General features: G+C 69.1%; 52 protein-coding genes (2 of these 52 running past the window's edge). 33 read left to right on the top strand and 19 right to left on the bottom strand.

Features of this window, described 5'->3' with window-relative positions; genetic code table 11:
• From FL625_RS09005 to FL625_RS08980, 6 genes are all read left to right on the top strand, one after another.
• A protein-coding gene (locus tag FL625_RS09005) for a hypothetical protein (RefSeq protein WP_149588321.1) crosses the window boundary here: on the top strand, positions 1 to 16 show its final stretch. 374 nt of this gene lie to the left of the window's left edge; 16 of the gene's 390 nt are visible here — the last part of the coding sequence; its start codon lies beyond the left edge, outside the window; its stop codon occupies positions 14 to 16.
• 61 nt (positions 17 to 77) lie between these two features.
• Positions 78 to 545 carry a DUF2271 domain-containing protein gene (locus FL625_RS09000; RefSeq protein WP_149588320.1) on the top strand — a complete coding sequence of 156 codons (468 nt, stop codon included), beginning with the start codon at positions 78 to 80 and terminating at the stop codon, positions 543 to 545.
• A gap of 13 nt (positions 546 to 558) precedes the next feature.
• Positions 559 to 2766 carry a PepSY domain-containing protein gene (locus tag FL625_RS08995; protein WP_149588319.1) on the top strand — a complete coding sequence of 736 codons (2208 nt, stop codon included), beginning with the start codon at positions 559 to 561 and terminating at the stop codon, positions 2764 to 2766.
• Positions 2747 to 3727: an FAD:protein FMN transferase gene (locus FL625_RS08990; protein WP_149588318.1), complete on the top strand. Its 981-nt coding sequence runs from the start codon at positions 2747 to 2749 to the stop codon at positions 3725 to 3727. The genes FL625_RS08995 and FL625_RS08990 overlap by 20 nt, the downstream gene beginning before the upstream one ends.
• Positions 3728 to 3914: 187 nt before the next feature.
• The gene (locus FL625_RS08985; RefSeq protein ID WP_149588317.1) at positions 3915 to 4913 is read left to right on the top strand and encodes a ligase-associated DNA damage response exonuclease; all 999 of its coding nucleotides are present in this window, start codon (positions 3915 to 3917) and stop codon (positions 4911 to 4913) included.
• On the top strand, positions 4910 to 6496 hold the full coding sequence (locus FL625_RS08980; RefSeq protein WP_149588316.1) for a cisplatin damage response ATP-dependent DNA ligase: 1587 nt from the start codon (positions 4910 to 4912) through the stop codon (positions 6494 to 6496). The genes FL625_RS08985 and FL625_RS08980 overlap by 4 nt, the downstream gene beginning before the upstream one ends.
• Positions 6497 to 6562: 66 nt before the next feature.
• Here FL625_RS08980 and xylB read toward each other — a convergent pair whose 3' ends face one another.
• From xylB to FL625_RS08955, 5 genes are all read right to left on the bottom strand, one after another.
• A complete protein-coding gene (gene xylB, locus FL625_RS08975; RefSeq protein ID WP_149588315.1) occupies positions 6563 to 8011 on the bottom strand; it encodes a xylulokinase in 1449 nt (482 codons plus the stop codon).
• On the bottom strand, positions 8011 to 8979 hold the full coding sequence (locus tag FL625_RS08970; protein WP_149588314.1) for a sugar-binding transcriptional regulator: 969 nt from the start codon (positions 8977 to 8979) through the stop codon (positions 8011 to 8013). Before FL625_RS08970 ends, xylB begins: the two co-directional genes overlap by 1 nt.
• A 7-nt stretch (positions 8980 to 8986) precedes the next feature.
• On the bottom strand, positions 8987 to 9814 hold the full coding sequence (locus FL625_RS08965; RefSeq protein ID WP_149588313.1) for a carbohydrate ABC transporter permease: 828 nt from the start codon (positions 9812 to 9814) through the stop codon (positions 8987 to 8989).
• Position 9815: 1 nt separating this feature from the next.
• Positions 9816 to 10694 carry a carbohydrate ABC transporter permease gene (locus FL625_RS08960; RefSeq protein WP_149588312.1) on the bottom strand — a complete coding sequence of 293 codons (879 nt, stop codon included), beginning with the start codon at positions 10692 to 10694 and terminating at the stop codon, positions 9816 to 9818.
• A gap of 105 nt (positions 10695 to 10799) precedes the next feature.
• Positions 10800 to 12140, bottom strand: a complete 1341-nt coding sequence (locus FL625_RS08955; protein ID WP_149588311.1) for an ABC transporter substrate-binding protein — start codon at positions 12138 to 12140, stop codon at positions 10800 to 10802.
• A 139-nt stretch (positions 12141 to 12279) separates the two neighbouring features.
• On the opposite strand from FL625_RS08955, the gene FL625_RS08950 reads away from it, so the two are divergent.
• From FL625_RS08950 to FL625_RS08930, 5 genes are read left to right on the top strand one after another with little or no spacing between them, the layout of a single operon-like run.
• The gene (locus FL625_RS08950) at positions 12280 to 13341 is read left to right on the top strand and encodes an ABC transporter ATP-binding protein (RefSeq protein WP_149588310.1); all 1062 of its coding nucleotides are present in this window, start codon (positions 12280 to 12282) and stop codon (positions 13339 to 13341) included.
• Positions 13338 to 14678: an iron-containing alcohol dehydrogenase gene (locus tag FL625_RS08945; protein ID WP_149588309.1), complete on the top strand. Its 1341-nt coding sequence runs from the start codon at positions 13338 to 13340 to the stop codon at positions 14676 to 14678. Before FL625_RS08950 ends, FL625_RS08945 begins: the two co-directional genes overlap by 4 nt.
• Positions 14675 to 15235 (top strand): SIS domain-containing protein, encoded by a 561-nt coding sequence (locus FL625_RS08940; protein ID WP_149588308.1) that lies wholly within the window; start codon positions 14675 to 14677, stop codon positions 15233 to 15235. Before FL625_RS08945 ends, FL625_RS08940 begins: the two co-directional genes overlap by 4 nt.
• Positions 15236 to 15238: 3 nt before the next feature.
• Complete coding sequence (locus FL625_RS08935; RefSeq protein WP_149588307.1) at positions 15239 to 16006, top strand: SDR family NAD(P)-dependent oxidoreductase; 768 nt, start codon at positions 15239 to 15241, stop codon at positions 16004 to 16006.
• Complete coding sequence (locus FL625_RS08930; RefSeq protein ID WP_354001248.1) at positions 15999 to 16934, top strand: HAD-IIA family hydrolase; 936 nt, start codon at positions 15999 to 16001, stop codon at positions 16932 to 16934. Before FL625_RS08935 ends, FL625_RS08930 begins: the two co-directional genes overlap by 8 nt.
• A gap of 9 nt (positions 16935 to 16943) precedes the next feature.
• Here the strand turns inward: FL625_RS08930 and FL625_RS08925 are convergent, their stop codons facing one another.
• On the bottom strand, positions 16944 to 17822 hold the full coding sequence (locus tag FL625_RS08925) for a PfkB family carbohydrate kinase (protein ID WP_149588349.1): 879 nt from the start codon (positions 17820 to 17822) through the stop codon (positions 16944 to 16946).
• A gap of 121 nt (positions 17823 to 17943) precedes the next feature.
• Between FL625_RS08925 and FL625_RS08920 the strand changes: the two genes are divergently transcribed.
• Positions 17944 to 18789, top strand: a complete 846-nt coding sequence (locus FL625_RS08920; RefSeq protein WP_149588306.1) for an amidohydrolase family protein — start codon at positions 17944 to 17946, stop codon at positions 18787 to 18789.
• A gap of 146 nt (positions 18790 to 18935) precedes the next feature.
• Here the strand turns inward: FL625_RS08920 and FL625_RS08915 are convergent, their stop codons facing one another.
• Positions 18936 to 20447 (bottom strand): UxaA family hydrolase, encoded by a 1512-nt coding sequence (locus FL625_RS08915; RefSeq protein WP_149588305.1) that lies wholly within the window; start codon positions 20445 to 20447, stop codon positions 18936 to 18938.
• A 66-nt stretch (positions 20448 to 20513) separates the two neighbouring features.
• On the opposite strand from FL625_RS08915, the gene FL625_RS08910 reads away from it, so the two are divergent.
• Both FL625_RS08910 and FL625_RS08905 read left to right on the top strand, forming a co-directional pair.
• The gene (locus tag FL625_RS08910) at positions 20514 to 21245 is read left to right on the top strand and encodes a GntR family transcriptional regulator (protein ID WP_149588304.1); all 732 of its coding nucleotides are present in this window, start codon (positions 20514 to 20516) and stop codon (positions 21243 to 21245) included.
• Positions 21242 to 22204, top strand: coding sequence for a sugar phosphate isomerase/epimerase family protein (locus tag FL625_RS08905; RefSeq protein WP_149588303.1), 963 nt, complete (start codon positions 21242 to 21244; stop codon positions 22202 to 22204). Before FL625_RS08910 ends, FL625_RS08905 begins: the two co-directional genes overlap by 4 nt.
• A 78-nt stretch (positions 22205 to 22282) precedes the next feature.
• On the opposite strand, the gene FL625_RS08900 is transcribed toward FL625_RS08905, so the two are convergent.
• Positions 22283 to 23305, bottom strand: a complete 1023-nt coding sequence (locus tag FL625_RS08900) for an aldo/keto reductase (RefSeq protein ID WP_149588302.1) — start codon at positions 23303 to 23305, stop codon at positions 22283 to 22285.
• A 91-nt stretch (positions 23306 to 23396) separates the two neighbouring features.
• On the opposite strand from FL625_RS08900, the gene FL625_RS08895 reads away from it, so the two are divergent.
• The 4 genes from FL625_RS08895 to FL625_RS08880 are packed head-to-tail and all read left to right on the top strand — an operon-like array spanning position 23397 to position 27515.
• Positions 23397 to 24209: a BtpA/SgcQ family protein gene (locus FL625_RS08895; RefSeq protein ID WP_149588301.1), complete on the top strand. Its 813-nt coding sequence runs from the start codon at positions 23397 to 23399 to the stop codon at positions 24207 to 24209.
• Positions 24206 to 25294 carry a M42 family metallopeptidase gene (locus FL625_RS08890; RefSeq protein WP_149588300.1) on the top strand — a complete coding sequence of 363 codons (1089 nt, stop codon included), beginning with the start codon at positions 24206 to 24208 and terminating at the stop codon, positions 25292 to 25294. Before FL625_RS08895 ends, FL625_RS08890 begins: the two co-directional genes overlap by 4 nt.
• Positions 25291 to 26781 carry an FGGY-family carbohydrate kinase gene (locus FL625_RS08885; RefSeq protein WP_149588299.1) on the top strand — a complete coding sequence of 497 codons (1491 nt, stop codon included), beginning with the start codon at positions 25291 to 25293 and terminating at the stop codon, positions 26779 to 26781. Before FL625_RS08890 ends, FL625_RS08885 begins: the two co-directional genes overlap by 4 nt.
• Complete coding sequence (locus FL625_RS08880) at positions 26778 to 27515, top strand: creatininase family protein (protein WP_149588298.1); 738 nt, start codon at positions 26778 to 26780, stop codon at positions 27513 to 27515. The genes FL625_RS08885 and FL625_RS08880 overlap by 4 nt, the downstream gene beginning before the upstream one ends.
• Before the next feature lie 88 nt (positions 27516 to 27603).
• Here FL625_RS08880 and FL625_RS08875 read toward each other — a convergent pair whose 3' ends face one another.
• From FL625_RS08875 to FL625_RS08860, 4 genes are all read right to left on the bottom strand, one after another.
• Positions 27604 to 28059, bottom strand: coding sequence for an RbsD/FucU family protein (locus FL625_RS08875; RefSeq protein WP_149588297.1), 456 nt, complete (start codon positions 28057 to 28059; stop codon positions 27604 to 27606).
• Positions 28060 to 28145: 86 nt separating this feature from the next.
• On the bottom strand, positions 28146 to 29111 hold the full coding sequence (locus FL625_RS08870; RefSeq protein ID WP_149588296.1) for a carbohydrate ABC transporter permease: 966 nt from the start codon (positions 29109 to 29111) through the stop codon (positions 28146 to 28148).
• A 13-nt stretch (positions 29112 to 29124) separates the two neighbouring features.
• A complete protein-coding gene (locus FL625_RS08865; protein WP_235019365.1) occupies positions 29125 to 30201 on the bottom strand; it encodes a carbohydrate ABC transporter permease in 1077 nt (358 codons plus the stop codon).
• 97 nt (positions 30202 to 30298) lie between these two features.
• Positions 30299 to 31927, bottom strand: coding sequence for an extracellular solute-binding protein (locus FL625_RS08860; protein ID WP_235019364.1), 1629 nt, complete (start codon positions 31925 to 31927; stop codon positions 30299 to 30301).
• Positions 31928 to 32130: 203 nt separating this feature from the next.
• Between FL625_RS08860 and FL625_RS08855 the strand changes: the two genes are divergently transcribed.
• Genes FL625_RS08855 through rbsK form a run of 3 tightly spaced genes read left to right on the top strand, consistent with a single transcriptional unit; the run spans position 32131 to position 34581 of the window.
• The gene (locus tag FL625_RS08855; RefSeq protein ID WP_149588294.1) at positions 32131 to 33180 is read left to right on the top strand and encodes an ABC transporter ATP-binding protein; all 1050 of its coding nucleotides are present in this window, start codon (positions 32131 to 32133) and stop codon (positions 33178 to 33180) included.
• A gap of 18 nt (positions 33181 to 33198) precedes the next feature.
• The gene (locus FL625_RS08850; RefSeq protein ID WP_149588293.1) at positions 33199 to 33651 is read left to right on the top strand and encodes an RbsD/FucU family protein; all 453 of its coding nucleotides are present in this window, start codon (positions 33199 to 33201) and stop codon (positions 33649 to 33651) included.
• Between the two features lie 3 nt (positions 33652 to 33654).
• On the top strand, positions 33655 to 34581 hold the full coding sequence (gene rbsK / locus FL625_RS08845; protein WP_149588292.1) for a ribokinase: 927 nt from the start codon (positions 33655 to 33657) through the stop codon (positions 34579 to 34581).
• On the opposite strand, the gene FL625_RS08840 is transcribed toward rbsK, so the two are convergent.
• Positions 34578 to 35357, bottom strand: coding sequence for a DeoR/GlpR family DNA-binding transcription regulator (locus FL625_RS08840; RefSeq protein ID WP_149588291.1), 780 nt, complete (start codon positions 35355 to 35357; stop codon positions 34578 to 34580). The two genes, rbsK and FL625_RS08840, sit on opposite strands and share 4 nt — an antisense overlap.
• 185 nt (positions 35358 to 35542) lie before the next feature.
• Here FL625_RS08840 and FL625_RS08835 point away from each other — a divergent pair, with 185 nt between their 5' ends.
• The 5 genes from FL625_RS08835 to FL625_RS08815 all read left to right on the top strand — a co-directional run bounded on the left by FL625_RS08835 (position 35543) and on the right by FL625_RS08815 (position 42907).
• The gene (locus FL625_RS08835; protein WP_149588290.1) at positions 35543 to 36490 is read left to right on the top strand and encodes an ABC transporter substrate-binding protein; all 948 of its coding nucleotides are present in this window, start codon (positions 35543 to 35545) and stop codon (positions 36488 to 36490) included.
• Between the two features lie 66 nt (positions 36491 to 36556).
• Positions 36557 to 37585 (top strand): quaternary amine ABC transporter ATP-binding protein, encoded by a 1029-nt coding sequence (locus FL625_RS08830; protein WP_149588289.1) that lies wholly within the window; start codon positions 36557 to 36559, stop codon positions 37583 to 37585.
• Positions 37582 to 39570: an ABC transporter permease gene (locus FL625_RS08825; protein WP_149588288.1), complete on the top strand. Its 1989-nt coding sequence runs from the start codon at positions 37582 to 37584 to the stop codon at positions 39568 to 39570. Before FL625_RS08830 ends, FL625_RS08825 begins: the two co-directional genes overlap by 4 nt.
• A complete protein-coding gene (locus tag FL625_RS08820; RefSeq protein WP_149588287.1) occupies positions 39563 to 40450 on the top strand; it encodes a phosphotransferase in 888 nt (295 codons plus the stop codon). The genes FL625_RS08825 and FL625_RS08820 overlap by 8 nt, the downstream gene beginning before the upstream one ends.
• Before the next feature lie 9 nt (positions 40451 to 40459).
• Positions 40460 to 42907: a GcvT family protein gene (locus tag FL625_RS08815; protein ID WP_149588286.1), complete on the top strand. Its 2448-nt coding sequence runs from the start codon at positions 40460 to 40462 to the stop codon at positions 42905 to 42907.
• Here FL625_RS08815 and FL625_RS08810 read toward each other — a convergent pair.
• From FL625_RS08810 to cobU, 4 genes are all read right to left on the bottom strand, one after another.
• Complete coding sequence (locus FL625_RS08810; protein WP_149588285.1) at positions 42904 to 44421, bottom strand: YifB family Mg chelatase-like AAA ATPase; 1518 nt, start codon at positions 44419 to 44421, stop codon at positions 42904 to 42906. The genes FL625_RS08815 and FL625_RS08810 overlap by 4 nt on opposite strands.
• A 231-nt stretch (positions 44422 to 44652) precedes the next feature.
• A complete protein-coding gene (locus FL625_RS08805; RefSeq protein WP_149588284.1) occupies positions 44653 to 45525 on the bottom strand; it encodes a glutathione S-transferase in 873 nt (290 codons plus the stop codon).
• Positions 45526 to 45598: 73 nt separating this feature from the next.
• Entirely contained in the window at positions 45599 to 46165 is a 567-nt protein-coding gene (locus tag FL625_RS08800) for a histidine phosphatase family protein (RefSeq protein ID WP_149588283.1), read from the bottom strand.
• Positions 46162 to 46692 (bottom strand): bifunctional adenosylcobinamide kinase/adenosylcobinamide-phosphate guanylyltransferase, encoded by a 531-nt coding sequence (gene cobU / locus FL625_RS08795; protein ID WP_149588282.1) that lies wholly within the window; start codon positions 46690 to 46692, stop codon positions 46162 to 46164. Before cobU ends, FL625_RS08800 begins: the two co-directional genes overlap by 4 nt.
• 66 nt (positions 46693 to 46758) lie before the next feature.
• On the opposite strand from cobU, the gene FL625_RS08790 reads away from it, so the two are divergent.
• From FL625_RS08790 to FL625_RS08775, 4 genes are all read left to right on the top strand, one after another.
• On the top strand, positions 46759 to 47637 hold the full coding sequence (locus FL625_RS08790; RefSeq protein WP_149588281.1) for an RNA polymerase factor sigma-32: 879 nt from the start codon (positions 46759 to 46761) through the stop codon (positions 47635 to 47637).
• A 190-nt stretch (positions 47638 to 47827) separates the two neighbouring features.
• Positions 47828 to 49021: a bifunctional phosphopantothenoylcysteine decarboxylase/phosphopantothenate--cysteine ligase CoaBC gene (gene coaBC, locus FL625_RS08785; RefSeq protein WP_149588280.1), complete on the top strand. Its 1194-nt coding sequence runs from the start codon at positions 47828 to 47830 to the stop codon at positions 49019 to 49021.
• 56 nt (positions 49022 to 49077) lie between these two features.
• A complete protein-coding gene (dut, locus tag FL625_RS08780; RefSeq protein WP_149588279.1) occupies positions 49078 to 49548 on the top strand; it encodes a dUTP diphosphatase in 471 nt (156 codons plus the stop codon).
• Positions 49545 to 50585, top strand: a complete 1041-nt coding sequence (locus FL625_RS08775; RefSeq protein ID WP_149588278.1) for a HesA/MoeB/ThiF family protein — start codon at positions 49545 to 49547, stop codon at positions 50583 to 50585. Before dut ends, FL625_RS08775 begins: the two co-directional genes overlap by 4 nt.
• A 356-nt stretch (positions 50586 to 50941) precedes the next feature.
• Here FL625_RS08775 and FL625_RS08770 read toward each other — a convergent pair whose 3' ends face one another.
• A complete protein-coding gene (locus FL625_RS08770) occupies positions 50942 to 52315 on the bottom strand; it encodes an amidase (protein WP_149588277.1) in 1374 nt (457 codons plus the stop codon).
• Between the two features lie 140 nt (positions 52316 to 52455).
• Here FL625_RS08770 and FL625_RS08765 point away from each other — a divergent pair, with 140 nt between their 5' ends.
• The 3 genes from FL625_RS08765 (at position 52456) to FL625_RS08755 (ending at position 56233) form a co-directional block, all read left to right on the top strand.
• Positions 52456 to 53241 (top strand): transporter substrate-binding domain-containing protein, encoded by a 786-nt coding sequence (locus tag FL625_RS08765; protein WP_149588276.1) that lies wholly within the window; start codon positions 52456 to 52458, stop codon positions 53239 to 53241.
• Positions 53242 to 53275: 34 nt separating this feature from the next.
• Positions 53276 to 54067: an amino acid ABC transporter permease gene (locus FL625_RS08760; RefSeq protein ID WP_149588275.1), complete on the top strand. Its 792-nt coding sequence runs from the start codon at positions 53276 to 53278 to the stop codon at positions 54065 to 54067.
• A 156-nt stretch (positions 54068 to 54223) separates the two neighbouring features.
• Positions 54224 to 56233: a M3 family metallopeptidase gene (locus FL625_RS08755; RefSeq protein ID WP_149588274.1), complete on the top strand. Its 2010-nt coding sequence runs from the start codon at positions 54224 to 54226 to the stop codon at positions 56231 to 56233.
• 133 nt (positions 56234 to 56366) lie between these two features.
• On the opposite strand, the gene FL625_RS08750 is transcribed toward FL625_RS08755, so the two are convergent.
• Positions 56367 to 56550, bottom strand: the 3' portion of a protein-coding gene (locus FL625_RS08750) for a GlxA family transcriptional regulator (protein WP_149588273.1). It continues 776 nt past the right edge of the window; the window shows 184 of its 960 coding nt (coding positions 777-960); its start codon lies off the right edge, out of view; it ends in the stop codon at positions 56367 to 56369.

Genomic DNA, 56550 nt, shown 5'->3' with positions numbered 1-56550 from the left:
CGCCGTGACCAAGTGAACCTCTCCCGCTTCCCGGCCCCCGCCCTGCGCGGGGCCGCCTCCTGTCGAAAGGATCTCCGATGAAATCGCTTCTCGCAACCCTCGCCCTGACCACGGCGCTGACCCTGCCGGGGCTGGCGATGGCCCGCCCGGTGACGCTGACCACCACGCTGAACAACTATGGCGGCGATGGCGCCTATCTGGCGCTTTACGTCACCGATCCCTCGGGCGCCTATGTCGGCAGCCTCTGGATGGCGGGCGGCAAGTCGAAATACTACGAACACCTGACCGACTGGTATGCCGCCACGGGCGGTGACCCGGCGCAGATCAACGGCATCACCGGCGCCAGCGTCGGCGCCGGCCGGACGCTGGAGATCACGCTGGACCTGGCCGACGCCCTGTTCGATGCCGGCTACACGCTGCACATCGACGCCGCGGTCGAGGACATGCGCGACAGCCCGAACGAGATCGCGGTTCCGTTGACGAGTGCCGGGGCGGGCTCGCCCGTTCAGGGCCGCCGCTACATCGCCAGCTTCGTCTACAAGTAAGGGGTCCGGTCCCATGATCCGCACGCTTCACCGCTGGCCGGGGCTGGTGGCCCTGGTTCTCGTGACCGTCCTCGCGCTCAGCGGTGTGGCGCTGTCGGTCTTTCCGGCGGCGGATCGGCTGTCGGCCCCGCAGGCCGTGGCGGGGCAGAACGTGGCCGATCTGGCCGCCCGCGTGGCCGCCACGCATCCGGGGCTGGAGGAGATCCGCCGCTCTCCCTCGGGCCGGATCACTGCCTGGTGGTTCGACGGCGGCACACCGGGTTCGGCCCTGATCGACCCGGCGACCGGGGCGGATGTCGGGTCGGCCGATCCGAACCCGGTGGAACGCTGGCTGACCAACCTGCACCGGTCGCTGTTCCTGGACGATGCCGGGCGGCTGGTCATGGCTGCGGCTGCGGCGGCGATGCTGGTCCTGGCGCTGTCCGGCGCGGCGCTGGTGGCGCGGCGCACGGGGGGCTGGCGGCGCTGGTTCGCGCGCCTGCGCGGGCCTCTGGCCGGACGGTTGCACACCGAGATCGCGCGGGTCGCGGTCGCGGGCCTTGCCCTGTCGGCGGCGACGGCGCTGTGGATGACCGCCTCCACCTTCGACCTTCTCCCCGACGCCTCGCTGCGCCCGGCCGATCCTGCGGCCGTCAGCGGGCAGACGGGGTTCCCTCTCGACCGGATGGCCGCGCTGCGGGACGTGCCGGTCAGCGCCCTGCGCAAGCTGAGCTTTCCCTATGCCGGCGATGCGCGGGACGTGTTCACCCTGTACACCGATACCGGCACCGGCCTGATCGACCAGGGCACGGGCGAGATGCTGTCCTGGGCCGATCCCACGCCCTGGCAGAGGGTGTCGGAAACGATCTACATGCTGCACACCGGGCAGGGCGCGGCGGCGCTGGGGCTGATCCTGGGCCTGGTCGCCCTGGCCGTGCCGGTGATGGGGGCCACCGGCGCCCTGGTCTGGCTCGCCGGGCGGCGGGGCCGGCCACGGCTGCGCGACAACGCCCCCGCCGGCCGCGCGCAGACGGTGATCCTGGTGGGCTCCGAAGGCGGCAGCACCTGGGGCTTTGCCGCGACGCTGGCCCGGGCGCTGCGGCAGGCGGGGCAATCGGTGCATCTCGCGGCGATGTCCGCCTTCGACCCCGTCCGCCATCCCCGGGCGGAACGCTTCCTGATCCTGGCCGCCACCTGGGGCGAAGGCGACGCGCCCGCCTCGGCCAAGGGGTTCCTCGACCGTCTGGCGCGCATGACCGAGGCACCGAAGGCCCCTCTGGCCGTTCTGGGCTTCGGCGACCGCAGCTTTCCGGCCTTCTGCGGCTTTGCGGCCGAAGTGGAGGCCGCCGCCCGCGCCAAGGGCTGGGAAACCCTCGTGCCCATGGACAGCGTGGACCGCCAGTCCCCGCAGGATTTCGCGCGCTGGGGCAGGGCGCTGGGGCAGGCCCTCGGCCTTGCGCTGGAACTTGACCATCAGCCCGTCCGTCCCGCCGCCGACAGCCTGACCCTGGTCTCGCGCCGCGATCATGGGGCCGAGGTGCAGGCCCCGACCGCGATCCTGCGCTTTGCCCTGCCGAAGGCGGGCCTCCGGGCGCGGCTGACCGGCCGTGGCTTCGCCCGGTTCCAGGCAGGGGACCTGCTGGGCATCCTGCCCGAAGGCTCCACCCTGCCGCGGTTCTATTCGCTGGCCTCGGGCAGCCGCGACGGCTTTGTCGAGATCGTGGTGCGCAAACACCCCGGCGGCCTCTGCTCCGGCCAGCTCCTGGCGCTGGAACCGGGCGACCGCGTGCAGGCCTTCCTGCGCCGCAACCCCGACTTCCATGCCGGACGGGGCCGGGCGCCGCTGATCCTGATCGGGGCAGGCACCGGGATCGGCCCGTTGGCGGGGTTCATCCGCGCCAATGCGCGCCGCCGCCCGGTGCATCTTTTCTTCGGAATGCGCCATGCGGACAGCGACTTCCTGTATCGCGACGACCTCGCCGGCTGGAAGGCCGACGGGCGCCTGACCGAACTGACGACCGCCGTCTCGCGCGGCGCGCGGCCGCATTATGTGCAGGATGCGCTGCGGGCCGAGGCGGCACAGGTGGCCGAGGCGGTCCGCCGGGGCGCAAGGGTGATGGTCTGCGGCGGACGCGAGATGGCGCAGGGTGTCAGTCGCGCTCTGGAAGACATCCTCGCGCCGGTGGGACTGACCCCCGCGATGCTCAAGGCCGGAGGGCGCTATGCCGAGGATGTCTACTGACCCCGTCCGACACGCGCTGAACGGCCCGACCATGGGCACGCGCTGGTCGGCGCTGTTCTTCGCCGCGCCGGGCCTCGACCCCGGCCCGGTGCAGACCGCCCTCCAGGCTGCCGTGGCTGCGGTCGATGCGCAGATGTCCACCTGGAACCCCGACAGCGACCTGATGCGCCTGAATGCAGCGCCCGTCGGGGACTGGCAGGATATCCCCGGTGATCTGGCGCGCGTCCTGGCGCTGGGCCTGGCGATCGGTCGCGCCTCGGGCGGGGCCTTCGACATCGGCATGGGCGATGCGGTCCGCGCCTGGGGCTTCGGCCCTGCTGCGGCCGATCCGCAGGCCATCCGCTCCGCGACGGAGACTGCGCGGCGCCCGGCCCATGAGCTGCTGGAGCTGGACGGCACCCGGGCACGCAAGACGGCGCCCCTGAGCCTAGACCTGAACGGCATCGCCAAGGGCTACGGCGTGGATCGACTGGCCGAGGTGCTGGGCGACCACGGCATCCGCGACGCGCTGGTCGGCATCGACGGCGAGATGCGCGCCATGGGCCTGCGCCCCGACGGCACGCCCTGGACGATTGCCGTCGAGGCGCCGGACCGCGACCGCCGCGCGCCTCATTCCATCCTGACGCTCGAGGATGCGGCCGTGGCCACGTCGGGCGACTATCGCCACTGGGTCACGGTCCGGGGTCGCGATCTGTCGCACACGATGGACCCGGCGCGCGGCGCGCCGCTTCTCGCCCCGCCCGCATCCGTCACCGTGATCGCCCCCACCTGCGCCGAAGCCGATGCCTGGGCGACGGCGCTGATGGTCCTGGGCGCGGATGCGGGCGCACGCCTTGCCCGGCAGAGGGGGCTCGACGCCCTGTTCCTCGTCCGCACGGGTACCGGCGACGTGCAGGGCCTCGGCGTGGGACGCATCTTTTCGGCCGGGTCCGCGACGGCCGGCCCGGACGTTCCGGGCTGACCCCATCAGATCAGGCGCAGTCAGACCGTCCCGGATCCATTGCCCCGCCTCTGCATCCCTGCGCAGACAGGCCATTGCCCCGGTGGCGAGATCGCGCCAGAGTCAAGCGCCCGACCGGGCCACGACCGCGTCGGGATCCAGGGCGCCCGTCGCGCGGTGCCGACACCCGATCCAGCCGGAGGCCCGGATGGCCCGACCGCCGCTCCTGATCCCGCGACCCGAGGGGCTTTACTGCCCCGCCGGCGACTTCTTCATCGACCCCACGCGCCCCGTGCCCCGCGCGCTTGTCACCCACGGCCATTCCGACCACGCCCGCGCCGGCCACGGCGCCGTCCTCGCCACGGCCGAGACGCTGGACATCATGGCCATCCGCTATGGCGACGACTTCACGCAAAGCCGACAGGTGGCCGGCGACCCCATCCGCATCGGCGAGGTGACGGTCAGCTTCCACCCGGCCGGCCATGTGCTCGGCTCGGCCCAGATCGCGGTCGAGGGGCAAGGCCAGCGAATCGTGGTCTCGGGCGACTATGCCCGCGTTCCCACCCCCACCTGCGCCCCGTTTCAGCCGGTGCCCTGCGACATCTTCGTCACCGAGGCGACCTTTGCGCTCCCGGTCTTCCGCCACCCGCCGCCCGAGGCGGAAATCGCCCGGCTCCTGTCCAGCGTGCAGGCCAACCCCGACCGCGCCCACCTGATCGGCGCCTATGCGCTGGGCAAGGCGCAGCGGGTGATCGCGGCGATCCGCCAGGCCGGCTGGGACGCGCCGATCTACATCCACGGCGCGCTGCAACGGCTCTGCGACTACCACATGGCGCGCGGCATAGACCTCGGCGACCTCCGCCCCGCCACCGCCGGGCGCAAGGCCGATTTCGCCGGCGCCATCGTCATCGCGCCGCCCTCGGCCTTCGCCGCCACCTGGGCGCAGCGTTTCCCCGATCCGGTCATCGCCTTCGCCTCGGGCTGGATGCAGGTCCGTGCCCGCGCCCGCCAGCGCGGCGTGGAACTGCCGCTGGTGATCTCCGACCATGTGGACTGGCCGAACCTCACCGCCACCATCGACGAGCTGAACCCGGCCGAGGTCTGGATCACCCACGGCCGCGAGGACGCGCTGATGCGCTGGTGCGACCTCACCCAACGCACCGCGAAACCCCTCCACCTCGTCGGCTACGAGGACGAGGCGGAATGAGCCTTACTGCCTTCGCAACCCTCCTCGAACGGCTCGCCTTCACCCCGCAGAGGCTCGGCAAGGAACGCCTGCTCGCCGCCGCCTTCGCGGGCCAGCCCGACCCCGAACGCGGGCTGATGCTGGCCGCGCTGACCGGCGATCTGAAGCTGCGCCAGGTCACGCCCAGCCTGCTGCGGGGCCTGACCGAGGCGCGGGTCGATCCCGTGCTCTTCGCCGCCAGCTATGATTTCGTCGGCGACCTGGCCGAGACCATCGCGCTCATCTGGCCCGAGGGCACACGGTCGGACCCGCCGTTGTCCGAAGTGGTCCACGAACTGTCCACCACGCCAAAGGCGCGCCTGCCGGCGCTGATCGCCGCGCGGCTCGACAGTCTCGGCCCCTCGGAACGCTATGCCTATCTGAAGCTCGCCACCGGCGCGCTCCGGGTCGGGGTCTCCGCCCGGCTCGCGCGCTCGGCCTTCGCCGGCTGGGCGGGCCTGCCGCTGACCGAAATCGAGGAGATCTGGCACGCCCTCTCGCCCCCCTACACCGAGCTTTTCGCCTGGGCCGCCGGCGCCTCCCGCCCCGAGGCCGCCGCCCGCGCGCCCTTCCGGCCGGTGATGCTCTCCACCCCCACCGACCTCGACCAACTCTCCGCGCTCGACCCCGCCGATTTCGCCGCCGAATGGAAATGGGACGGCATCCGCGTGCAGGCGGTGGTCGAAGCCGGCACCCGGCGGCTCTATTCCCGCACCGGAGAGGACATCGGCGCCGCCTTCCCCGATGTGCTGGCGCTGATGGACTTCGAGGGCGTGCTGGACGGCGAACTTCTGGTGCGCCGCGGCGACGGGATCGCGCCCTTCGGCGAGTTGCAACAGCGGCTGAACCGCAAGACGGTGACGCCGGCGATGCTGCGCTCGCATCCGGCGGGGCTCAGGCTTTACGACGTGCTGATCTGGCAGGGGCAGGACCTGCGCGACCGGCCCTACGATGCCCGCCGCGCGGTGCTGGCCGGGGCGGTGGCGGGCCTCGACCCGCGCATCGACCTCTCGCCGCAGCTGGAGTTCTCCAGCTGGGACGACCTGGCCGCGCTGCGCGCCGCGCCGCCCCTGGCGGTGATCGAGGGCGTGATGCTCAAACGCCGCGACAGCCCCTATCTGGCGGGCCGCGTGCGCGGGCCCTGGTTCAAGTGGAAGCGCGACCCTTTCCTCATCGACGCGGTGCTGATGTATGCCCAGCGCGGCCATGGCAAGCGGTCGGGCTATTACTCCGACTTCACCTTCGGCGTCTGGAACGGGGACGAGCTGGTCCCGGTCGGCAAGGCCTATTTCGGCTTCACCGACGAAGAGCTGAAAGAGCTCGACCGTTTCGTGCGCAACAACACGGTGGACCGCTTCGGCTCGGTCCGGGCGGTGGCGCGGACCCGTGTCGTCGAGGTCGCCTTCGAGGGGCTGAACCGCTCCACCCGCCACAAGTCCGGCGTGGCGATGCGCTTTCCGCGCATCAACCGCATCCGCCCCGACAAGCCCGCGTCCGAGGCGGATCACCTCGCCACGCTTCAGGCGATGCTCGACCGCGCGCCCGGAGAGGTTGACGAAGGGTAAACGCCCACGGCCAAGCCCTTGATTCCGAAAGGCCTGCTTCCCCTGCCCTGCGTGGACAGGGTGGGGTCAGAAGCCCGTCAGCCCGGCCATCCGCGCCCGGCGCGGGGCAAGCGCGGCGGCGAGTGCGGGGTCGGGCGCGACCTCGCGGCGGGCGGGAACAGGGTCCGACAGGATCCCGACCGGCGCCCCGGCCGCGACGGCGGCCAGCCGCGCCGCCCCGCGCGGGCCGGCCATGTCGGCGCCCTCGATCAGGGCCAGCGGACGGCCCAGAACGCTCGCCATCAGGCGCAGCCAGAGGGCACTGCGGGTGCCGCCGCCGACCACGGTGAACCGCTCGGGCCGCACCCCCACCTCCTCCTGCGCGGCGATGCAGTCGGCGAACTGGAAGGCCACCCCCTCCATCGTCGCATAGGCCAGCATCGCCGGCGTGACGCCCGGATGCAGCCCCGCCATGCGCCCCGTCAGGTCGGGGCGGTTCAGCGGCGTGCGGATGCCGGTCAGGCAGGGCAGGAACACCGGCGCGGCCTCGATGCCACGGGCGGCGAACTCCGTGGCCTCGGCGTCCAGATCGGGCACGGCGCGCCCGGTGATCTGGCCCACCCAGTCCAGGCTCGCCGTCGCCGACATCACCACGCCCATCGACAGGAAGACCCCCGGCACGACATGGGCCGAGGTCAGGATCGCGCGCTCCGGTCCGGGGTGAAAGGCCGCATCGACCACGCAGGCCACGCCCGAGGTGCCGACGGTCAGCACCGCATCCCCCGGCCGCGCCCCGCCCGCGCCGAGCGTGGAGCCCATGTTGTCCCCCGCGCCTGCCGCCACCGAGACCGGCCCCGCCATCCCCCAGCGGGCGCAAAGATCGGGCTTCAGCCGCCCCGCCTCGGCCCAGCTGTCCACCACCGGGGGCAGATGCGCCGGATCCCAGCCGGCGGCCGCGCAAAGCCCGGGGTCCCACCGGCCCGACGCAACGTCCAGAAGCTGCGTCCCGCCCGCATCCGAAGGTTCGGTCGCGACCTCGCCGGTCAGGGCAAGCCGGACGTAATCCTTGGTCAGCATCAGCATCCGCGCGCGGTCCATCAGCGCGGGCTCATGCTTCCTCAGCCACATCAGCTTCGGCGCTGTGATGCCAGGGTCGGGCGTGCCGTTGGTGCGCCGGCCGATGTCGGGGACGGCGGCCAAGAGCTCGGCACATTCCGCGATCGCGCGCTGGTCATTCCACAGCATCGCCGGGCGCAGGGGGCGAAGCTCCGCGTCCAGGATCAGCGCCGCCAGCATCTGCCCCGACAGCCCGATCCCCTTGACCGCCGCCATCTCGCGCGGGGCCTCGGCCGCCAGCCGGTCGAGGCAGGTGAACACCGTCGAGACCCAGAGATCGGCGTCCTGTTCGCTGTAGCCCACCTGCGGGCGGCTCACCGCCACCGGTTCCGCCGCCACCGCGATGACGCGGGCGAGGTCCTCGATCAGCACCGCCTTGATGCCGGAGGTGCCGAGGTCGATGCCGACATGCAGCGCCATCAGCCGCGCTCCAGCAGGGCGCGGGCCGTCGCCTCGTCGGTGACAAGGGTGTTGACTACGCCGCGTTTCAGGATCGCCCGGACGATCGGCACCTTGTGCGGTCCTCCGGCGGCAAGGATGACGTTGGGGATCGGCCCGAGATCCTCGAGCCCGATGCCGATGACGCGCTCGTTGATCGGATGGTCGATGGGCTGCCCTTCGGCATCAAGCACCACGCCCAGCACGTCGCCCACGGCGCCCAGGGCGCGCAGGTCCTCCATCGTAACGTCGCCGGGCAATCCGTCGCGCATCAGCAGCGAGGCCTTCGAGATGTCGCCCGCCGCCATGGCCAGTGCATCGACGCTCCGCAGCTTTTCCAGCACCTCGCGGAACACGTCGAGTTGCATGATCGTGTCGCGGCTTTCGCGGCTGCCGGCGTAAAGCGGCGCGGTGAAATAGCTGTGCTGGGCGCCCAGGAGGTCGGCAAGCCGCGTGGTAATCTCGAAACTGTTCAGGTCCGATCCGCGCGTGAGGCCGCCCATGACAGAGATCACCTCCAGGTCGGGTCGGTCCATCGCCGCGACGAAGCGGGTGGCGATGTTCAGCGTTCCGCCCCAGGACATGCCGAAAAGTCGCACGCCCGGGTCGGCCAGCACCTCGGACAGAAGGTTCCCCAGCGCCGCGCCGGTGATCATCTGCACGTCGCGCGGGTCCATCGGCGCCGGGGCGACATAGGCCTGACGCAGCCCGAACCGGGCCCGCAGCGCGGCCTCAAGCTCGGCGCAGGCGGCGAAGGCGGTGTTGAAGGTGATGCGCACCAGGCCCCGGGCGGTGGCCTCGGAGAGCGCCTTGTTGACCCGCAGCCGCGTCGCGCCCAGCTTTTCGGCCACCTTCTCCTGCGTCAGCCCCTCGACATGGTAGGCCCAGGCGACCTGCGCCAGGAACCGCTCTTCGGTGTCGATCTGCGGAAGCTTCGGTGCGCGCGCCATGGATGCCCTATTTCACGGCCCCCATCGTCAGGCCCCGGACAAGGTGTTTCGACGCCAGCAGCGCAAAGATCAAGACGGGGACGACGATCAGCGTCGAGGTCGCCATGATCTTTCCATAGGGCACGTCGTAGCCCTCCATGAAGGTCACGGCCATGGCAGGGGCGGTCTTGGCGGCCTTGGGTGCCAGGATGTAGGCGAACAGGAGCTCGTTCCACGAGAAGATGAACGACAGGATCGAGCTGACCGCGACGCCGGGCATGGCGAGCGGCAGGCAGATCGACCGGAAGATGCGCCACTGGCTTGCGCCTTCCAGCATGGCGGCCTCGTCCAGCTCGCGCGGGATCGACCGGAACTGGTCAGTGCAGATCCAGATGACGATGGGCAGGGTGAAGGTCAGATACATCAGGATCAGCGCGATCTGCGTGTCGCGCAGGCCCGTCTGGCGGGCGATGAGGAAGACCGGGAAGGCGAGGACCACGGGGCTGACGAAGCGGTTGGTGATGAACCAGAACCACAGATCGCGCTTGCCGGGGAACTCGAACCGGGCAAGGGCATAGGCCGCCGGCGTGCCAAGCCCCACGGCAAGCGCCGTGGTGCAGACCGCGACGATGATCGAGTTGATCAGCGCCGGGCCGACCTTGTCCACGAACAGGACCTCCCAGTAATTCGCCAGCGTGGGGGTGAACCACCAGACCGGCGGCGATTCCAGGGCGACCACCTGCGTCTTCAGGCTGGTCGTCACCATCCAGTAGAACGGGAAGACGCAGAACAGCCCGATCAGCAGCAGGAGCGCGCCCTCGGCCCAGAGACTGCGGCGGCGGATGGGGGCGGCCATCTCAGCGAACCTCGCGATAGAAGAAGCGGATGTAGAGCCGCGCCAGAACGATGGTGATCGCCAGCATGATGATCGACTGCGCCGCGGCCATGCCGATCTCGAACTGCCGGTTGCCCACGCGCTCGATCAGCACGGCGATGAACTCGGTGGCGGACCCCGGACCGCCGCGCGTCATGGTGAAGGGCATGTCGAACAGCTTCAGCGTATCGGCGGTCCGCAGGATGAGGACGGCGACAAGGCTCGGCACCAGGAAGGGCAGCTGGACATGGCGCAGCACCGTCCAGTTGGATTTCGTCTCCAGCTTCGCCGCTTCCTCGATCTCGGGCGGGACGGTGGACAGGCCTGCAAGCAGGACCAGCGCCACGAAGGGGGTCCATTGCCAGATGTCCCACAGCACGACCGCGATGAATGCATTTGTTGGATCGCCGATAAAATTGATCGCCTCGATGCCGATCCAGCCCAGCATCTGGTTGATTACCCCGTATTTCTGGTTCAGCATCACCTGTGCGAGAAGGCCCACGACGGCATAGGTCGTGGCCATCGGCAGGACCAGCGACAGACGCGTCAGCGTCTTCCAGAAGGTCAGCCCCGGGCGGTGCAGCACCAGGGCGATCACCAGGCCAAGCCCGATCTGGATCGGCACGGCGATCGCGAAGAGAAGTGCCGTGCGCCCCATCGCCTGCCAGAAGACCGGGTCGGTCAGGACGGCGGCATAATTGTCGAGGCCCACGAACCTTTGCTGCGCGAGCTTCGTCAGGTTGAAGTAGTGCAGGCTCTTCCAGACCGCATAGAGCAGCGGCGCGATGCCGACCAGGGCCAGCGCCGCGACGGCGGGGCCAAGGAAGGCGGCGACGGTGCGCCGGGGCACGCGGAAGGTCATCGGGGTCCTCGTTCGGTCCTGCAGGTGGTCAGACCCCCGCCGATGCGGGCGGGGGCCTTGGGTGCCCTAGCGGGCACGTCTCCCGGGAGGAGATCACAGGGCGGCTTACTGCGCCAAGGGCTTCTTGCCGTCGTAGTAGCCGGCCTCGGCGAGGACCGCTTCCATCTTCTCGCCGATCATCTTCGAGCCCTCCTCGATCGAGACCTCGCCCAGCATCATCTTGGTGCCCCATTCCTGCACGATCTCGGTGATCGCGGGCCATTCGGCAAAGCGTGGACGGAACTCGGGCACGCCTTCCTGCCAGCTTTCGACCAGGGCCGGGATGAACTTGAACTTCTCGGCCAGCGCCGGATCGGCATAGGCCGACTTGCGCGCGGGCACGCCGCCCAGCTCCAGGTATTGCCCGGCCTTGGCCTTCGAGGTCACCCACTGGATGAAGAGCCAGCCCGCGGCCTGTTCGGCCTCGTCCGCCTGGGACGCCACCGCCAGAGAGAAGCCGCCCAACGCCGGTTTCCGCCCCGCCGGCCCCTTGGGTTCTGGTGCAATTTCAACGCAGTCCGCGACCTTCGAGGTCTCGGGGCTGACCACGGTGGAATAGAAGGCCGACCATTCGGTGATCATCGCCACATCGCCCTGGGCGAAGGCATTCACGGTTTCGGCATGGTCATAGGCGACGATGCCTTCTGGCATGAACTTCATCAGATCCTGGCGGAACTTCAGGCCCGCCTGGCTTTCGGGCGACATCAGGTTCGACCTGAACTCGGCGTTCAGGAAGGACCCGCCGAAGGGCCAGAGGAAGCGGGCGAAACTGTCGGCCGACTGGGTCTCGTTGCGCTTGGATTGCAGCGCATAGGCATACTTGCCGTCCTTGGTCAGCGCCGGGCCGTAGGTGTCCATCATCTCCTGCCAGGTCGCCGGCGGCTTGTCGAAACCGGCGTCGGCAAGCATGCAGCGGTTCCAGAACAGGAGGCCCGAGTAGTTGTCGAACGGCAGCCCGTAGTTCACGCCGTTCCACGACCCGAAGGCGTCCAGCACCAGCGGGAAGAAGTCGGCCATGTCCAGCTCGGGGTCGGCGAGCTCGGGGTTGTTGATGAAGGTCTCGGAGGGGACCAGCCAGCCGTTCTCGGCGAAGTTGCCGATCCAGACGAGGTCGATCAGCGCGATGTCGAGGTCGCCCCCGGCCACGAAGTCGCGCACCTGTTCGCCCAGTGCGTTCTCGTAGGGCACGGTGGTGATGTTGACCTTGATGCCGGTCGCCGCCTCGAATTCCGGCAGCATCTTGATCGCGGCGTTGTAGCCCGGACGGTCCAGGAACAGGACCTCCAGCTCGGTCCCGGCATAGGGCTTGGCGGCCTCCTCCAGCGACCAGGCCTGCGCCGCGCCGGCCAGCCCGGAAAGTGCGGCAGCGGCCAGCGCAAGAGCGCTGACATGCGACTTCAGTTTCATGGTTTCCTCCCTCAGGGTGCAGCGTTGCAGAGTTGACTTCCATTTGTAACGCTGCACATATAAATGTATCGAATCCGGAGCGAGTCAACCGGAAAATTGCGGTCAGCGCCGGTGGATCGGCGCAGGGGAAGGGGGCGCCATGGCTGAGGTCAGGCTGTCGGGCGTGAACAAGTTCTACGGCGGCGCGCAGGCGCTGCACGATGTGTCGCTGACCATCGCGGATGGCGAATTCGCGGTCTTCGTCGGGCCTTCGGGCTGCGGCAAGTCCACGCTCCTGCGCTCGATCGCGGGGCTGGAGGAAATCAGCGCGGGCACCATTCACATCGGCGACCGCGACGTGACCCGCGCCGCGCCGTCGGATCGCGACGTGGCCATGGTGTTCCAGTCCTATGCGCTCTATCCGCACATGACGGTGCGCGAGAACATGGATTTCGGGATGAAGGTCAACAACTTCCCCGAAGCGGACCGCAAGCGCCGCATTGCCGAGGCCGCGCGCATCCTGCAACTGGAACCCTATCTCGACCGCAAGCCCGGCCAGTTGTCGGGCGGCCAGCGCCAGCGCGTCGCCATCGGGCGCGCCATCGTGAAGGAGCCGAAGGTCTTCCTCTTCGACGAGCCCCTGTCGAACCTCGACGCGAAGCTGCGCGTCCAGATGCGGGTGGAACTCGAGGCGCTGCACAGCGACCTCAAGGCCACGATGATCTATGTCACCCACGACCAGGTCGAGGCGATGACCATGGCCGACAAGATCGTGGTACTGAACGCCGGCCGCATCGAACAGGTCGGCGCGCCGATGGAGCTTTACAATCGCCCCGCGTCGGAATTCGTCGCCGGGTTCATCGGGGCGCCGTCGATGAACTTCCTGTCCGTCGATCTGCGCGACGGGCAGGCGCTTGTGGACGGCAAGCCTCTTGGCGCGGCGCCTTCGGGGACGGTCAAGCTGGGGATCCGGCCCGAACATCTGGTCCTGCGCCCGGCGGGGCAGGGGCAGTTGCCCGCGACCGTATCCCTGACCGAGACGCTGGGCGGCGATGCCTACCTTTATGTCCGGCTTCCGGGCGGGCAGACGCTGGTCGTCCGGGCCGAGGGCGACACGACGCTGGACCATGGCGCCGAGATCGGCCTCGACCTGCCGCCGCATCGCCTCCACCATTTCGCCGCCGACGGGCGGACGCTGGCCTCGGGCGGGGTGGCGGCATGAGCGGGGACCTGATCCGGGACGCGGTGGCGCGCTCGGCCAATGTGGCCGAGGTGGTGATCGGACGCGGCGTGCTGGCCGAGGCGGGCAGGCTTTACGCCCGGCATTTCTCGGGCCCCGTGGTGCTGATGGCCGACGACCGCGGCTGGGGCGCGGCAGGGGAGGCCGTGGAGGCGGCCTTAGCGGCAGCGGGCATCCCGACGCGCCGCCATGTCATCCCGGCCACCCCGCGCCCCAAGCCCACGGTGGACCTGGCCGATTCGCTCCGCGCCGTCCTGCGGCCCGGCGAGACGCCCGTCGCCATCGGCTCGGGCGTGATGAACGACGTGGTGAAACACGCGGCCTTCACCGCCGGCATCCCCTACATGTGCGTGGCCACGGCGGCCAGCATGGACGGCTATACCTCGGCCGGCGCCCCGCTGTCGGAGAAGGGGTTCAAGAAGACCATCCCCTGCCGTCCGGCGAAGGTCTTGCTCGCCGACCTCGACGTGATCGCCGCCGCCCCGCCCGAGATGACGGGCTGGGGCTATGGCGACCTCGCGGGCAAGGTTCCGGCGGGGGGCGACTGGATCATCGCCGACGCGCTGGGGATCGAGCCCATCGACGATGTCGCCTGGCCCATGGTGCAGGGCGGTCTCGAAGGCTGGCTGTCGCAGCCCGACCGGATCGCCGCCGGCGACCGCGCGGCGGTGGAGGGGCTCTTCCTCGGCCTGACGCTGGTCGGCCTGGCGATGGAGGCGCACGGCTCCTCGCGCCCGGCCTCCGGGGCCGACCACCAGATCGCGCATCTGTGGGAAATGGACGACCTGCACCACAACGGCGAACGGGTCAGCCACGGCGCCTGCGTCGCGGTCGGCGCGATGGCGGCCTTGCGCATGTTCGACTGGCTGCTGACGCGCGACCTTGCCGCGCTCGACCCCGCCCGCCGGGCGGCCGAAGCCCCCGACCTTGCCGCCAAGGAAGCCGAGATCCGCGCCCGCTTCGGCCCCGGCGAGATCGCCGAACGCGCCATCGCCGAGACCCGCGCCAAGCATGTCGAGGGGGCCGCGTTGCAGGCCCGGCTGACCCGCCTTGCCGCCGTCTGGCCCGACCTTCAGGCCCGGCTGCGTGCCCGGCTCTGGCCCGCCGCCCGCATGGCCGACCATCTGGCCCGCGCTGGCGCCCCGGCCGAGGCGGCGGACATCGGCGTCGATCCGGCCTATCTGCACCGCACGATCCTGAAGGCCCGCTTTCTGCGCAGCCGCTATACCGTGCTCGACCTGCTGGACGAGGTCGGGCTTCTGGATCAGGCTGCCCTGGCGGCCCTGCCGCAGACCCAGCAATCGAAGGTGGGCACATGACGCTTTCCGATCTTGCCACCCGCGCCGCGGGGGAAATCCGCGATGCCGTGGCCGCAATCGACCCCGCCGCGTTGCAGGGGATGGTCGAGGACCTGGCCCAGGCCCGCCGCGTCGTCTGCTATGGCGTGGGGCGCGAGGGGCTGATGATGCGGGCGCTTGCCATGCGGCTTTATCACATGGGGCTCGACGCGCATGTGGTGGGCGACATGTCCTGCCCGCCGGTCGGCCCCGGCGACCTGCTGGTGGTCAGCGCCGGGCCGGGCGGCTTTTCCACGGTGGACGGCCTGATCGGCGTCGCGCGCAAGGCGGGTGCGCGGGTGGCCTGCGTCACCGCGCAAGCCCAAGGCAGCGCGCCGCAGGCGGCCGACCGCGTGTTCCTGATCCCGGCGCAGACCATGGCGAACGACCAGGGCGCGGCGGCGACCTCGGTCCTGCCGATGGGCTCGCTCTTCGAAGGCGCGCAGTATCTGGCCTTCGAGCTTCTGATCCTTGCGCTGCGCGACCACCTCGGCGTCACGCCCGAGGCGATGCGCGCGCGTCATACCAATCTGGAGTGACCGATGGGCTGGCAGGACCGCTTTTCGCTGACGGGGCGCAAGGCGCTGATCACCGGGGCCTCCAAGGGCATCGGGGCCGAGATCGCGCGGGTCTTTGCCGAGGCCGGCGCCGACATCGTGGCGCTGGGCCGCGATGCAGCCGACCTTGCCGCCACCGCCGAGGCCGTCCGCGCCCATGGCCGGCGCTGCCTGACCCTGACGGCCGAGATGGAAAGCCCGACCGAACCCGTCGAAGCCTGCCAGCGGGCGCTGAAGGAATGGGGCACCATCGACATCCTGGTCAACTCCGCCGGGATCGCCCATGTCGCCCCGGCGGTGGACTTCACGACCGAGGCCTGGGACCGGATGATGGCCGTCAACCTCCGCGCGCCCTTCCTGACGGCGCGGACGCTGGCGCCGGCGATGATCGCGCAGAGGTGGGGGAAGGTCATCAACATCTCGTCCCAGACCGGGGTGATCGCGCTGGACGATCACGCGGCCTATGCCGCCTCGAAAGGCGGGCTGAACGCGCTCACGAAGTCGCTCTGCGCCGAATGGGCGCGGTTCAACGTGCAGGTCAACGCGATCTGCCCGACCGTGGTGATGACGCCCATGGGGATCGAGGTCTGGGGCAGGCCGGAAAAGGGCGACCCCTTCCGCAACGCCACCCCCGCCCGCCGCTTTGCCGAGCCGGTGGAGGTGGCGGACGCGGCCCTTTACCTCGCCTCGGATGCGTCAAGCATGGTCAACGGCGCGCTTCTGATGGTGGAAGGCGGGTTCACCAGTGTCTGAGGTTTCCCTCGACGCCGGGCCGGGGGACATGCTCTCCGACGCGGCCTCTGCCTTCACGCGGTACGAGGCGATCCGCCCCCGCCTGCCCGCCGCCCGCTATCCCGCCCGGTCGCTGCACCTGCCCTCGCTGGAAGAGGTGGCCGACCATGTGGACGGCTTCCTGCTCGATGCCTTCGGCGTCCTCAACGTGGGCGATACCGCGATCCCCGGCGCAGTGGCGCGGATGGCCAGCCTTCGGGCGCGGGGCAAACGGCTGGCGGTGCTGACCAATGCCGCCAGCTACACGCGCGAGCAACTCTTGGCCAAGTATCACCGCCTGGGCTTCGACTTCACCGCCGATGAGGTCGTGGCCTCGCGCGATGTCGCCGTGGCGCGGCTTCAGGCAATCGCCCCCGGCGCCACCTGGGCCGCCATCGCGGCCGAGGGCGACACGTTCGCCGACATCCCCGCGCGGCTGATTGATGCGCTGGCCGATCCCGCCGCCTTCGACCGGGCCGATGCGGTCGTGTTCCTGTCGACCGCCCGCTGGACGCCCGCGCTGCAACGCCGCCTGACCCGGGCGCTCGACCGCCGCCCGCGCCCGCTGGTCATCGCCAACCCCGACCTCGTCGCCCCGCGCGAGGGCGGGCTGACGCTGGAGCCGGGGCTCTTCGGCCACGAGCTTCTGGACGCCCTGCCGGGTCTCGAGGTGCACTGGTTCGGCAAACCCTTCCCCGAGGCCTTTGCCGAAGGCATCAGCCGCACCGGCCTTGCGCCCGACCGGCTGGCGATGGTGGGCGACACGCTGCACACCGATGTGCTGGGCGGCGCGGCGGCCGGCTGCCGCAGCGTGCTCGTCACCGATCACGGCCTTTTCGCCGGCCGCGACACCGCGCCCTTCATCGCCGCCGCGGGGATCGTGCCGGATTTCATCGTGCCCAGCCCCTGAGCCCCTCGCTCAGCCCGGCGCCTGCCCGCTGACATGCCGCGCGGCGGCCAGCGAGGCCGCGCCTGCCGCCGCGTGCAGGTCCAGCCCCCGCACCAGCCCGGCGGCAAGCGTGCCGATGAAGGCGTCGCCGGCCCCGTGGCTGGAGACAGCCCGCACCTTCTCGGCCGGCAGCGCGAACCCCGCACCCCCCTCGGCCGCCGCCAGGCCCAGACTGCCCGCGGTGACGATCACCGCCGGAAACCGCTGCGCCAGCCGCTCGGCTGCCGCGCGCGCGTCCTCCAGCGACCGGACGGCGCCCGCGCCCATCATCTCGGCCTCGACGGCGTTCACCACCAGCAGATCGACCAGCCCCGCCAGGTCCGCCGACAGTTCCCGCGCCGGGGCGGCGTTCAGCAGGCAGCGCACCCCCCGCGCCCGCGCCTCGCGCGCTGCCGCAAGGTTCAGCGCCTCGGGAACCTCGTTCTGCAGGATCAGAAGGCCCACGTCCCGCCAAAGGTCGGGCGTGGCCAGCGCCGCCGGATCGGCCCTCAGGTTCGCGCCCGAGACGATGGTCGCTGCATAATCGCCCTGCGCATCCACGATCGCCACGCTCATCCCCGATCCCACGCCGGGCAGGGTCTGCACGAAACGGTCCTCCACCCCGCCCGCCCGCAACCCCTGCCGCAGGAAGGCGCCGAAGCCGTCATCCCCCACCGCGCCGAACATCCGGCAGGGGGCACCGGCGCGGGCCACCGCCACCGCCTGATTGCCGCCCTTGCCGCCGAACTTGGGATACCAGCGCCGCCCGACCGCCGTCTCGTCGCGGCGGGGCAGGTGGTCGGCCTCGACCATGATGTCATGGTGCAGGCTGCCGACGACCAGGACGGTCGGCAAGGTCGCGGGGGGCATGGTCACGGGTGGGCTCCTTCGGGCTTTGGCCGCAGGTTACGGCCCGCGCCGCGCCGCGCAACTGTTGCCTGGCCTGCGCCCCGGTGTAGCATGCCGCCACCCGCCCCTGCACGAGGCCCCAATGCCCGACTTTCCGATCATCGACAGCCACCTGCATCTCTGGGATCCCCGGCGGCTCAGCTATCCATGGCTCAAGGGCCTGCCGCTCGACCGGCCCTTCCTGCCCGCCGACTTCCGCGCGGCGAGCGACGGGGTGGACATCGAGGCGCTGGTCTTCCTCGAATGCGCCGCCGCCCCGGAGCAGACCTTCGCCGAGGCAGAGGCGGTGCTGGGCTGGGCGGAGGAAGAGCCGCGCATCGCCGCCATGGTTTGCAACGCCGCGCTGGAACGGGGCGACGCGGTGCGGGGCGATCTCGAACGGCTGGCGGCCACTCCGAAGGTGCGCGGCATCCGCCGGATCTACCAGGACGAACCCGATCCCGCCTTCTGCCTGCGCCCCGATTTCGTCACCGGGGTCCGGGCGCTGGCCGATTACGGCCTGTCCTTCGACCTCTGCCTCAAACATCCCCAGCTGCCCTCGACCATCGGCCTGGTCGATGCCTGTCCGAACGTGCCGATGGTCGTGGACCATATCGCCAAGCCCGGCATCGCCGCGGGCCTGATGCAGCCCTGGGCCGACCAGTTGCGCGAGCTTGCCCGGCGCGAGCACCTGGTCTGCAAGCTCTCCGGGGTCGCTACCGAGGCCGCCGCCGACTGGACGCCGGAAACGCTGCGCCCCTACATGGAGGTCGCGCTGGAGGCCTTCGGCCCCTCGCGGCTCATGTTCGGCGGCGACTGGCCGGTGGCGACGCTGGCCATCGGCTATCGCGACTGGGTGGCGCTGGTGGACGAGGTGACGGCCGACCTGTCCGAGACCGAACGGCGGCAGATCTTCCGCGACACCGCGCGGGACTTCTACCGGCTGTAGGGTCCATCGGACCTTGACAGAAGCACGGCGAATCCGCTGTCCCGCCCGTGGGAACCACGGGCAGCACCCGACCGCCTACCCGGCGGTCAGGCGCCGCCCTTCGCTCCTCGGGATCGAGGGCTGATCAAGGCTGGTCGCGATCTTCCCTACATCACCGCGCCGATCTGCCACGGCACGAACTCCGCCCCGCCGAAGCCCAGCTGTTCGGACAAAGTGCGCTCGCCCGAGGCGACGGCGATCATCTTCTCCAGGATCTCCTCGCCCTTGGCCTCGATGCTGGTGCCGTCGAGGATGTCGCCGCAGTTGATGTCCATGTCCTCCTGCATCCGGGCATACATCTCGGTGTTGGTGGCCAGCTTGATGCAGGGGCTGGGCTTGTAGCCGGAAACCGACCCCCGCCCGGTGGTGAAGACGATCAGCGTGGCGCCGCTGGCGATCTGGCCGGTCACGCTGCAGGGGTCGTAGCCGGGGCTGTCCATGTAGACGAAGCCCGGCGTGGTGATGGCTTCCGCGAACTTGTAGACCCCCGCCAGCGGCGCCGTGCCGCCCTTGGCCACCGCGCCCAGCGACTTTTCCAGGATCGTGGTCAGCCCGCCGCGCTTGTTGCCGGGGCTGGGGTTGTTGTCCATCTCGCCGCCGTTGATCGCGGTGTAGTTCTCCCACCAGCGGATGCGCTCCAGGAGCCGCTCGCCGACCTCCGGGCTGACCGCGCGGCGGGTCAGGAGGTGCTCGGCCCCGTAGATCTCCGGTGTCTCGGACAGGATCGTGGTGCCGCCCATCCGCACCAGAAGGTCGCTGGCATGGCCAAGGGCCGGGTTCGCCGTGATCCCGCTGTATCCGTCCGACCCGCCGCATTGCAGCCCGACGATCAGCTTCGACACCGGCGCCGGCCTGCGCGTGGCCTGCGCGGCGACCTCGGCCATCTCGCGCAGCACCTTCAGCGCGCGCTCGATCGTGGCCCGCGTGCCGCCCTCGCCCTGGATGGTCATGTAGCGGAAGTTCCCGTCCGGCCGCAGGCGCCCCTGGCCCACGAGGTCGGGCACCTGCATCACCTCGCAGCCGAGGCCCACCAGCAGGATCCCCCCGAAATTTGCGTTCCGCGCATAGCCCTTCAGCGTGCGCATCAGCGTCGCATAGCCCTCGTTGGTGCCCGACATGCCGCAGCCGGTGTTGTGGACGATCGGCACGAAGCCGTCGATGTTCGGCATCGCGGACAGGACCGGGTCCTTCTCCGCCGCCTCGGCGATGAAACGCGCGACCGAGCCCGAGCAGTTCACCGAGGTCAGGATGCCAAGGTAGTTCCGCGTCCCTACCTGCCCGTCGGCACGGTGATAGCCCATGAACTCGCGCGGGGGCAGAGGGGGCAGGGGGCGGGCCTCGGCTCCGATGGCATAGTCGGTCGAATGGGGGCCCATGCCGAGGTTGTGGCTGTGGATGTGGCCGCCCGCGGGGATGTCCTCGGTCGCCTGGCCGATCGCCTGGCCATAGCGCAGCACCGTCTCGCCCCTGGCGATGGCGCGGCTGGCGATCTTGTGGCCGCGCGGCACCGGGCCGGGCAGGGGCGCCTCCACCCCCGGCACGCTCGCCCCCTTCGGCAGATCGGTCAGCGCAATCACCAGGTTGTCCCGCCCGTGCAACCGTATTACCGCATCCGCCATCGCCTTCCCCCTCTCACCCGTGTGCGGACCGCTTGACAGCCCGCCCGACCAGCCTAACATGTTAGCATGCTACCAGCGCCCGCAACCGGATCACAAGACCAGAATGGCGCCGCCCGGCTGGAGCCTCTGGAGCGGTTCCAGGGTTCGCTGGGCCAGCGGGTCTATCAGAGCCTGAAACAGGCGATCCTGACGCTTGAGTTCCGCCCGGGCGACAGCATCCGCAAGCCCGAGATCTGCGACCGCCTCGGCGTGTCGCGCTCACCCGTCGCCGATGCGGTGGCGCGGCTGGCGGCGGACGGTCTGGTGGACATCGTGCCCCAGGCCGGCACCTTCGTCACCCGGCTGTCGATGACCGACATCCGCGAGGGCGCCTTCATCCGCGAGGCGATCGAGGTCGCCGCCGCCGAACTCGTGGCCGAACGCATCACCGAGGACCAGCTGCGCGACCTGCGCCGCAACCTGCGCCTGCAGGAGGCGCTGGTCGCGGACGGCGACCGGCAGGGCTTCATGGCGCTGGACGCGCAGTTCCACGAGATGATGCTGTCCTTCACCGGCTTTCCGCGGCTGGCGCAGGTTGCGCAGACCGCCTGGCTCTCGGTGGACCGGGCGCGCCAGCTGATCCTGCCGGTCGAGGGACGGCTTCAGGCCACGCTGGACGAACACCGCGCCATCCTTGCCGCCTTCGAGGCCCACGATCCCGCCGCCGCACGGGCCGCCGTGCAGCACCACCTGCGCCAGCTGCTGACCTACCTCGCGCCGCTGGAACGCGCCCATCCCGAACTTTTCGCGGCCCCATGATCCCGAACAAGCCCCGCTACGCCACTAGGCTGAACGCCTTCAAGCGGAAGGGCGACACGGTGGCCGAGATGATCGCCGCCGCCGCGCGGGTGGGGGGCCTCGACGCCGCCGACCTGAACTTCCCCGACCATTTCGACCACCACCGCCCGGCCGAGCTGACCCGGATCCTCGCCGATCACGGCATGGCGCTGAACGGGCTCGCCATGCGCTACTACACCGATCCGGGCTTCCGGCTCGGGGCCTTCTCCCACCCCGATCCCGCGACCCGCCGCGCCGCGATCGACCTGACGAAGCGCGGCCTCGATGCGCTGGCGGCGATGGGCGGGCGGCTGATGACGCTCTGGCTCGGGCAGGACGGGTTCGACTATTCCTTCCAGGCCGACTACGCGCGGATGTGGGACGACAGCATCGCCGCCATCGCCGATGTCGCCGACCACAACCCGTCCATCGACATCGCCATCGAATACAAGCCGAACGAACCCCGCGCCCATGTGGTGATGCCCGACATGGCGACGACCCTTCTGGCCCTGGCCGAGGTCGGGCGGCCGAACACCGGGGTCACGCTCGATTTCTGCCACATGCTCTTTGCCGGCGAGATGCCCGCCCGCGCCGCGATGCTGGCCGCGCGGCACAGCCGCATCCTTGGCGTGCATCTGAACGACGGCTACGGCAAGCGCGACGACGGGCTCATCGCGGGCTCGGTCCATCCGGTTCAGACGGTGGAACTCTTCGTCGCGCTCGACCGGGCGGGCTATGACGGGGTGATCTATTTCGATACCTTCCCCGACCATGGCGGCACCGACCCCTTGGGCGAGGCGCGGGCCAACATCGCTGCGACCGACCGGCTGCGCGCCATCGCGCGCGGGCTTGCCGCCGACCCTGCGCTGGCCGAGGCCCAGGCCCGCCAGGACGCCGCCGCCGCCACGCGCATCGTCATGTCCGCGCTCTACGGCGGCTGACCGCCGCTCGTCGATGACTTCGTCACTCCTCGCGGCCGCCCCACCGACGAGAAGCCGAAGGCGCACGAGGAGGCAACCCTAGATCGGCGCGTCCGCCCGGATCAGCCCTTCGGATAGCAACGCCTCCCACAGCGCCTGCGGGATCGCCGCCTCGGCCGCCGCCAGATTGGAGGCCATCTCGGGCAGCCCCTGCCCGCCGGGAATGACCGAGACCACCGCCGGATGAAGCAGCGGGAACCGGAACGCCGCATCCACCAGCCGCACCCCATGGGCCTCGCAGACCGCCTGCAACCGTGCGGCCTTCGCCATCACCCAGTCCGGCGCGGGCGCATAGTTCCAGTGCGCCCCCGGTCGCGGCCCCGTCGCGAGGATACCCGAATTGTAGGGACCGCCCACCACGATCCCCACGCCCCGAGCCTCGCACATGGGCAGGAAGCTCTCCAGCGCCTCCTGTTCCAAAAGGGTATAGCGCCCCGCCAGCAGGAAGATGTCGAAGTCCCCCCGCTCCAGGAGCCACTGGCAGGGCTGCCATTCGTTGATCCCGCCACCGAAGGCCCGGATCACCCCCTGGTCGCGCAAGGCCACCAGCGCCCGGTAGCCGCCGGCCATGAAGGCCTCCAGCCGCTCCTGCAATGCGGCCTGCGTCCCGTGGTTGAAGATGTCCAGATCATGCGCATACAGGATGTCGATCCGGTCCAGGCCCAGCCGCTCCAGCGAGAATTCCAGGCTCCGCATCGTGCCGTCATAGCTGTAGTCGTAGATCTCCTTGCGCGAGGGGACATCGACCCACTTCCCCGCCCCGTCGCCCTGGCCCGGCGGCACCGCGCGCAGAAGGCGTCCGATCTTCGTGGACAGGACGTAACTGTCGCGCGGCTTGCCCCGCAGAAAGCGGTTCAGCCGGGTCTCGGACAGCCCCAGCCCGTAAAGGGGCGCCGTGTCGTAATAGCGCACGCCGCCCGCCCATGCGGCCTCCAGCACCGCATGGGCTTCGTCGTCGCTGATGGCCTTGAAAAGATTGCCCAAGGGCGCCGCGCCGAAGCCAAGTTCGGTGAAGGTCAGCCCCCCGTTGCCCAGCCGATCCCAATGTCGCGTTGCCAGCATGAACAGCCTCCGTCCGTCACTGACATGCTAGTGTGTTCCGACTTCCCGTCCAACTCCTTTCGCGCTAGCGTGGCAGGGCAGGGGGGATCACATGTCGCGTTTTCAAGCCGTCTTCGGGGACCGCAAACCCGTCATCGCCATGGTGCATCTGGGCGCGTCGCCCGGCGCGCCGCTCTACGACGCCGCGGGCGGAATCGAGGGAATCGTCGCCGGCGCCCGGGCCGACCTGAAGGCGCTGCAAGCCGCCGGGTTCGACGCGGTGATGTTCGGCAACGAGAACGACCGCCCCTACGAGCTGAAGGTGGACACCGCCAGTTCCGCCACCATGGCCTATGTCATCGGCCGCCTCCGGGACGAGATCACCGTGCCCTTCGGCGTCAACGTGCTCTGGGACCCGATGTCCAGCTTTGCCGTTGCCGCAGCCACCGGAGCGGCCTTCGTGCGTGAGATCTTCACCGGCACCTATGCCTCCGACATGGGCGTCTGGGCCCCCGACGCAGGGGCGGCGGTGCGCTATGCCCAGCGCCTTGGTGCGGGCGGCGTGGCGCGGCTCTACAACGTCTCGGCCGAGTTCGCCGACAGCCTCGACCGCCGCCCCTTGCCCGACCGCGCACGATCGGCGGTGTTCTCCTCGATCCCCGATGCCGTCCTCGTCTCGGGCGCCATCACCGGCGAAGCCGCGCGGATGGAGGACCTCGAGGGCGTGAAGCGCGTCCTGCCCACCACCCCCGTCCTCGCCAACACCGGCGTCAAGCATGCCACCGTGGCCGATGTCCTCGCCGTGGCCGACGGCTGCATCGTCGGCTCGGCGCTGAAGGTCGGCGGGGACACCTGGGCGCCCGTCGATCCCGACCGCGCCGCCGATTTCATGGCCCGCGCCCGCGCCGCCCGGAGGGGCCGATGACGCTCCCCTCCGTCGCCGACCTGACCGTCGAACTCATGCTCATCCCCGGCCTCGCCGGATACGAGACCCGCGTCGCCGCCGCCATCGCCGGGCATCTGGATGCCCTTGGCCTCGCCCATGCCTCCGACCGCCTCGGCAACCTGACCTGCACGCTCCCCGGCGACCCGGCGCTGCCCCCCGTGATGGTCTTCACCCATATGGACCAATTGGGCTTCGTCGTCCGCAAGATCGAACCCACGGGCCTCATCCGCCTCGAACGCCTCGGCGGCGTCCCCGAACGCGCCTTGCCCGCGCAAGCCGTCCTCCTCTGCACCGACAAGGGCGACCTCCCCGCCCTCATCGCCAACAAGAGCCACCACGCCACCACCCCCGAAGAGAAATACAAGGTCCTCCCCTACGCCGACCTCTACGTTGACGCAGGCTTCACCTCCAAAGCCGAGGCCGAAGCCGCCGGCGTCCGCATCGGCACCCCCGTCACCTACCTCCCCCGGGCCCTGACCCTGGCCAACAACCGCATCGCCGGCACCTCCGTGGACGACCGCGCGGGCTGCGCCGCCCTCCTGAAACTCGCCGAAGCCCGGAAAGCCAAACCCGGTCCCACCCTCCACCTCGTCTGGTCGGTGCAAGAGGAATACAACCTTCGCGGCGTCCTGCCCGCCGCCACCGCGCTGCAACCGGCCATCGCGCTCCAGATCGACCTCCTCCTCGCCTGCGACACCCCCGACATGGTGACCCGAGGCGACATCACCCTCGGCGGCGGCCCCGGCATCAGCCTTTACTCCTTTCACGGCCGCGGCACGCTGAACGGGGTCATCCCGCACCCCGCCCTCGTCCGCCTGTTCGAGGACGCCGCCCAGACAGCCAACCTTCCCCTCCAGCGCTCGGCCCATACCGGCGCGCTGACCGACCTTTCCTACATCCAGTTCATGGGAGCCGAAGGCGTCGCCTGCCTCGATGTCGGTTTCCCGATGCGCTACTCCCATTCCGCGCTGGAAGTCGTGGACCCGGCCGACCTGCAAGGCCTCGTCATCCTGATCGACACCGCGCTTTCCGCCATCGCCCCCGACCTCAAGCTCACCCGATGACCCACACGCCCCGCCCTCATACCCTGGGAATCGACATCGGCACCTTCGAATCCAAGGGCGTCCTCGTGGACGCCCAGGGCCGCATCACCGCCCAGGCCTCGCGCCCGCACAAGATGATCGTGCCCCGCGCCGGATGGGCCGAGCACCGGGCGGATGAGGACTGGTGGGGCGATTTCGTCCACATCACCAGGGCGCTTCTGGAGCAGTCCGGCCTTGATCCCACCGACATCAAGGCCGTCGCCGCCAGCGCCATCGGCCCCTGCATGCTGCCGGTGGACAGCGCAGGCCGCCCCCTGATGAACGGCGTCCTCTACGGTGTCGATACCCGCGCGACCGACCAGATCGAGGCCCTGAACGCCCGGATCGGCGAGGCGGCCATCCACCAACGCTGCGGCAATGCCCTGACCTCGCAGTCGGTCGGGCCGAAGATCCTCTGGCTGAAGGAAACGCAGCCCGACCTCTACGCGCAGACCACAAAGGTCCTGACTTCCACCAGCTATCTCACCTGGAAGCTGACGGGCGAATACGTCATCGACCATTACACCGCCGCGAACTTCTCGCCGCTCTACGATGTCAGCACCCAGGACTGGACCGCCGACCTGGCCCTCGAGATCATCCCCCTCGACAAGCTCCCGCGCCTGATGTGGTCCACCGAGATCGCCGGCCACGTCACGCCCGAGGCCGCGCGCGAAACCGGCCTCGCCGAAGGCACCCCCGTCACCTGCGGCACCATCGACGCGGCAGCGGAAGCCGTCAGCGTCGGCGTCCAGCATCCGGGCGAGATGATGCTGATGTATGGCTCCACCATCTTCATCATCCAGGTCACCGGCCAGCCCGTCCGCGACCCGCGCCTGTGGTATGCGCCCTGGCTCTTCCCCGGCACGCATGCCTCGATGGCGGGGCTTGCGACCTCGGGCACGCTCACCCACTGGTTCCGCGACCAGCTGGCCCGCGACACCGACTTCGCGGCCCTCGTGGCCGAGGCGATGGACAGCCCCAAGGGCGCCAAGGGCCTCCTCTGCCTGCCCTACTTCTCGGGCGAGCGGACGCCGATCCACGACCCCCATGCGCGCGGCACCTTCTTCGGCCTGAACCTCACCCACACCCGCGCCGACCTCTTCCGTGCCGTCTGCGAAGGCATCGCCGCGGGCACCGCGCATGTGCTGGAGACCTATGCCGAGGTCGGCGCCTCGCCCGCCCGCATCCTTGCCGTGGGCGGTGGCACGAAGAACGCGCTCTGGCTGCAAGCGACCTCGGATTTCGGCGGGGTCCCGCAGCACGTCTGCGAAAAGACCATCGGCGCCAGCTACGGCGACGCCTTCCTCGCCGCCTGCGCCATCGGGGCGGCGGAGCCGCAGGACATCCGGGCCTGGAACCCGGAAGTGACGACGGTCCAGCCCGAACATGTCCCCGCCTATGCCAGGCAATACCCGCTCTGGAAGCGTCTCTATACGCAGACCAAGGATCTGATGCAGGCCTTGCCGTGACCGAATTCGCCCGCCTCCGCCCGCACCAGCTGCAAGCGGCGATCGCGGCGAATACCCCGGTCGTCCTGCCCATCGGGGTCCTCGAATACCACGGCCAGCATCTGCCCGCCGGGGTGGACCTGCTGGCCGTCACGCAAGTCCTCGACCGGCTGGGCGACCGGATCATCACGCTGCCCCCCTTCGCCTATGGCGCGGCCTCCCATGCCGTCGCGGGGCCAGAGGGTAAGGGCACGCTCCACATCGACGCAGGCGCGATCCTGCCTCTGGCCGAGGGGCTGTTCATGGCGCTTCTGCGCGCAGGCTTCCGCAACATCCACGGGGTGATCCACCACCAGACCGAAGGCTTCGACCAGGGGATGCCCACCGACCTCGCCTTCCGCCTCGCGGGCCGTAACGCGATCATGCGGTTTCTCGAGGCGACGCGCGGCTCCGGCTGGTGGGGCGACCGGGCGATGCAGGACTATTACGCCCGGCAGGCGGAAGGGGCCGATCCGTTCAACTGGATCCGGATCCATCCGCTGTTTCCCAAAGGCGCGGCCTATCCCTTCGACCATGCCGGAAAGGGCGAGACCGCGCTGATGCAGGCGCTGGCGCCGGATACGGTGGAAATGGCCCGCGCCAAAGAGGGCGACCACTGGTACACAGCGGATGCCGGAGAAGCTTCCGCCGAACTCGGCGAGGCAGGCGTCCAGATCGCCCTGGCCCACCTGCGGCAGGTGCTCGCCCTGAACTGAAACCCCGCTCGTCGGTGGACTTCGTCCCTCCTCGCTGCCGTCGGTTCTCCGACGAGAAGCCGAAGGCGCACGAGGAGGTTTGCCCGCCTCACACCTCCGGCAGGTCCACCACGCCCTTCTTCAGGATGAAACAGCCATAGGGCCCGGAATCCGAGGTGCGGATGATCGCAAAGGCCCGCTTGGCAGCAGCGTAGAACTCGAACCGCTCCAGCGCCTGCATGGCGACGGGGCGGCCTTCGGCCCGATCCAGCACCGCCTGCATCCGGGCAAAGACCGGCATCTGGGCCTCCGGATCGCCCACCACCTGCATCCGGGTGACGGGGGCGGGAACGAAGGTATCCAGCGGCATCAGGCTCAGGATCGCCCGTGCGGCGGTGGGCAGGTCGCAGCCTGCCATGTCGATCAGCCGGCCATGGGTCGTTTCGGCTGCGATGGTCGCCGCCGGGTGGTTCACGTCGCAAAGCACCAGATCGTCGCCATGCCCCATCAGCATCAGGACATGCACGACCTCTGCCGAAAGCCGCTGGTCGATCCCCTTCAGCATGGCCTCTCCAAAGGTGAAGAAATCCCTAACAAAAAATCGCAAGTCCCTGTTTCAAAAGGACTCCTGGGTTTTGTCCACCGTGGACACTACTTGACCGCCCCCGCGGCCATCCCCTTGATGATGAACCGCTCCAGCAGCACCCCGATGATGACCAGCGGCAGGATCGCCGCGAAGGACAGGGCCGCCATGGCCCACCAGTTGATCCCCTGCGACCCGGTCTGGCTCGCCACCATCACCGGCAGGGTATTGGCATGGGTCGAGGTCAGGAGCGCGGCGAAGAAATACTCGTTCCAGGTCAGCACGAGACTCAGGATGAAGGCTGCCACCATGCCGGGCAGGGCGATGGGCAGGATGATGGTCAGGAAGGCCCCCCAGATCGACAGCCCATCGACCAGCGCGGCCTCTTCCAGCTCGGTCGGTATGGTCTCGAACTGATCCTTCATGATCCAGATCACGATGGGCAGGACCGTCAGGGTGTAGAGAAGGATCAGCCCGATCCGCGTGTCGAGGAGCGCCAGTTCCTTGTAGAGGACGAGGAAGGGCAGGGCGAGCACGACGGGCGGCAGGATCAGCTGCGACAGGAAGAAGAACGAGATGTCGTCGTTCTTCATGAAGCCGAAGCGGTAGCGGAACCGCGACAGCCCATAGGCCGCCAGCGACCCCAGCACCACCGCCAGCGTCGAGGCCGACAGCGCCACGATGGCGGAATTGCCGAAGCGTTTCAGGAACTCGGCCCGGACCGTGCTTTCCTGTCCGATGGTCGAGGGCGAAAGCCCGATCGATTCCCATCCCTTCCACTTCGGCTCGTAGAACAGCTTCTTCGCCCAGTCGCCCTCGGGCGTCCATTCGGCGGGCCAGGGGATCATCTGGCCCTGCATCACGTTCGGGGCCATCTTGAAGCTGGTGGTGGCGGTCCAGTAGATCGGGAACAGGCAGATCACCGCCCAGAGCGCGAGGACGCCGTAGATCGCCGTCCGCCCGGCCCACCATTTCATGCGGAAGCCGCGGTCGCTGTCGCTGTCGCGGAAGATCTGCGCGGGGGTATCGGTCATCGCGGCGTCCCACTCAGGTGCGCGGCCGCGTCAGGCGCGCGGCGAGTTTCATCAGGATCGTCATGCCGATCACGATCAGGACCAGATAGACCATGGCCAGCATGGTGCCGTAGCCGACGTTCGACCGCTCCCGGTATTCGCGGAAGATGAAGCTGGTCACCGTGTCCGTCGCGCCCCCCGGCCCGCCGGAGGTGATGGTGATGACGATGTCGGCGAGCTTCAGCTTGAAGATGATGCGGATCAGGATGGCCGTAACCGAGACCGGCAGCATCAGCGGGAAAGTGATCTCCCAGAACGACTTCCAGCCCGTCGCGCCATCGACGCGGCTGGCCTCCTGCAACTCCTTCGGAATGGCCTGGAGGCCGGCCAGCAACATGATCATCATGAAGGGGATGAAGGTCCAGGCATCCAGCACCATGATGGTGAGCTTCGCCATCCAGGGGCTTTCGAAGAAGCTCGGCTGCTCTACCCCCAGCGCACGGGCAAGGCGGGCGAGGGGACCGAAGCGGGGTTCCAGCATCGACTTGCCGATCATCCACGACACGGCCACGGGCGACAGCATGAGCGGCATCAGGAACGCCACCCGCCAGAACTTCCGCGCCCGGATCTGCCCGGCCAGGATCAGTGCAAGACCGAAGGCGATGGCGTATTCCACAACGATCGCCGCGACATAGATCACCATGTTGCCCAGCGCGTTCCAGTAGAACGGATCGTGCCACATCTGCACGAGGTTCGCCGTGCCGTTGAACTGCCGCCCGGAAAGACTGGAGAGGTTCCAGTTGGAAAAGGCGATCAGCAGGCCGAAGAGCAGCGGAAAGATCGTCAGCGAGACCACGAACAGCGCGGCGGGCAGGACGAAGAGGGTCCGCTTGCCCTGCTCGCCCCGGATGATGACCTGCGCCCAGCACAGGCAGGTCGCAAAGAGGCAGTAGGCATAAAGCGTCGGCCGCCAGTTGGCGAAGCCGAAGTCGCGCCAGCCCAGAACCTGCGCGGCCTGCGCCAGCGCTACCAGCGCCAGAAGCCCGGCCGAGCCCCAGATCAGCCCCCGCCCGATCCGGCGCCGGTTGTCGGAAATGTCGTCGCTGGTCACGACGTGAAGTTGGTCGCCGCCGCTCAACGCTCAGCCCTGCTTCTGGAGAAAAGGGGCGCGCGGTCCGTCCGCGCGCCCCGGTCTGTCTTGGACGGGATCACATCCCCAGAGACGCCTTGTAGAGCGCGATCTGGCTGTCGCGGCCGATCTGATCGGTGATCTTCTCCCAGGCGGCGGCGATGGCGTCCGCGGTTTCCTGGGCCGACTTGTATTGGCCGGCAAAGCCCTTTGCCAACTCGTCCTCGGCCACCGAGTAATACTGGAAGATGCCCGGAATCCGCGGCTCGATCGCGGCGTTGGGGTGGTTGTAGCTGTCGCGGTTCGAGCCGAGGTAATCCTCGATGAAGGCCCGGTCGTAACCCGCGGCTTCCCATTCGTCGAAGTTGAAGTGCGAGTTGCGGTAGGGCTGGAACCCGGACGGATAGGCCGCCATCCACAGCGAGATGTCCTTGCCGCCCAGATGCGCCGCCGCCGACCAGGCCGCCTTGCGCTTCTTCTCGTCGCCCGAGACGCGGTTGGTGACATAGATCCCCCAGCCGAGATAGGCGAGGTTCGGCGCGAAGTTCTCCTTCTCTTCCCAGGCGCCGGTCTTCGAGTTGTAAACCTTCTTCGCGCCGGGGTTGATGTCGAAGCCCACCACGTCGCCCACCACCGAGGTGTCCGAGGTGCGCGCATTCGAACCCACGTCGCCCCACCAGGTCAGCGCCGCGCCGGTGCCGGCGAGGAACTGCTGGAAGGCGGTGGTGCCGGGGTCGGCGTTGATCTGGTCCGGCGGATAGGCACCGGCGGCGATCAGGTCAATCACGTCCTGGATCGCCTGCACCCAGGCCGGGTTGTTGACGCGCGGCTTCATCGTGTCGGGGTCGAAGAGCCAGGCCGGATCGTCCGGGTGCTTGGCATAGGCCGAGGCGCGGTCCTCGAGGAAGTAGAAGCCGAAGCCGCCCCAGCCCTTCAGCGGGTCGAGGAAGCCGTAGGCCGGCAGGCCGGTGAGCGGATCGGTCTGGCCCTTGAGCGCGACCGACATCGCGTTGACCTCGTCCCAGTGCTTCGGCATGTCGGCCATCCCGGTGATCGAGCCCTCGCCGAAATAGTCCTTCCGATAGGCCAGCGTGTGGCAGTCGCCGTCGATGGTGATGCGGTAGGACTTGCCGTCCCAGGTGCCGACCGGGGGTTGCAGATAGGCCACGAGGTCGTCGGCCTCGATCTGTTCCTTGACCCAGTCGGGCATCGGGTCAAGCAGGCCGCGGCCTGCGGTGTCGCCCTCGAAGGGCGCGCCCATCTCGATGATGTCGAAGTCCACCGTGCCGGTTGCGATCGACTGCTGCAGGCGCGGGTTGTAGTCGGCCTGCGCCAGGTCGATCCAGTTGATCTTGGCGCCGGTATAGGCCTCCCAGGGCTTCAGGAAGCCGCGGAACAGCACGTTGTGCAGGTTCTGGTTGTTCAGGCCGAGGAAGGTCAGCTCCACGCCGGCGAACTCGCCTTCGGAAACGAACTTCTTGACCGGGCCGAGGCACATCTCGCCCACCTTCTGCCAGTCGGCATCGGTGGGGCTGCCGGCGCCGACGCCCGGGATCTTGAGGATTTCGGCCCGCAGGTTGTCCTGGGCCGAGGCCGGTTTCGGCGCAAGTCCCGCGGGCAGGGCGCCGGCGGCACCCAGCGCCGTTGCGCCCATCAGAAAGCGGCGCCGGCTGAGGCGGCTTGCGTATTCGTAAAGTCCTGGTTTCACGGTTGGTCCTCCCTAGGTTGGCTTGGTGCCCCTTTTCGGGGTCGTCTCGCTTTTGCGGTTCAGCCGTCGGCTGCCCTTGCGGCAACCTTCGCAGCCCGGTCGGGCCTCTGTCAAGTTTCTAACATGTTAGTATGTTCAGCGGATGGACAGCGGCTTGCGCCTGCGCTTAGTCTGGCCGCAGGGAAACGGGGAGAGGGTGGCCGATGGCCGAAGTGACGATCCGGGCGCTGGAGAAATCCTATGGCGGGCTGAAGGTCATTCACGGGCTGGATCTGGACATTCCGGACGGGGCCTTCGTGGTGCTGGTGGGGCCTTCGGGCTGCGGCAAGTCCACGCTTCTGCGGATGATCGCGGGGCTGGAGGAGATCAGCGCCGGCGACATCCGCATCGGCGCGCGGCGGGTGAACAACCTGCCCCCGTCCGAGCGCGACATTGCCATGGTCTTCCAGAACTACGCGCTTTATCCGCACAAGACGGTGGCCGCGAACATGGGCTTTGCGCTGAAGATGCGCGGCATGGACAGGGGCGCGATTCGGGCCAAGGTCGAACAGGCGGCGGCGATCCTGGGGCTGACGCCCTATCTCGACCGCTATCCCCGGGCGCTGTCCGGCGGCCAGCGCCAGCGGGTCGCCATGGGCCGGGCCATAGTGCGCGACCCGCAGGTGTTCCTGTTCGACGAACCCCTGTCGAACCTCGACGCCAAGCTGCGGGTGCAGATGCGGGCCGAGATCAAGGAACTGCACCAGCGGCTGAAGACCACCACGGTCTATGTCACTCACGACCAGATCGAGGCGATGACCATGGCCGACCGGATCGTGGTCATGCAGGGCGGCCGGATCGAACAGGTCGGCGCGCCGCTGGACCTCTATGACCGGCCGGCGAACACATTCGTCGCGGCCTTCATCGGCAGTCCCTCGATGAACCTTCTCGAGGGGCGGATCGGCGGCGGGATGGTCGAGGTCGCGGGCGCGCGCCTGCCGCTGCCGGCGGGGGCGCAGGCCGGGGAAGGGCGCGAGGTGATCTACGGCATCCGGCCCGAGCATCTGGCCCTGGCCGGCGAGGGGCTGTCCGGCACGGTCGCGGTGGTCGAACCCACGGGGTCGGAAACCCATGTCGTCGTCCGCCTCGAGGGGCGCGAGTTGACGGCGGTGTTCCGCAACCGGGTTGCCTTCGGGCCGGGGGACAGGATCACTCTGGCGCCCGACGCGGGCTTGGCGCATCTATTCGACAAGGCCACCGGCCAGCGCCTTTAGGACCAAACGGGGGGAGACATGCTGAAAGGGATCGACAACCGGCTGAATGCCGATGTGCTGCGCGTCTTGCGCGCGATGGGGCATGGCGACGTGCTGATCGTCGCCGATACCAATTTCCCCTCCGATTCGGTGGCGCGGGCCACGGTCACGGGCGAACTGCTGCGGATGGAGAACCTGACCGCCGCCCAGGCGGTGCAGGCGATCCTGTCCGTCCTGCCGCTGGACACTTTCGTGGACGATTTCGCCGGCCGGATGGAGATCGTGGGCGACCCCGCCACCGTCCCGCCCGTCCAGGCCGAGGTCCAGGCCGAGATCGACCGCGCCGAGGGCCGCCATCGCCCGATGATCGGCATCGAACGCTTTGCCTTCTACGACATGGCGCGCAAGTCCTATGCCGTGATCCAGACCGGCGAGCGGCGGTTCTACGGCTGCTTCATGTTCCGCAAGGGCGTGATCCCGCCGGAGGCCTGACCCATGAAACCCATCGTGATCCTCGGCATCTTCGTCGCCGACACCGCCTACCGCGCCGAGCGCCAGCCGAAGATGGGCGAGACCATCCTCGGCACCTCCTTCGTGCTGGGGCCGGGGGGCAAGGGCTCGAACCAGTCGGTCGCCGCCGCCATGGCAGGGGGGCGCGTGCATTTCATCACCCGCCTCGGTGCCGATGCCTTCGCCGACATCGCACAGGCGACCTGGGCCAAGGCGGGGGTCATGCCCGAAGTGAAGGTGGACCGCGAAAGCTACACGGGGGCCGCCTACATCTTCATCGAGAACGCCACCGGCAACAACGCGATCATCGTCGCGCCGGGTGCGGCGGGGCGCGTCTCGGCCGAGGATGTGGAGGAGAAGGCCGAGCTGATCCGGTCAGCCTCGATCTTCGTCACGCAGCTGGAACAGCCGATCCCGGCCGCGCTGCGCGCGCTTCAGATCGCGCGCGCGGCGGGCGTCACGACGATCCTGAACCCCGCGCCCGCCGCCAGCCTGCCCGACGAGATGCTGGCGCTGTGTGACTACCTAACCCCGAACGAATCCGAGGCCGAGGCTCTGACCGGTCTGCCGGTGAGCACGGTCGATGAGGCGAAGGCGGCAGCATCTGCGCTTCTGGCAAAAGGCGTGGGGGCCGTTGTCATCACGCTGGGCGACAAGGGCGCGCTCTATCACGACGCGACCCGCACGGTGCATGTGCCCGTCATCTCGGCCGGCCCGGTGGTCGAGACGACGGGGGCGGGCGATGCCTTCAACGGCGGCTTCGCCGTGGCACTGGCCGAGGGACGCGACGTGATCGATGCGGTGCGCTTCGGCTGCGCTACGGCGGGGATTTCCGTCACCCGCCCCGGCACGGCCCCGGCCATGCCGTCGCGGTCCGAGATCGAGGCGCTGCTGGCGCGGGTTGCGGGCTAAGGCGCCACCCGGATCACTGTCCCCCAGTGGCGGGCGGCGGCGGCGAGGTCCTCGGGCGGGTCCTCGTCGGTGACGAGGATGTCGATGTCGCGCGGATCGCCCAGCAGGATCGGCGCGGTACGGTGGAACTTGCGGCTGTCCGCCGCGACGATGCAGCGTGCGGCTTGGCTGACCATCGCGCGTGCCAGCTGCGCCTCGGACAGGTCGGAGAACATCAGCCCGCGCTGCGGACAGATGCCGGAGGTCGAGATCACCGCCAGGTCCAGCCGGAAGTTCTGCACGAAGGCCAGCGCCTCGGGCCCGAAGCTGCCGCCGTCATTGGCGCGCAGCTCGCCCCCGGCGAAGAACACCCGGTTGCCGTTGCGCATCGCCAGCCGGTAGGCGACCGCCACCGAATTCGTCACCACGTTCAACCCGGAATTGCGCTGCAACGCCTCGGCAATCAGGCTGGTGGTGGAGCCCACGTCGAGAAACAGCGAGGTGCCGTCCTCGACCAGCCGCGCGACCTCTTCGGCGATGCGACGCTTGGGTTCGGCATGTTCCTGGAGCCGGGTGTTCAGGTCGGCCTCGACCGCGCGTTCCACCAGCCGCGCCCCGCCGTGGTGCTTCTGCACCAGACCGCCCTCGACCAGTCGCCGCAGGTTCCGCCGGATGGTTTCGTCCGACACTTCCAGCGCGCTGGCGAGGCTCTGGATCCGCGCCGATCCGCCCGCCTTGCGCAGCGCCTCGAGGATCTCGGCCTGGCGGTGGTTCGAGGTGCTGTCGAGATCGCTCATCGGTGCCCGCTTTCGTGGATCTGTTGAAATCTAGCGCAGGAACCCACGGAAAGCCACATCCCACGCGGGAATTACGAGGGATATGTTGGAAATTCGTTGCGACGTGTTGGGTTGGTGTTACCTTCGACCCATCGTATCGGGGAATCACCCTGCGTCACAAGAACCGGAAAACAGGGAGTCGACGGATGAAGAAGATGCTGCTCGCTTCGGTAGCCTTGGTGCTGGCGCAGGCCGTGACGGACGGCGGCGCGCTGGCCGAGGTCGAAAGCCAGGACCCGATCAAGATCACCACGCATGACTGGTCGGGCAACATCATCAGCGCCAACATCATGTCCGAGGTGCTGCGCAAGGCCGGTTACAACACGGAACTGGTGCAGGCGGATTACCTGGCGCAGTTCGCGGGTCTCAAGACCGGCGATCTGGACCTGGCGATGGAGATCTGGGCCACCACCGGCACGGATGCGCTGGAAGAGGCCGTGGCCACCGGCAACGTGGTGAACTTCGGCGAGACCGGCATGATCTCGCGCGAGGAATGGTGGTATCCCGCCTACATGGAGGAACGCTGCCCCGGCCTGCCGGACTGGCGCGCGCTGCTGGACTGCGCGGATGCCTTCGCCACCCCCGAAACCGCGCCGAACGGGCGCTACCTGGGCGGGCCGGTGACCTGGGGCGGCTATGACGAGGAACGGGTCGAGGCGCTGGGCCTGCCCTTCGAAGTCGTCCATGCCGGCACCGATGCCGCGCTCTTTGCCGAATTGCAGGCAGCCTACGAACGCAAGGATCCGATCATCCTGTGGATCTACCAGCCGCACTGGGCGCCGGCGAAATACGAGGGCAAGTTCATCGAATTCCCGCCCTACGAGCCCGCCTGCTATTCCGACCCGGCCTGGGGCGAGAACCCCGACATGGCCTACGACTGCGGCAAGCCCCTGGGGCCGATCTGGAAGGCCGGCTGGGTGGGGCTGGAGAAGAAATGGCCCGGTGCCGCGAAGATCATCCGCAACTTCACCGTCACCAACGACGAGATGGGGGCCATGGTCTACAAGGCCGATGTCGAGGGGATGAGCATCGAGGCGGTCGTCGCGGAATGGATGGCCGCGAACGAGGCCAAGTGGCAGGCCTGGATCCAGTGACCGCCGCCGCGGCCCCGGTTGCCCCGGGGCCGTCCGATCCCCAGCCGCACGGAATGCCCTGTCCCGATGGACCGCCCGACCGTCCTTGAATGCCGCAATGTCTGGAAGCTTTACGGCCCGCAGGCGGAGAGCGTCCTTTCCCGCCACGGCGGCGCCCCCTCGCCCGAGGCGCTGCGCGAGGCGGGCATCGTCCCGGCGGTGCGGCAGGCGGATGTGACGGTCGCGAAGGGCGAGATCTTCGTCATCATGGGCCTGTCGGGATCGGGCAAATCGACGCTGGTGCGCTGCCTGTCGCGGCTGATCGAGCCCACGGCCGGCGAGATCCGCTTCGAGGGGCGCGATCTTCTGAAGATGTCCGAGGCCGAGCTGATCGATCTGCGCCGGCACAAGATGGGCATGGTGTTCCAGCACTTCGCGCTTCTGCCGCATCTGACCGTGCTGGAAAACGCGGCCTTCCCGCTGGAGGTGCAGGGCGTCGATCGCCGGACGCGGCTGGACCGCGCGCGGCAGGTGATCGAACTCGTCGGCCTGACCGGGCGCGAAATGCGCTATCCGCATCAGCTTTCGGGCGGGCAGCAGCAGCGGGTGGGCATCGCGCGGTCGCTGATCGTCGAGCCGGACCTGTGGTTCCTGGACGAGCCCTTCTCGGCGCTCGACCCTCTGATCCGGCGCGAGATGCAGGATGAACTCCTGCGGCTTCAGGGGCGGTTGCAGAAGACCATCGTCTTCATCACCCACGATTTCGACGAGGCGATCCGGCTGGCCGACCGGATCGCGGTGATGCGCGACGGGGCCATCGTGCAGACCGCGACGCCCGAGGAACTGGTGCTGCGCCCGGCGACCGATTATGTGGCCGAATTCACCCGTCATATCCCCCGCGCCAAGGTCATGCGCCTGGGCACCGCCGCCCGGCCCCTGATTGGCAGCGACTTCGCGGGGGACCTGCCGGCCACCGCACTTGTCGCCGCCGTGGCCGACCGGATCGAGGCCGCCGGCAAGCCCTTCCGGGTGATCGGCGCGGCCGGAGAGGTCCTGGGCCAGGTCGATGCGCGCACCATCGTGGACATCCTGATCGGGCGGGACCTGCCCGCATGATCCGCGGACGCGCCGCAAGCTGGGCCTTCTGGCTGGGGCTGGCGGGGATCACCGCGGTCCTGTCGCTGAACGGCAAGGAGATCGCGCAGGCGACCGGCTTGTCGTGGCTGACGAAGTATCCGCAAGCCTGGCAACTCCACCTCGACCGCCAGATCTCGGCCGCGCTGAAATGGCTTCTCGAGGAGGCGACCTTCGGGCCATTCCAGTTCCGCGATTTCACGCGGTTGCTCTCGGCCCTGATCGAGGCGCCCTATACCCTCTTGCGCAACCTCGTCGTGGACGGCTTTGCCTGGGGGCGGGGACAGCAGGCCGTGCCCATCCTGCCGCCGATGGCCTGGTTGCCGGTGATCCTGGGCTTCGGCCTTCTGGCCCTGCGGCTGGGCGGGGCAAGGCTCGCGGTGCTGGTGACGGCGGCTTTCCTCTACCTGCTCCTCTTCGGGCTCTGGCAATCGGCGATGGTGACGCTGGTCTCGGTGGTGATCGCGGTGCCGCTGGGGGTGCTGGGCGGGGCGGCGCTGGGGATCCTGGCCTTCCGGGTGCGCTGGATCGACCGCGCGCTGCGCCCGGTGCTGGACCTGATGCAGACCGTGCCGGTCTTTGCCTATCTGGTGCCGATCCTGTTCCTGTTCGGCTTCGGCCCCATGGCGGCGCTGGTCGCCACGGTCATCTATGCCATGCCGCCCATGGTGCGGATCACCACGATCGGCCTGAGGGGTGTGCCGGAAGAGGTGGTCGAGGCCGGGCGCATGGCCGGCTGCACCCGGCGGCAACTGCTGTGGAAGGTCCAGCTGCCCTCGGCGCGGCGGATGATGATGGTGGGCGTGAACCAGGTCATCATGCTGACGCTGAACATGGTCATCATCGCCTCGATGATCGGCGCGGGGGGCCTTGGCTATGACGTGCTGACAGCCTTGCGCAAGCTGGACGTGGGCCGCGGGGTCGAGGCGGGCTTCGGCATCGTGGTCCTTGCCATCGCGCTGGACAAGCTGAGCCAGGCCGCCGCCAACCGCGGCCCGCGCGACCCCTCAGGCGGATCCTGGCTGTATCGCCACCGCTGGATTCTGGCCTGGGCGGCGGTGGTCGTGGCGAGCTACCCTCTCGCCATGGCGATCCCGCCGCTCGCGGTCTATCCCGCAGGCTGGCAGCTTTCGACGGGCGGGTTCTGGAGCGCGGTCGTCTCGTGGATCAACCTGAACCTCTACGACCAGATCGAGGCGGTGAAGGTCGCCGCGCTGACCTGGGTGCTGGTGCCGGTCAAGACCTTCCTCCTCGGCATCCCCTGGGCCTGGGGGCTGGTCCTGGCCGGGACAATCGCGGGCGGGATCGGCGGCTGGCGGCTGGGGGTGATGGCGGTCCTGATGACCGGCTTCATCATCACGGCCGGGCTCTGGCCCGAGGCGATGATCACCATCTACCTCTGCGGCGTCTCGGTCGTGATCGCCATGCTGATCGGCGTACCCATCGGGATCCTCGCCGGGCAGAACGACCGCGCCTATGGCGTGGTGACGCTGATCCTCGACACGCTGCAGACCCTGCCGAGCTTCGTCTACCTGATCCCGGTGGTGATGCTGTTCAAGGTCGGCGACTTCTCGGCCATGATCGCGGTGGTGATGTATGCCATCGTCCCGGCCATCCGCTATGCGGCCGTGGGCATCCGGGGGGTGGACCCGCAGCTGGTCGAGGCGGGCATCGTCTCGGGCTGCACCAGGGGCCAGCTGATCCGCAAGGTCAAGCTGCCGCTGGCCATGCCTTCGATCCTTCTGGGCCTGAACCAGACCATCATGCTGGCGATCTCGATGCTGGTCATCACCGCGCTGGTCGGCACCCGCGACCTCGGGCAGGAGGTCTATATCGCGCTGACCAAGGCCAATGCCGGCAAGGGCATCGTCGCCGGCCTGGCCGTGGCCTTCATCGCCATGATGAGCGACCGCATCATCACCGCCGCCATCGCCCGCCGCACCGCCGCGAGGGAGACCCATGCCTGACACCGCATCCCGCCTGATCGAGGCCGCCCGCCGCCTGTCCTGCTTTGCCGGCCCGTCCAACGTCGAACTGCTGGAGGGCGGCAAGACCAACCACAACGTGCTGGTCGAGGATCAGGGACGCCGCTACGTCGTGCGCTTCGGCACCGACATTCCCGAACACGGCATCCTGCGCTGGAACGAACTGGCGATCACCCGCGCGGCCGAGGCCGCCGGGGTCGGCCCCGCCGTTCGCCATGCCGAGCCGGGCCTTCTGGTCCTCGATTTCGTCGAGGCCCGCCCCCTGACGCCCGAGGACCGCGCCGACAAGCTGCTGATCCCGCGCCTCGCCGATCTGGTGGCGCGCGTCCACCGCGACGTGACCGAGGCCGTCACCGGCCCGGTCCTGTGCTTTTCCGTCCCGCACATCCTGCGCGACTACGCCCGGCTCCTGACCGCGCGCGGCTCGCCGCACGGCCCCCTTCTGCCGGGTCTGATGGCCGAGGCCGGGGAACTCGACCGCGCCATCGGCCCGTCCGACCTGCGCCTCTGCCACAACGACCTTCTGCCCGGCAACATCCTGATCGGGTCGGGGGACATCTGGCTGATCGACTGGGAATATGGCGGCTTCGGCAATCCCCTGTTCGATCTGGGCGGCATCGCCTCGAACAACGGCTTTGCGCCGGCCGAAGAGCGGCTGCTGCTCGAAGCCTATCACGACCGCCCGCTGACCGATGCGCTCTGGCGCAGCTACACGGCGATGAAATGCGCCTCGCTGTTGCGCGAGACGCTTTGGAGCATGGTCAGCGAACTGACTTCGAGCCTCGATTTCGACTACGCCGCCTATACCGCCGAAAACCTGGCCGCCTATCGCGCGGCCCTTCAGGACTTCCGCAGATTGTAAGGACCGATCATGTCTGAACTCCCCTCCGCATCGAAGGTCGTCGTCATCGGGGGCGGCATCGTCGGCTGCTCCACCGCCTACCATCTGGCCAGGATGGGGGTGGAGGTCGTGCTTCTGGAACGCAAGAAGCTGACCTCGGGCACCACGTTCCACGCCGCGGGCCTTGTCGGCCAGTTGCGCACCAGCGCGAACGTCACGCAGCTTCTGGGCTATTCGGTGGACCTCTACAAGCGGCTCGAGGCCGAGACCGGCCAGGCGACCGGCTGGAAGATGAACGGCGGCATGCGGCTGGCCTGCAACCAGGAGAGATGGACGGAAGTGAAGCGCCAGGCCACCACGGCGCACAGCTTCGGGCTGGAGATGCACCTGCTGACCCCGAAGGAGGCGCAGGAACTCTGGCCCTTGATGGCGATCGACGATCTGGTGGGCGCGGCCTTCCTGCCAACGGACGGACAGGCGAATCCGTCCGACATCACCCTGTCGCTCGCCAAGGGCGCGCGCATGGCCGGGGCGCAGATCTTCGAGGAGACCAAGGTCCGCTCGGTCGATATCCGCGACGGCGTGGTCAAGGGCGTGATCCTGGAAGACGGCGGCCGGATCGACTGCGAGAAGGTCGTGGTCTGCGCCGGGATGTGGACGCGGCCCTTCTGCGCGGCGCATGGGGTGAACGTGCCGCTGGTCCCGGTCGAGCACCAGTATATCGTGACCGAACGCATCGAGGGCGTGACCCCGAACCTGCCCACTCTGCGCGACCCCGACCGGCTGACCTACTGGAAGGAAGAGGTGGGCGGCCTCGTGATGGGCGGCTACGAGCCGAACCCGAAACTCTGGCGCGACGGGACGCTGCCGCCGGGCTTCCATTTCACGCTCCTTGACAACGACTTCGACCATTTCACGCCGCTGATGGAACAGGCGCTGGGCCGCGTCCCGGCGATGGAGACGGCGGGCATCAAGCAGATGATCAACGGGCCGGAAAGCTTTACCCCCGACGGCATGTTCATCCTGGGCGAGGCGCCCGAGCAGCGGAACTTCTTCGTGGGCGCGGGCTTCAACGCCTTCGGCATCGCCTCGGGCGGCGGGGCGGGCATGTGCCTGGCGGAATGGGTGGCCAAGGGCGAGGCGCCCTTCGACCTCTGGCCCGCCGACATCCGCCGCTTCGGCCGGCCGCATTTCGACCTCGACTGGATCCGCAAGCGCACCTACGAGGCCTATGGCAAGCACTACACCATGGCCTGGCCGGGGGAAGAGCACCATTCGGGCCGGCCCTGCCGCAAGTCGCCGCTCTACGAGATCCTCAAGGCCGATGGCTCGGTCTTCGGCGAGAAGCTGGGCTGGGAGCGTCCGAACTGGTTCGCCGACCTTGCGGCGGGGGAAGAGCCGCGCGACATCTACACCTATCAGCGGCCGAACTGGCATGCGGCCGTGGGGCGCGAGCACCGCGCCTGCCGCGAGGGCGTGGTGATCTTCGACCAGACCTCCTTTGCCAAGTTCGCGCTGAAGGGGCCGGATGCCGAGGCCGCCCTGTCCTGGATCTGCGCCAATGACGTGGCGCGCCCGGTGGGCAGCCTGACCTATACCCAGATGCTGAACGACCGCGGCGGGATCGAGGCCGATGTGACGGTGGTCCGCCGGGCACGGGACGAATACTACATCGTCACCGGCACGGGTTTTGCCACGCATGACTTCGACTGGATTTCGCGCAACATTCCGGCAGGCGCCAATGCGCAGCTTTTCGACATCACCTCGGCCCATTCGGTCCTGTCGCTGATGGGGCCCTGCTCGCGCGAGGTGTTGCAGGCCGTCACCCGGGCGGACCTTTCGAACGCGGCCTTCCCCTTCGGCACCGCTCAGGTGATCGGCATCGCCGGTTGCCCGGTCCTGGCGCTGCGCGTGACCTATGTCGGCGAACTGGGCTGGGAGCTGCACTTCCCGGTCGAATATGCCACCGCCGTTTATGCTGCCTTGCGCGAGGCCGGGGCGCCCTTCGGCATCCGCAACGCGGGTTACCGCGCGATCGAGACCTTGCGGCTGGAAAAGGGCTATCGCGCCTGGGCCGCGGACATCGGGCCGGACCATACCCCCGACGAGGCGGGGCTGGGCTGGGCGGTCAAGCTGAAGAAGGACATCCCCTTCAAGGGCCGCGAGGCCGTTTTCGCGCAGCGCGCGCAAGGCGTGAAGAAGCTGATGGCCACCTTCACGACTGCGCCCGAGGTCATCCTATACGGCCGCGAGACGATCTACCGCGACGGCCAGCGCGTGGGCTGGCTCAGTTCCGGCGGCTTCGGCTTCACCGTCAACCGCTCGATCGGCATGGGCTATGTCCGCAATCCCGAAGGCGTGACTGCGGACTGGGTCCTGTCGGGCCGCTACGAGCTGGAGGTCGCCACCGAACGGGTGCCTGCCGAGGTGACGCTGGCGCCGCTCTACGATCCGAAGATGGAGCGGATCAGGGCCTAAAGCCCGCCCGTGGCCGAGGCGAGGCGGAAGCTGATCGCCTCGGCCACATGCGGCTTGCGGACCGATGCGCTGCCGTCCAGGTCGGCGATGGTGCGTGCGACGCGCAGGACGCGATGGTAGCCGCGTGCCGAAAGCCCCATGCGCTCGGCCACCCGGCCGATCAGGGCGCGGCCTTCGGCATCGGGGGCGGCATGATCCTCCAGCGCCGCGCCTTCCAGATCGGCGTTCACGCGCAGGGTGGGGCTGTCCTTGAAGCGGGCGGTCTGCCGGTCGCGGGCGGCGGCGACGCGGGCGGCGATGCTGGCCGAGCTTTCGCCGTTCGCTGGCAGGTCGAGATCGGCGAAGGCGACAGGCGGGACTTCCACCCGCAGGTCGAACCGGTCCATCAGCGGTCCTGAAATGCGGCCGAGGTAGTCTTCGCCGCAGATCGGCGTCCGGCCGCAGGCGCGGGCGGGGTCGGTCAGGTAGCCGCACTTGCAGGGATTGGCGGCGGCGATCAGCAGGAAGCGGCAGGGATAGCGGACATGGGCATTGGCGCGCGCGACCATGACGCTTCCGGTCTCGATCGGCTGTCGCAGCGTGTCGAGCACCATGCGGGGAAATTCAGGGAACTCGTCCAGGAACAGGACGCCGTTGTGCGCCAGGCTGATCTCGCCCGGTTTCGCCCCGCGCCCGCCGCCGATGATCGCGGCCATCGAGGCGGTATGATGCGGCTCGCGAAACGGCCGCTCGCGCGAGATGCCGCCTTCGGTCAGAAGCCCCGCAAGCGAATGGATCATCGAAGTCTCTAGCGCCTCGGGCGCGGACAGGGGCGGCAGGATGCCGGGCAGGCGCGCGGCCAGCATCGACTTGCCCGAGCCGGGTGTGCCCACCAGGAACAGGTGGTGGCGACCGGCGGCGGCGATCTCCATCGCGCGCTTGGCGCGTTCCTGGCCCTTCACCTCGCGGAAATCGCGGGGCGGGGCGCCGGCGCGGACCTCGCCTGCCTCGGCCGGTATCAGCGGGCGGCGACCGGTGTAGTGCTGCAAGACCTCGTCCAGCGAGGCGGGGGCGAGGACCGTGGTCGCGCCGACCCAGGCGGCCTCGGCCCCGCAGGCCCTGGGGCAGAGAAGCGTCCGCTCCTCGACCGCCGCCGCCATCGCCGCCGGCAAGGCCCCGGCCACGGCGATCAGCCGGCCATCGAGCGACAGCTCGCCGAGGGCCACTGTGCCCTCGACCTCTTCCCGCGGGACGATGTCGAGCGCGGCGAGGAGCGCGAGCGCGATGGGCAGGTCGAAATGCGACCCTTCCTTGGGCAGATCGGCGGGCGAAAGATTGACGGTGATGCGCTTGGCCGGCAGGGCGATGGACAGGGCCTGCAAGGCGGCGCGGACCCTCTCCCGCGCCTCGGAGACCGCCTTGTCGGGCAGGCCGACCAGCATGAAGGCCGGGGCACCGGGCGAGACGGCGCACTGGACCTCGACCAGGCGGGCCTCCACCCCTTCGAAGGCGACGGTATAGGCGCGGGCGGTCATCGCGGCGCCTCGCGGGTTGGACCGGGTACGGAAATGCGCGCTTCGCGCAAGCCTTTTGTCTCGCCTCTGCGCGCCAGAGGCGCGCAACCGGCTCGGGCGGTGCCTCCGGCGGGGATATTTGCGGACAGATGAAAGGCCGGGGCCGCGGCCGCCGTTCGAGACCTGTTGTCGTGACGTCCCTGCATGGCGCCCCACCCGATTCACCTTGGTTAACGGGTAGGGCGAATTGGTTTACGAGTGGTAAAGCGCCATGAATTTCGGCCAGGCCTCGGCGTCGGCCAGGGTCTTGTCGCGGCAGAAGGCGTTGCAGAAGCCGAAGCGGCGCCCGTAAAGCTCGAGCGCATGGGTGACAGGCTTGCCGGAATAGGGGCAGGCCGCGTTCACGGTGTCGGCGCAGTCGACCGCGCGCGCGGGCAGGGGCACCGGGCCGGGCCAGTCGCGGCGGGGCCAGTCGCGGCGGTAGAACTCCTGGTCGGCGCCGTCCACCATCCCCATCGCGCGCCAGCGGCGGAAACTCGGATGGGCGAGGTGCGCGTTGACGTAGAGCATGGCCTCGGCATCGACCGGCAGGTTATAGGTGGCGATCCGGCTGGCGACGGGGGCGAAGAAGGCATCCACCGCGGAATAGGCGCCGCAGAGCCAGGGCGTGGTGGACCGCGTCGTCCGACGTGCCCAGGACCATAGCGTCTCCAGGCGGCGGAGGTCGGCCAGGACCTCCTGAGGCGGCTGGCAGTCGGTGTAGCTGACCCGCAGGTTCATCGGGCAATGGCTGCGGAGCGCGCTGAAGCCGGCGTGCATCTCGGCAGCGAGGACCCGGGCGGTGGCGCGGGCTTGCGGCTCTTGCGGCCAGATCCCGGCCTCCGGGTGGCGGGTGGCGAGTTCCTCGGCGATGGCGATGGTCTCGGGGACGACGGAGCCTTCGGGGGTGCGCATCGTGGGGGCGGTGCGCGCCGGGGGAAAATCGCGCAGCACGGTCGCCAGCTCGTCGGTGTAGAGCCGGGCCGAGATCGTGCGCACGGGGATGCCGAAGGCGTCGAAGAGCAGCCAGCCGCGCAGGCTCCAGCTGGAATAGGCGCGGTCGCCGATCACGAGGTCATAGGTCATGTCTGTTGTCCTTTCCCGCGCATTGAACCCTGCGGCGTCGGGCAAGGGAAACGAAGAATCGTGGCCGGTTGCATCACGGACGGTGATTGATTGCGAACACGCGGGGCGGGGGGCCGTAGGTGAGACAGGTGACCGATAGGGTGTCGATGCGATGGGCGAAGACCTGCCCGGGCGTCAGGCCCTCGGCGCGTTGCAGGGCGGCGAGGATCGGGCCGAAATGGGCGACGACAACGATGTCCTGGGCAGCGCCCCGCAGGCGGTCCAGCGCCGACCAGGTGCGCGCGGTCAGCGCGTTCCAGCTTTCGCCGCCGGGCGGGCGCACCTCGCCCGGCTGGTCCCAGAAGGCGCGGATCAGATCGGGCTGCTCGGCCTCGACCTCGGCGAAACCGCGGGCCTCCCACGCGCCGAAATGGATCTCGCGCAGGTCCGGGTCGTGCGGCAGGCGCGGGCGGTTCCCCAGCGCATCGGCGGTGGCGATGGCGCGGGACAGGTCGGAGGAGATGACGGGCGCCCCCGCGGGAAGATGCGCGGACAGTCGGGCGAGCGCGGCGCGGTCCGAGAGGTCGGCCGGCAGGTCGGTCCAGCCGATCATCGTCCTCGCATGGGTCGGTCCGTGGCGGACGAGCCAGAACCGGGTCACGGAAGACTGCTCTTCAGGACCATGGGGAGGCCGGCCATGACGGCAACCACCAGGTCCGCGTCGCCGGCAAGCCGCTGGTTCAGCCGGCCCTGTTCGTCCCGAAACCGTCGGGCGAGCGCGTTCTCGGGAACGATTCCCCATCCCGTTTCGTTGCTGACGATGACGACCGGGGCCGGGCAGTCGGACAGGGCGGCAAGCAGGCGCCCGGTCTCGGCGGCAATGTCGTGGTCGGCGAGCAGATGGTTGGTCAGCCAGAGCGTGGCGCAATCGACCAGCACCGCCTCCTCGGCCCGGACCGCGGCCAGGGCGGCGGCCAGGTCGAGCGGGGCCTCAACGGTGATCCAGCCGGTGCCCCGGTCGGCGCGGTGCCGGGCAATGCGGTCGCGCATCTCGTCGTCCCAGGCTTCGGCCGTGGCGATATAGCGGCGGGGGCGGCCAGAGCCGGCGACCAGGCCTTCGGCGAAGGCGGATTTGCCCGACCGCGCGCCGCCGATGACCAAAGTGAGGGGCGGAAGTGATCCAGTCACGGTTTGGCCTCGTAAGACGGACAAGAACAGGCGGAACCGCCGCGGCAGGATGATCTGGAGGTGGTCATGGCTCTTGACGGATATACCGATCTGAACGTGTCGCGCCAAGCGATGAAGGCCGAGCTTCTCGATGCCGAGACCGAGCTGCAACTGGCCCGCGCCTGGCGGGACCGGCGAGACGAACGCGCCTTGCACCGGCTGATCACCGCTTACATGCGCCTGGCGATCAGCATGGCCGCGAAGTTCCGCCGCTACGGCGCACCGATGAACGACCTGATCCAGGAGGCGAGCCTTGGCCTGATGAAGGCCGCCGACAAGTTCGACCCCGAACGCGGCGTGCGCTTTTCCACCTATGCCGTCTGGTGGATCAAGGCCTCGATCCAGGACTATGTGATGCGCAACTGGTCGATGGTGCGGACCGGGTCCACATCCAGCCAGAAGGCGCTGTTCTTCAACCTGCGGCGGGTCCAGGCCAAGCTGGAACGCGAGGCCTCGCAGCGCGGCGAGGTGCTGGACCAGCACCAGCTGCGGCAGATGGTGGCAGCCGACATTGGTGTGCCGGTGGCCGATGTGGAAATGATGGAAGGTCGGCTTTCAGGCACGGATTTTTCGTTGAACGCGACGCAATCGTCCGACGAGGACGGGCGCGAATGGATCGACGCGCTGGAGGATGAGGGCCAACAGGCCGCCGAAGCGGTCGAGGATGCGCATGACGGTGCACGGTTGCGGGGCTGGCTGGTCAAGGCGATGCAGGGCCTGAACGCGCGCGAGCGCTACATCGTTTCCGAACGCAAGCTGAAGGATGAAGGCCGGACGCTGGAATCGCTCGGCGAGGAACTGGGACTGTCCAAGGAACGCGTTCGCCAGCTTGAGGCCGCGGCCTTCGCCAAGATGCGCCGGTCGCTGGAGATGCAGTCGCGCGAGGTGCGGCATTTCCTGGCCTGACCGCTCCGGCCCTGACGCTGTTCACTCCCGGACGCCTGCCGAATCGAGCACCTTGCGGTGCAAGCCTGTGTCTTGCAGCCTGCGCGTGAAGGACGCGCAGGTGGCTCGGCGTCTCGTGCGGGGCGGGCAGGGTGTTGATGTTGGCCCCCGTGCCCCCTACACCTGATGGCAGGCCATGGGAGACCTGCCGATGTTGTCTGGCAAGCGCATACTTCTGGTGATCGGGGGCGGGATCGCGGCTTACAAGATGCTGGAGCTGATCCGGCTGATCCAGAAGGCGGGCGGGACGGTGGTTCCGGTCCTGACCCGTGCGGGGGCGGAATTCGTGACGCCCCTGTCGGTGGGGGCGCTGGCGAAGTCGAAGGTGCACGAGGCGCTGTTCGACCTGACCTCCGAGGCCGAGATGGGGCATATCGAGCTGTCGCGTGCGGCGGACCTGCTGGTCGTGGCCCCGGCGACGGCGGATCTGCTGGCGAAGATGGCGGGGGGGAGGGCCGACGATCTGGCCTCGACGCTGCTTCTGGCGACGGACAAGCGGGTGCTGGTGGCGCCGGCGATGAACGTGCGAATGTGGCAGCATCCAGCGACGCAACGGAACCTTGCGGTGCTGCGGGGCGACGGGGTGCTGTTCGTCGGCCCGGACGAGGGCGAGATGGCCTGCGGCGAATACGGGCCGGGGCGGATGGCGGAGCCGGCGGCGATCGTTCAGGCCATCGGCGCGGCGCTTGGGGGTGGGCCCTTGGCGGGGAAGCATGTGGTCGTGACCTCGGGTCCGACGCATGAGCCGATCGATCCGGTGCGCTACATCGCCAACCGGTCTTCGGGTGCGCAGGGGACGGCGCTGGCCGCCGCGCTGCGCGATCTTGGCGCCCGCGTGACGTTCGTGACGGGGCCCGCGACCGTGCCTCCGCCCGGCGGAGTGGAGGTCGTGCGAGTGGAGACGGCGCAGGAAATGGCGGCGGCGGTCGAGGCGGCGCTGCCGGCCGACGCGGCGGTGATGGCAGCGGCGGTGGCGGACTGGCGGGTGGCCAATGCGAGCGGGCAGAAGCTGAAGAAGGACGGGTCGGGCAAGGCCCCGGCGCTGGAGTTCGCCGAGAACCCGGACATTCTGGCCACGGTCTCGAAGGGGGCGAGGCGGCCCCGGCTGGTGGTGGGCTTCGCGGCTGAGACTACGGATATCGTGGCCCATGCCACGGCCAAGCGGGCGCGCAAGGGTTGCGACTGGATCGTGGCGAATGACGTCTCGCCCGGGACCGGGATCATGGGCGGGGCCGAGAATGCGGTGGTGCTGATCTCGGAGGTGGGCGCCGAGGCTTGGCCCCGGATGGGCAAGGACGAGGTCGCGCGGAAGCTGGCGGCGCGGATCGCCGAGGCCTTGCGCTGATTGCGGCTGCGGGAGCCTCCGGCGGGGATATTTGCGGACAGATGAAAGGTGGGGCGATGGGGCCGGTTGTTCAGGTGGTGTGGGAAGACTGGGCCGACCGTAGCCTGCCCTTGCCCGCCTATCAGACTGCAGGGGCGGCGGGGGCGGATCTGTGCGCGAACTTCCCCGTCGAGGCGCGCGCGGCCGGCTTGACGCTGGCGCCGATGCAGCGGGCGATCTGTCCGACGGGGATCCGGGTGGCGGTGCCCGAAGGGTATGAGATGCAGGTGCGGCCGCGCTCGGGTCTGGCGTCGAAGCACGGGATCACCCTGCCGAACACTCCCGGCACGATCGACAGCGATTACCGGGGGCCGCTGGGGGTGTCGCTGGTCAACCTCGGGACGGAAGCCTACACGGTGCGGCATGGCGACCGGGTGGCGCAGGTCGTGGTGGCGCCGGTAGTGCAGGTGGGCTTTGCGGTGGTCGAGTTGCTGGACGAGACGGCGCGGGGGACGGGCGGGTTCGGCTCGACCGGGATGCGGTCGTGATCGGACTTCTGGGGTTCATCGGGCTTTGGGCTTTGGCCCGGTGGCGCGGGTGGGGCGAGCGATGGCTGCTGCTGCTGGCGGCAGGCTGGTGGGCGATCCTGATGGTCGTGCATCTGCCGTCTCAGGTGGAAAACCCGATGGCGAGGGTCGTCGGGGGAGACTTGCCGGGCTGGACGGTGTTCGGGCTGCTTGCGGCTGTCGTCCTTGGCTATCGCGAACTGCTGCGGGCGCTGCGGCGGCGCAAGGCCCCGGAACCTGCCGCACCGCTGGCGCCCTCGGGGACCTTCCGCGAGGCGGAGCTGGACCGCTATGCCCGCCACATCATCCTGCGCGAGATCGGCGGCCCGGGGCAGAAGCGGCTGAAGGGGGCGAAGGTTCTGGTCGTGGGGGCGGGGGGACTGGGCTCTCCGGTCCTGCTTTACCTGGCGGCGGCGGGGGTGGGGACGATCGGGGTGATCGATCATGACGTGGTCGAGGGGTCGAACCTGCAGCGGCAGGTGATCCATACCGACGGGCGGATCGGGATGCCGAAGGTCTTCTCGGCCGAGGTCGCGATGCGGGCCTTGAACCCGTTCATCGAGGTGCGGCCCTATCATCGGAAGCTGACCGAGGAGATCGCGGTGGACCTGGTCCGGGACTACGATCTGGTGCTGGACGGGACCGATGATTTCGACACCCGCTATCTGGTCAACCGGGCCTGTGTGGCGGCGGGGGTGCCGCTGATTTCCGGGGCGATCACCCAGTGGGAGGGGCAGATCAGCCTGTTCGATCCGGCGAAGGGGGGGCCGTGCTATGCCTGCGTCTTCCCGGTGAGGCCCGCCCCCGGTCTGGTGCCGACCTGCGCCGAGGCGGGCGTTGCGGCCCCGCTTCCCGGCGTGATCGGGTCGATGATGGCGATGGAGGCGGTCAAGTGGGTCACCGGGGCCGGGGAGACGCTGGCGGGGCGGCTGATGATCCACGATGCCCTCTACATGGAGACCCGGGTGATCGGGGTGAAGAAGCGGGCCGATTGCGAGGTCTGCGGGGGGCGGCACTGAATCTGTCCACGGTGGACAATCGCCGGAGTCATTTTGAAATCAAAGGCTTGGCATTTTTCGTTTACCTGGTCTTAAGGATAGTCGCGCTGGCCCCTCACCCCCATCGTCGTGGCAGTGCCCCGACCGCCACGGAGGGGGAGGGGAGGCGCCTTGGGCAGGGGCGTCTTGCGGGTTGGAACGGCTGCAGAATCGCGCGCTGCGCGCGAGCCTGTTGTCTCGCCTCTGGCGCTGCGCGCCAACCGGCTCGGGCGTGCCTCCGGCGGGGATATTTCTGGACAGATGAAGCTGGGAGGATCGGACGCCTTGCGTCGGGGAACGTGGTCTTTTGCTTGGGGAGAGTCGGGCTGATGCCCGGCCTACGGGGTCACGGCGGGGATTTCGGGGGCGAGGAGGTCGGCGAGGTCGAGGAGGATATGCTCGTTCCCCCGGTCGGCGAGGGCCTGGATGCCGAGGGGGTGGGTTGGAGTGTGGCCCGTGGTGACGGTCAGGCCGGGAAAGCCCATGAAGGGGGGCGCGATCTGGGGCATTTGCGCTTCGATGACGGCGGCGAAGGCCTCGGGGCTGGAGGTGTCGTAGTGGTCGGGGAAGGGGAGTTGCCCTGAGACCGGGGTCAGGAGGACCGGCCAGTCGGCGAAGAAGCCGCGCCAGAGGCGGGCGAGGCGGGCGCGGGACTGAAGCGCGCGCATGAAGCTTTCGAGCGTGGGCGGCGGGGCGAGTTTCGTGAGTTCGCGGTGGACGAAGCTGGCGTCGGGGTCGCCTTCCCGGGCCACGGCATCGGCGCCGCCGAGGCCGAATTCGGAGAGCCAGAGGGTGAGTTGCAGCTCCATCGCCTCGCGGAAGGGAGGGAGGGGCGGGGTGCCGATCTCCCATCCGTTCGCTTCCAGAGTTCGGGCGGCGGCGGTCAGGGTCTGCCGGATCGCGGGGTCGGTTTGCAACCCGTCCGGTGCGAGGGCGAGGGCGGCGCGTTTGCGGTAGGGGGCGAAGGTGGCGGGGGTCCACCACGGATCGCGCGGGTCTGGCTGCGAGAGCGCGGCGTGGCCGAGGCGGAGGTCGGCCGCCGACCGAGCGAGGGGGCCGGAGACGGCCATCAGCTGCCCGCCGATCAGCCGGTCGCCCGCGGTGGCGTTGAAGGCGGGGACACGGCCGAGGCCGGGGCGGAGACCATGGATGCCGCAGGCATGGGCGGGGTAGCGGATGGAGCCCGCGATGTCGGTGCCATGGGCGATGGGGCCGAGGCCGGCGGCAGCTGCGGCCGCGGCGCCCCCGGATGATCCGCCGGGGGTGAGGCCGGGGAAGGCGGGGTTTCGCGTCGCGCCGTGCAGGCTGTTGCGGGTGAACCAGCGCAAGCTGAAGGCGGGCGTGTTGGTGCGTCCGACGATGACGGCCCCGGCGCGGCGGAGGTTCGCGACCGGCGGGCTGTCCTCGGTCGCAATCAGGTCGGACTGGATCTTCAGGCCGTTCGTCGTGGCGAAGCCGGCCTGGTCGATGTTCACCTTGACGGTGACGGGGACGCCGGCGAGGGGGCCGGGATCCTCTCCCTTTGCGATCTGCGCGTCGATGGCGCGGGCGGCGGCAAGGGCCTGGTCATCCATCCGCTGGACGATGGCGTTGAGCGCGGGGTTCAGCCGGTCGATCCGCGCGAGCGTCGCCTGCACCGCCTCGACCGCGGACAGCTGCCTTGCGCGGATGAGGTCGGTCAGAGCGGTGGCAGTGAGCGTGGCGGGGTCCATGGGCGGCTCCATTCTGCGGGCAGGGTGGACCGGTTCGGCCGGGTTGAAAAGGGGGAACCGGCCGGACAAAGGCCCGCCTTGCATCGGCGCATGGGCATGGCATAGTCGGGATTTGATCAATCAGCCCCGGAGACGGACCGATGAAACTGACTGCTGCTGCCTTGCTTGGACTTGCCGCCCTGACTGCGCCCGCGCTGGCGCAGGACCTGCCGGACCTTGGCGGGAAGGAGGTGGTCGTGGTGACCGAGAACGCCTACCCGCCGCTGCAGTTCCTGGACAAGGAGGGCAAGGCGATCGGCTGGGAATACGACGCCATGGCCGAGATCGCCAAGCGGCTGAACATCACGGTCAAGTATGAGAACACCAGCTGGGACGCGATGATCCCGGCGGTCAGCGAAGGGCAGTACGACATCGGCATGACAGGGATCACCATCAAGGACGAGCGCAAGGAGAAGGTCGATTTCAGCGACCCCTACATGCGGTCGGAGATGCTGATGATCGTGCGGGGGGATGAGGCGCGGTTCACCGATGCGGCAAGCTTTGCGGCGAACCCGGACCTTCTGATCTCGGCCCAGCCGGGGACGTCGCCCTTCTATGCGGCGGTCTACAACATCCTGGACGGCAACGAGGAGAACCCGCGGATCATCAAGTTCGAAACCTTTGGGGCGGGGCTCGAGGCGCTGAAGGCCGGCGACGTGGACCTGACCCTGTCGGATTCGACGGCGGCGAACGGCTATGTGCAGGCCTCGAACGGCGGGTTGAAGATCATCGGCGAACCGCTGGCCTCGGAGGATTTCGGCTTCATCTTCCCGAAGGGTTCGGAACTGGTCGCGCCGATCAACGCGGCGATCGCGAGCATGAAGGCGGACGGCACGCTGGATGCGCTGAACCAGAAGTGGTTCGTCGAGTACAAGATGGGCGAGTGAAGGACAGCCCCCGGCGCGGGCCGGGGGCGATCCGATGGCCCCGAACGCCGATCCCGACAAGGACTTTCCCTGGTGGCTGGTGATCCTGTGCGTCACCGGCCTTTGGCTTTTGTACGAGATGCTGGCCGACGAGGTCTATGCCTCGGCGCTGCGGGTGCTGTCGAAGGGCCTGGCGGTCACGTTGACGGTGGCGGTCGTGGCCTATCTGGGGGCCTGCGCGATGGGCCTGGGGCTCGCGGTCATGGGGATGTCGCGGTTCGTGGTCGTGCGGCAGATCGCGCGGCTCTACATCGAGGTGATGCGAGGCGTGCCGATCGTGGTGCTGCTGCTTTACGTCGCCTTCGTGCTGGTGCCGGGGGTGGTGGCCGGGGTGAACGCGCTGGCGGGAGAGGAACTGGTGCGCACCCGCGATGTGCCGCTGTTGTGGCGGGCGGTGCTGGCCTTGATGCTGGCCTATTCGGCCTTTCTCGCCGAGATCTTCCGCGCCGGGCTTCAGGCGGTGGACAAGGGCCAGATCGAGGCCGCGCAGGCGCTGGGGCTGAACGGGTGGCAGAGGTTTCGCCATGTTCGATTTCCGCAAGCGATACGGCTGATCCTGCCGCCATTGGGCAATGATTTTGTTGCAATGGTGAAAGACAGTTCGTTGGTCGCCGTGCTGGGTGTGTCGGATGTGGCGCAGCTGGCCAAGGTCACGGCAGCCGGCAACTTCCGCTATTTCGAGACCTACAATGTCGCGGCCTTCCTCTACCTGGTCATGACCATCGGCCTGTCGCTTCTGTTGCGCAGGTTCGAGGCGAGGATGCGAATGCGCGGGCGGGACGGCTGACGAATTGCGCGCCCTTGCGGGCGCAAGACTTTTCTCTCGCCTCTGTGCCTGCGGCACAACCGGCTCGGTCGGCCTCCGGCGGGAGTATTTCGGCAAAGGGCAAGGCTGGACCTTGGCCTGGTCCGGGCCTAGCCTGCCGGGCAAAGGAGAACCGGGATGAACGCGCTTCTGGAACCATGGAATACGCTTTTCGGCCTGCCGCCCTTTGCCGCGATCCGGGACGAGGATTTCGGGCCGGCCTTCGATGAGGCGCTGGCGCGGGCGCGGGCGGCCATATCCGCGATTGCGGAAGGGCCGGGCGCCTCCTTTGCCGAGGTTATCGAGGCGCTGGAACTGGCGGAGGGCGATCTCGACCGGGTGGCGGGGGTGTTCTACAACCTCGCGGGCGCGGACAGTAACGACGCGCGCGAGGCGCTGATGCGGGATCTGGCGCCGAAGATGTCCCAGTTCTCGTCCGAAATCACTAACAACAAGCGGCTCTGGGCCAAGATCGAGGCCTTGTGGCAGGGCCGCGAGGGGCTGGGGCTGACGGCGGAACAGCGGCGCGTGCTGGATCTGTACCGGCAGATGTTCGTCCGCTCTGGTGCGGCGCTGGAGGGTGCCGCAGCGGAGCGGCTGACGGAAGTGAAGGCGCGGCTGGCGGTGCTGGGCACTCAGTTTGGCCAGAACCTTCTGGCGGACGAGCGGTCCTGGCACATGGAACTTGCGCCGGACGATCTGGCCGCGTTGCCGGGCTTCGTGCAGGACGCGGCCCGCGCGGCGGGGGCGGAAAAGGGGCTGGGGCCGGTGGTGACGCTGAACCGCTCCCTCATCGTGCCGGTCCTGCAGTTCTCGCCCAACCGCGCCTTGCGGCAGCAGGCCTATGAGGCCTGGGTGGCGCGGGGGGCCAACGGGGGGGCGACGGACAACCGGGGGATCGCGGCCGAAATCCTCGCGCTGCGCCATGAACGGGCGCAGTTGTTGGGGTACACGGATTTCGCGGCCTACAAGCTGGAGCCCGAGATGGCCAAGACGCCCGACGCGGTGCGCGACCTGTTGCTGCGGGTCTGGGCGCCGGCCCGGGCCAAGGCGCTTGCGGATGCCGCGGTGCTGGAGGCGATGCTGCGGGCGGACGGATTCGCGGGGCCGCTGGAACCCTGGGACTGGCGTTACTACAGCGAGAAGCGGCGCAAGGCCGAGCATGACCTGGATGAGGCGGCGCTCAAGCCTTACCTGTCGCTGGAGGCGATGCTGGGGGCGATGTTCGACTGCGCGACGCGGCTTTTCGGACTGGAGTTCCGCGAGATCGACGGGCCCTTCTATCACCCGGACGTGCGGGGCTGGGAAGTCACCCGGAACGGCGCGCATGTCGCGGTCTTCCTGGGCGATTACTTCGCGCGGGGGTCGAAACGCTCGGGCGCCTGGTGTTCGGCGATGCGGTCGCAGCGCAAGCTCGGGGGGGACCAGCGGCCGATCGTCGTGAACGTCTGCAACTTCGCCAAGGGCGACCCGGCGCTTCTGTCCTATGACGATGCGCGGACCCTGTTCCACGAATTCGGCCATGCGCTGCACCAGATGCTGTCGGACGTGACCTACGGCTTCATCAGCGGGACATCCGTGGCGCGCGACTTCGTGGAACTGCCGAGCCAGCTTTACGAACACTGGCTGGAGGTGCCGCAGGTGCTGGCAGCCCATGCGCGGCACCATGAGACCGGGGAGCCGATGCCAGCCGACATGTTGAAGCGGCTGCTGGACGCGGGCACCTATGACCAGGGCTTTGCCACGGTGGAATTCGTGGCGTCTGCCATGGTGGACCTGGAGTTCCACACCGGCCAGCCGCCTGCCGACCCGATGCAGCGCCAGGCCGAGGTGCTGGAGGCGCTGGGCATGCCGCGCGCGATCCGCATGCGGCATGCAACGCCGCATTTCGCGCATGTGTTCAGCGGCGATGGCTATTCGGCGGGTTACTACAGCTACATGTGGTCCGAGGTGATGGATGCCGACGCCTTCGCCGCCTTCGAGGAGGCGGGCGATCCCTTCGATCCGGCCACCGCGGCCCGGCTGGAGCGCTTTATCCTCTCGGCCGGCGGGTCGGAGGAGGCCGAGGCGCTGTATCTGAAGTTCCGCGGCAAGATGCCCGGGGTCGAGGCGCTGTTGAAGGGCCGGGGGCTTCTGGACGCGGCCTGAGTCGGGGGGGCAGCCCCCCCCCGGTCCGGCCCGGCCACGGGCCGGGCGTTCTTCGCGGAAACCCTCTGCTGGAGGGTTTCTGATCGCTCATCACCCCCCCCGGGGATATTTGTGGACAGATGAAGGACCGGGGTCAGCGGCGCAGGCTGCCCGGCGACTGGCCGAACCGGGCCCGGAAGGCGCGCGACAGGGTGGAGGGGCTGGAAAAGCCGGTGCGTAGCGCGACCTCGGCGACGGGATGGCGCGTGTCGGTGAGCATCCGCCGCGCCGTCTGGAGACGCAGGTCGAGCGCATGGGCGGCCGGGGTGGTGCCGAGG

Source organism: Tabrizicola flagellatus (assembly GCF_008271465.1).
Taxonomy (GTDB): domain Bacteria; phylum Pseudomonadota; class Alphaproteobacteria; order Rhodobacterales; family Rhodobacteraceae; genus Tabrizicola; species Tabrizicola flagellata.
This window is presented reverse-complemented; position numbering and strand designations above follow the sequence as displayed.

Coding starts and splice junctions, on each gene's coding strand:
- FL625_RS08905 (WP_149588303.1), top strand. CDS start 21,242: ATGATCCCGAACAAGCCCCGCTACGCCACTAGGCTGAACGCCTTCAAG.
- FL625_RS08980 (WP_149588316.1), top strand. CDS start 4,910: ATGAGCCTTACTGCCTTCGCAACCCTCCTCGAACGGCTCGCCTTCACC.
- FL625_RS08815 (WP_149588286.1), top strand. CDS start 40,460: ATGTCTGAACTCCCCTCCGCATCGAAGGTCGTCGTCATCGGGGGCGGC.
- FL625_RS08855 (WP_149588294.1), top strand. CDS start 32,131: ATGGCCGAAGTGACGATCCGGGCGCTGGAGAAATCCTATGGCGGGCTG.
- FL625_RS08770 (WP_149588277.1), bottom strand. CDS start 52,315: ATGGACCCCGCCACGCTCACTGCCACCGCTCTGACCGACCTCATCCGC.
- FL625_RS08995 (WP_149588319.1), top strand. CDS start 559: ATGATCCGCACGCTTCACCGCTGGCCGGGGCTGGTGGCCCTGGTTCTC.
- dut (WP_149588279.1), top strand. CDS start 49,078: ATGGGGCCGGTTGTTCAGGTGGTGTGGGAAGACTGGGCCGACCGTAGC.
- FL625_RS08850 (WP_149588293.1), top strand. CDS start 33,199: ATGCTGAAAGGGATCGACAACCGGCTGAATGCCGATGTGCTGCGCGTC.
- coaBC (WP_149588280.1), top strand. CDS start 47,828: ATGTTGTCTGGCAAGCGCATACTTCTGGTGATCGGGGGCGGGATCGCG.
- FL625_RS08900 (WP_149588302.1), bottom strand. CDS start 23,305: ATGCTGGCAACGCGACATTGGGATCGGCTGGGCAACGGGGGGCTGACC.
- FL625_RS08805 (WP_149588284.1), bottom strand. CDS start 45,525: ATGACCTATGACCTCGTGATCGGCGACCGCGCCTATTCCAGCTGGAGC.
- FL625_RS08830 (WP_149588289.1), top strand. CDS start 36,557: ATGGACCGCCCGACCGTCCTTGAATGCCGCAATGTCTGGAAGCTTTAC.
- FL625_RS08810 (WP_149588285.1), bottom strand. CDS start 44,421: ATGACCGCCCGCGCCTATACCGTCGCCTTCGAAGGGGTGGAGGCCCGC.
- FL625_RS08970 (WP_149588314.1), bottom strand. CDS start 8,979: ATGGCGCGCGCACCGAAGCTTCCGCAGATCGACACCGAAGAGCGGTTC.
- FL625_RS08955 (WP_149588311.1), bottom strand. CDS start 12,140: ATGAAACTGAAGTCGCATGTCAGCGCTCTTGCGCTGGCCGCTGCCGCA.
- FL625_RS08890 (WP_149588300.1), top strand. CDS start 24,206: ATGACGCTCCCCTCCGTCGCCGACCTGACCGTCGAACTCATGCTCATC.
- xylB (WP_149588315.1), bottom strand. CDS start 8,011: ATGGCGCTGCATGTCGGCATCGACCTCGGCACCTCCGGCATCAAGGCG.
- FL625_RS08965 (WP_149588313.1), bottom strand. CDS start 9,814: ATGGCCGCCCCCATCCGCCGCCGCAGTCTCTGGGCCGAGGGCGCGCTC.
- FL625_RS08935 (WP_149588307.1), top strand. CDS start 15,239: ATGGGCTGGCAGGACCGCTTTTCGCTGACGGGGCGCAAGGCGCTGATC.
- FL625_RS08990 (WP_149588318.1), top strand. CDS start 2,747: ATGCCGAGGATGTCTACTGACCCCGTCCGACACGCGCTGAACGGCCCG.
- FL625_RS08945 (WP_149588309.1), top strand. CDS start 13,338: ATGAGCGGGGACCTGATCCGGGACGCGGTGGCGCGCTCGGCCAATGTG.
- FL625_RS08885 (WP_149588299.1), top strand. CDS start 25,291: ATGACCCACACGCCCCGCCCTCATACCCTGGGAATCGACATCGGCACC.
- FL625_RS09000 (WP_149588320.1), top strand. CDS start 78: ATGAAATCGCTTCTCGCAACCCTCGCCCTGACCACGGCGCTGACCCTG.
- FL625_RS08875 (WP_149588297.1), bottom strand. CDS start 28,059: ATGCTGAAGGGGATCGACCAGCGGCTTTCGGCAGAGGTCGTGCATGTC.
- FL625_RS08985 (WP_149588317.1), top strand. CDS start 3,915: ATGGCCCGACCGCCGCTCCTGATCCCGCGACCCGAGGGGCTTTACTGC.
- FL625_RS08840 (WP_149588291.1), bottom strand. CDS start 35,357: ATGAGCGATCTCGACAGCACCTCGAACCACCGCCAGGCCGAGATCCTC.
- FL625_RS08960 (WP_149588312.1), bottom strand. CDS start 10,694: ATGACCTTCCGCGTGCCCCGGCGCACCGTCGCCGCCTTCCTTGGCCCC.
- FL625_RS08925 (WP_149588349.1), bottom strand. CDS start 17,822: ATGCCCCCCGCGACCTTGCCGACCGTCCTGGTCGTCGGCAGCCTGCAC.
- FL625_RS08940 (WP_149588308.1), top strand. CDS start 14,675: ATGACGCTTTCCGATCTTGCCACCCGCGCCGCGGGGGAAATCCGCGAT.
- FL625_RS08915 (WP_149588305.1), bottom strand. CDS start 20,447: ATGGCGGATGCGGTAATACGGTTGCACGGGCGGGACAACCTGGTGATT.
- FL625_RS08765 (WP_149588276.1), top strand. CDS start 52,456: ATGAAACTGACTGCTGCTGCCTTGCTTGGACTTGCCGCCCTGACTGCG.
- FL625_RS08910 (WP_149588304.1), top strand. CDS start 20,514: ATGCTACCAGCGCCCGCAACCGGATCACAAGACCAGAATGGCGCCGCC.
- FL625_RS08870 (WP_149588296.1), bottom strand. CDS start 29,111: ATGACCGATACCCCCGCGCAGATCTTCCGCGACAGCGACAGCGACCGC.
- FL625_RS08760 (WP_149588275.1), top strand. CDS start 53,276: ATGGCCCCGAACGCCGATCCCGACAAGGACTTTCCCTGGTGGCTGGTG.
- FL625_RS08755 (WP_149588274.1), top strand. CDS start 54,224: ATGAACGCGCTTCTGGAACCATGGAATACGCTTTTCGGCCTGCCGCCC.
- FL625_RS08920 (WP_149588306.1), top strand. CDS start 17,944: ATGCCCGACTTTCCGATCATCGACAGCCACCTGCATCTCTGGGATCCC.
- FL625_RS08825 (WP_149588288.1), top strand. CDS start 37,582: ATGATCCGCGGACGCGCCGCAAGCTGGGCCTTCTGGCTGGGGCTGGCG.
- FL625_RS08820 (WP_149588287.1), top strand. CDS start 39,563: ATGCCTGACACCGCATCCCGCCTGATCGAGGCCGCCCGCCGCCTGTCC.
- FL625_RS08895 (WP_149588301.1), top strand. CDS start 23,397: ATGTCGCGTTTTCAAGCCGTCTTCGGGGACCGCAAACCCGTCATCGCC.
- FL625_RS08950 (WP_149588310.1), top strand. CDS start 12,280: ATGGCTGAGGTCAGGCTGTCGGGCGTGAACAAGTTCTACGGCGGCGCG.
- FL625_RS08835 (WP_149588290.1), top strand. CDS start 35,543: ATGAAGAAGATGCTGCTCGCTTCGGTAGCCTTGGTGCTGGCGCAGGCC.
- rbsK (WP_149588292.1), top strand. CDS start 33,655: ATGAAACCCATCGTGATCCTCGGCATCTTCGTCGCCGACACCGCCTAC.
- FL625_RS08790 (WP_149588281.1), top strand. CDS start 46,759: ATGGCTCTTGACGGATATACCGATCTGAACGTGTCGCGCCAAGCGATG.